The sequence below is a fragment of the Sediminispirochaeta bajacaliforniensis DSM 16054 genome (genome assembly GCF_000378205.1).
In the GTDB taxonomy this organism is placed as follows: Bacteria; Spirochaetota; Spirochaetia; order DSM-16054; family Sediminispirochaetaceae; genus Sediminispirochaeta; species Sediminispirochaeta bajacaliforniensis.
On the sequence record NZ_KB899408.1, the window covers coordinates 172,153 to 229,823 of the forward strand.

Consider the following 57,671-nt stretch of genomic DNA (forward strand, 5'->3'; position numbering starts at 1 on the left):
TATATCTCCGGCTGCCAGAGCCGCTTCAATGAGAAGTGTTCCGCTTCCACAGAATGGATCGACAAAGGGTTTCCCTTCACCGGCCATGCCCTTCCAGCCCGCCCTCACCAGAGCCGCTGCTGCCACGGTCTCCCGAAGGACGACCTCTCCCCGCTCTTTTCTGTAACCGCGCCTGTGCAGGGCCTCTCCTGCAAGGTCGATTCCGATACTGACCGCTTTTCGCTCTATGAAAAGATTGATGGTGATATCCGGGTGGGCGGTGTCCACACTGGGGCGGGCGCCGCAGGCGTCTCGAAATCTGTCGGCGATAGCGTCCTTCACCACCCGTGCGGCATAGCCTGTATGCTCCACAGCCCTATCCCGTTTTCCTGCTGCATCAACGGCAAAGCTTGCCCGAACCGGAAACAGGGAGGGCCAGTCGATACTGTTTGCGGCCCGATAGAGGTCTGTAGCTTCTTCGACGGCAAATCGGCCAAGGCTCAGAATCAGCGAGGAAGCAACCCGCGCGTTGAGACAAAAACGGTACATGGTTTCAAGATTTCCCCGAAAGGAGACACCTCCGGGGAGAATGGCAAGAACCTCCCCTCCGGCAAGGGCGGCTTCGTCGGCGACAATGTCGCTGCAATGCTTTGCCGAAGGAGCAAAAAGGGTATGGGAAACGATCATCCCCTTCAGTATAGCCGAAGGGGATGATCGATACAATCGCGTTATTCGCGGATCTTTTTCAACGCTGCAACCGCCGCGTCATAATCGGGATGATCGTGGTTTTCTTTTACAAGTTCGATATAACGGATGGTATCGGCCTTATCCACAATAAAAATGGAACGGTTGAGGAGCCTCAGCTCTTCGATGAGCACGCCGTAGGCCGTACCGAAGTCTGCATCCTTATGATCCGAAAGGGTAACGACCCGGTCGACGCCGGCTGCTCCGCACCAACGCTTCTGTGCGAAGGGCAGGTCCATACTGATGGTAAGAATCACCACATCGTCGCCGAGGGAGGATGCCATTTCGTTGAATTTCCTGGTCTGCCTGTCGCAGACTCCGGTGTCCAGGGATGGAACGACGCTGATGAGCTTATACTTGCCCTCGTAGTCCTCAAGACTTTTAGGCATCAGATCGGTATCGAGGACAGTGAAATCGGGGGCTTTGTCCCCAACAGAAGGTTCCGGTCCCAGAAGGGTGATACTGTTTCCGCCCATTTTCGTCACTTGACGCTTTTCCATCATTTACTCCTTATATAACATCATATAAAATCGCTGTTCTAAGCCTGGATGGTCCACCCATCCACCCCTCGTGCGGCCTCCATAACCGCTTCGGAGAGGGTTGGGTGGGCATGCACCGTGTTTGCAATATCTTCGGGCAAGAGCTCCGCCGATCGTGCAAGCAACAATTCATGGATTAGCTCGGTTGCATGGTCACCCACTATTCTTCCGCCGAGGATCTCCCGGCTTTTTTCATCGTACAAGATCTTTACGAAGCCATCCGGACGTTCGATTGCCACGGATTTTCCGGCTCCCCGATAGGGAAACTGTACACTTTTGGCGCTGTATCCGGCCTCTTTCGCTTCTGTCTCGCTCATTCCGAAGCCGGCGATCTCCGGTTCGGTATAGACCGCTGTGGGAATAAGGGTTCGGTCGATTGCTGCCGGGACCTCCTTTCCTGCAATGTGCTCGACGACAAGTTCGGCCTCTTTGCTCGCTGCGTGGGCAAGGAGTATTCCTCCGACCATGTCGCCTACGGCATAGACCCCTTCCGCCGCCTTATAATGGTCTGCGACGCGCACAAAGCCTTTCTCATCGGTACCGACTCCCGCCTTCTCAAGACCAAGCTCTTCGGTATTGGGCGAGCGGCCGACGACCACGAGGAGCTGATCGGCCTGCACCGTTTCCTGCTTTCCTCCGCTCTCGACACTCAGCGAAACCCCTTTTTCGGAAGTCTCTACTCCTGAGGCCTTGGCGCCAACCAACATCTTGATCTTCCGCTTTTTGAAGCTCCTGGCAAGGATGGCGGTGGTGTCGGGGTCTTCGGTTGGAAGGATCTTCCCCATCGCCTCGATCAGGGTTACCTCAACACCGAAACTGGCCATGATATGGGCGAACTCGCAACCGATGGCCCCTGCTCCTAAAATGGCAAGGCTCGATGGAAGCGTTTCCATCATCAAGGCTTGGTCGCTTGAAAGGATCCTTTTTCCGTCGAAGGGGAAGGGGGGAAGTTCTCTTGGCCGGCTTCCCGTGGCAAGGAGGATGTTTTTCGCCGTATACCGTTTTTCACCGTTTACAAGGACCACGCCCCCGCCTTCCAGCGTGGCCCGTCCCTCTATCAGCGCTATCTTGTTCTTTTTTAGAAGAAACTGCACCCCCTTTGAGAGGCTTGCACTTGCCTTCCTCGACTTCTTCCATGCCTTTTGGTAATCGAAGCCGCTTTTATCCACGGTTACACCGAGGCCTTCGAGTTCATCGGCGCTTCGAAAGATTTCTGCCTGTCGAATCAGGGCCTTGGATGGAATACATCCTATGTTTAGACATACGCCGCCCACATCGCCCTTTTCGATAACGGCGCAGGATAGGCCAAGTTGAGTGGCACGGATTGCTCCAACATATCCGGCCGGTCCCGAGCCAATGACGATCAGATCATAATTATCACTCATATCTACTCCTTGGGGAAATGGCCCCGCCCGAGATTATAACAGGACCATGCCCGGCTCTTCCATCATTGATTTCAAATCCGCCATAAAAGCGGCACCGACGGCTCCATCTATCACCCGGTGATCACAACCGAGGGTGAGGGTCATGGTGTCCACAAAACGAAAACCGAGCTCTTCGTCCGGAACAGGAACCTGCCGCAAAGCACCGACAGCGAGAATCGCCGATGCCGGGGGATTGATAACCGCTGTGAAACGGGATATTCCCCAGCTGCCGAGGTTCGTTATGGAAAAGCTTGCTCCCTCATACTCTTCGGGAGTAAGCCGTCCCGCCTGTGCCCGGGGGATAAGCTCTTTCAATTCTTCATCGATGGCGGCAATTCCCTTTGCTTCGCAGTTGCGTACCACCGGTGTAATGAGGCCCTCTTTTTGCGCCACCGCCAGCCCGATATCGACAGAACCGTAGTAGCGTATCGAATCGCCTTCCCAGGATGCATTGATGTTTTGGTTCCGGGTAATCGCTTCGGCCACGAGCTTTATGAGAAAGGCGTTGAAAGAGAGTTTTTCTTCCCCTCGCTTTTGCCTCGGACGATTGAGAGAATCACGCAAGCGTGCCAGACGGGAGGCTTCCACATCGATATCCAGATAGAAATGGGGGGCCTGTCTCATCGATTCACTTAACCGCTTGGCAATGATGGCCCGTTTCCCGCTTACCGGCTCGACCCTATCCTGCATGCGCCCCGGCACCCTGCTCTGTACGGGAGAAGGGGCGTAGGCCCCTGCCGTCTTTGCCGTTTCGATATCCTTTTTTACGATCCTTCCTCCGGGGCCGCTGCCGGTGAGGGCGTCAAGACGTATTCCTGCCTCTTGTGCAAGACGCCGCGCCAGGGGACTCGCCTTTAGCCTGCCGTCGTCACTCCCTGCCGGCCCTGCATGTGATTCTCTATGTGCCGGTGGTGAAGCTGCCGCCGAGGCTTGTTTTGCCTTTTCTTGAGCAGGAGACGATGTCTCCTTTGGGGTAGTAGCCTTTTCGTCGCCTTCCGAAGAGGCAAGTTGTTTCTTCAGCTTTGCTTCGAGCTCTGCAATATCCTCGCCTTCCTTGCCGACGATTGCTATGGGATCACCAACCTTTGCGCTGCCCCCTTGATCGACAAGAATCGAAAGAAGTGTTCCTTCCTGCGTTGACTCGTAATCCATGGTGGCCTTGTCTGTTTCCACCTCACAGATGAGATCTCCTGTGGTTATGGAATCACCAACTGCCTTCTGCCAACCTGCTATGGTGCCCTTCTCCATAGTTGGAGAGAGGGATATCATTAATATCGCTTCGGCCATGGGGCCTCCTTCCTTATCGATTTTTCAATCGACATACAATACAGACTTCGCGGCGCGAACCACCTTCTCGACCGAAGGTTGCGCTGCGAGTTCCAGCCTATGGTTGTAGGGCATGGGCACATCCTCTCCGCTGACCAGTTGGACCGGCGCATCGAGATAATCGAAACAGTCCCGCCCCACAAGAAACCCGATGTGACTGCCCACCGATGCTACAGGCCAAGCCTCATCGACGACCACACAGCGATTTGTTTTCCGCACCGATTTATAGATGGTTTCGGTATCGATGGGGCGTAGGCTCCGCAGGTCGATCACCTCTGCCTCTATTCCCTCTTCTGCGAGTTTTTCTGCCGCCTGCAGCATCATGCGTACCGGCTTCGAATGGGCGATAAGGGTCACATCCTTTCCCGCCCTCTTTACGTCGGCCTTGTCGAGGTCGATGAGATACTCCTCTGCGGGAACCTCTCCCTCCCAGGAATACATCAACTCCGCCTCGAGAAAGATTACGGGGTTATCGTCACGTATGGCACTTTTCAAAAGCCCTTTGGCATCGTAGGGAGTCGATGGTGCAACAACCTTCAGGCCGGGAATATGGGCATAAAAGGATTGGAGTGCCTGGCTGTGCTGGCTTGCCAGAAACTCGGCCGGCCCATTGGGTCCCCGTATCACCATGGGGATCTTGAACTGCCCCCCTGACATGTAACGGGTTTTCGCCGCGTTGCTGATCACCTGGTCGATGGCCATGAGGGAGAAGTTGAAGGTCATCCACTCGACGATGGGGCGCAGGCCAGCCATTGCTGCACCTATTCCCATGCCGGTAAAACCCTCTTCTGTAATGGGGGTATCGATGACCCTCTTGGAGCCGAATGTTTCCAGCAAGCCCTGGGTTACCTTGTAGGCCCCATTATATTGGGCCACCTCTTCACCCATAAGCAGTACCGAATCGTCCCTCCTCATCTCCTCTTCTATTGCCTGTCGTATTGCTTCACGAAATGCTATTTTCGCCACAGTGTCCTCCCTTCTCTTAGGCCAGTATGTCGCTGTAAAGCGCTTCTATTTCCGGCTCCGGACTTTCTTCCGCAAAGCTTGCAGCCTCTTCGCTGAGTTTCTTTGCCTCTTTGTCCCATGCCTCGAGATCGGAGGCCTGAACGCCATCCTCCAGAAGTCCTTTCTTGAGAATCAGAATTGGGTCGCGTTCTTTGTAGTCCTCAAGCTCCTCCCGTGTTCGATACTTTGCCGGGTCGCTCATGGAATGGCCCTTGTAACGGTAGGTTTTTATTTCCAGGAGGGAAGGAAGATGCTCCGTTCGTGCTTTTTCCACAATCTCTTTTACATTTTCATGGACCGTAATCACATCCATCCCATCGATCTGACGCCCTTCGATGCCGTAACTTGCGGCCATGACCGAAAAGTCGTCGACTGCCGAAACACGTCTGAAATCGGTGCCCATACCGTACTGATTATTTTCGCAGATATAGACAACCGGCAGGCCGTATATCTTTGCAAGGTTCAGGCTCTCATGGAATGCTCCCTGATGGATAGCTCCGTCGCCGAAAAAGCAGAGAACAACCCCGTCCTCTTCCCGGTAACGAATCTTTAGCCCTACCCCTGTGGCTACCGGAATTTGGCTGCCGACGATTCCATTTCCGCCAAACATATGTTTCTCGATGTCGAACATGTGCATGGAACCACCCTTTCCCTTGCTGCAACCGGTAACCTTTCCGTAGAGTTCCGCCATCACCGCCTTTGGATCCATCCCCGAGGCCAAGGCATGGCCATGGTCGCGATAGGCGGCCACAATATAATCTCTTTTTAAATCAAGGGCCCCGATGGCCCCGGTCGCGACAGCCTCCTGGCCAATGTAGAGATGGCAGAAACCTCCGATCTTTCGCAGACCGTACATCTGAGCGGCCTTTTCTTCAAATCTGCGAATAAGCAGCATCCTTTTATACAGCGCTGTTTTTTGTTTTGTATCTGTCATAATGACCTCTTAATTAAAATCGACGATTCTCGATTCTCCCGTCATGGGCAGGAAACTGCGCCCCCGCTCTATGATGGTCTCGACAACGACTAAGCTTCCTGCATCCGAGTTCAACTTCCAGAAAACACCAAGTTTGCTGCCGATCTCTTCGAGGACTTCGGCTCGCATTGAAGCATTTTCGATCAGGTTTGCTTTTCCATCGGCATAGGCGATACGATCGAGCCCCTTGTTTTGAAACATCCACTGAACTGAAGCGTTCGCCTCCAGCTGACGCCGTTTATCGAAGTCCAGTGAGGTAACCGCATAGATGGCGCCGGCGCGATCTTTCAAAATCGCCGGTGTCATCCAGCGCATTCGCGGGCTTCCGTCCCGATCGACCGTTGCAAGGATAGCCGTTTTTGCATTCTCAAGGAGTGATTCGATCTCAATAAGGAATTGCGATTTTGTCATAGATGTTTCCTCCGTTGTTATTAATATGGTAAAACAAACAACAGAAGTGAAGGATTGTGAGCAAAAAAGTCGGAAAAGGAATCGAAGAGAGAGGTTACTCCTCGTCTAAATTGCGCTCGAGTTCCCGTATGGCATTCATATGATTCTGAAGATACTCTTTTATTGAAGGGGTTTTTATTTCCCGATATCGAAGCACCAGTTTCCGTTCGTCCTGGCTGACCCGTAGGAAGTCATCGTCAGTTTTGGGTGAATAGGCAGGTGGTGGTTCGGCGCCGCTTTCCGCATCAAGATGAAAGAAACAGTTGATAGGTACGGCCAGAATCTCCGCTATACGTCCCAATTGAAAAGCCGAGATCGAAGATGCCCCGTTCTCATATTTCTGGATTTGTTGATATGAAACGCCAACCTTCTCTCCGAGGCTTGCCTGACTGAGGCCGCATGCTTTGCGATAGGAGCGTATGTTACGCCCAATCGTCGATTTATCGAGGACCATAGGTTCATTATCCTTTCCTCGTGTACGGCACACAACAAACCTTTGGTTGTGTCATAAATAAAATGATGCTACCATTATGTGTGTCTGTATTGCATCGTCCAGCCATCTTTTTCCTCTGCCGGGACCGTTTATATGCGGATATTCTGTTCGACGTCTGTCCGTTCCGCTCCGTTTCCGTTGCCTCCGCCGAACGGGCGCTTATCATTTCTTCCCTTCGGTTTTGCGGTGAGGACTATCCGCTTGCGAGGAAAATTTCCACATTGATGCCCGTATTTTTCGCCTCTCCCTTACCCGATTTTCTTTTTACATCTTTCGACACCGAGGGCGATGAAGAGCGTTTTTGTTACCATCCCTTTCCGATTTCTGCCGACGAAATCATAGCTTTCCTTTCAATAACCGCTTCCTGATTGACAACGAAGGCTTCGCGTTTGATACTATTTGACATGAGCAATAATGAAAAGCGAAAACCATTCATGCAAAAACAGCCGCCGATGATCAGTGTCGTTCAGGCACTGGTTCCTCTCTGCCTCGCAGCAGTCTATTTTTTCGGGTGGCGTTTTCTCTTGGTGCTGGCTCTGGTGAACGGAGCAGGGATCCTTGCCGAATATCTGCTTGCCAGGGCCTATGGTATGAAGGTGACAAGCTCGGTACTCGTTACCTCCTTTCTTTTCGCCCTTTCCCTGCCGCCGACCGTTCCCCTGTGGATTGCCGTTGTTGGAATCGTTTTTGGAGTTGTTTTCGGAAAGATGGTCTTTGGCGGATTCGGACGAAATGTTTTTAACCCCGCTATCAGCGGCCGTGCTTTTATCTACATTAGTTTCGGTGTTCCAATGACCGGACGCTTTGTTCCTCCCGTCGGAGGACCAGTCGGCGGTTTTGCTCATTGGCTTACCAAAACCGATGCCCTTTCGAGCGCCACTCCCCTGGTAAGTCAGACGGCCGGAACGAAGATTCCTTTGTCAAACCTCTTCTTCGGTAACGTTGCCGGAAGTTTCGGTGAGACTTGTGCTCTGCTTATCATTCTCGGGGGAGTCTACATCGTCTGGAAAAAGGTGGCGAATTGGCGCCTGATCCTCTCTTCGATGCTTGCTTTTCTTCTTCTTGACGGCGCTCTTTACGTTTCCGGCGTTACCGGGGCCATTGATCCCCTCTCTTCGCTTCTTTCCGGCAGCTTCCTGTTCGCCGCGGTCTTTATGATCACCGATCCCGTTTCCGCAAGCCAGACAACCAATACCGGTCGCTGGCTTTATGGGGCCATCTTCGGTTTTCTCACCGTGCTTATCCGGGTCTTTGCCGGCTGGCCCGAGGGGGTGACCTTTGCGATTCTCTTTGCGAACATGTTCGCACCTCTGATCGACTATCTCCTCAAGGAACATAACAAGAGGGTGAAGGAGGCGAAGGCATGAAAAAAGAAGGAACCTTTGCCTTACGAATCTATCCGGTACTTTTTATGGCCCTTTTGACAGTGCTTTTTATCACCGTCGTCAGCGGTATCTATCTTTCGACAAAAGACCTTGTGGAGATGAACGAGACCCTAAGTCGAAAAAAGGCGGTCCTCTATGCCGCAGGTATCGATTTCCCGGACGGAAATCCGGAGGGAATTCAGGAAATCTACACAAATCGTGTTCGTGAAATCGGAACTGCCGACGGCAGACCAGCCTATTTCGAGATCCTTACCGACGGCTCGGTAAGCGGCTATGCCGCCTACGTTTCCGGTGCAGGCCTCTGGGGACAGATCGTTGCCATTTTCGGCTTCGGAAAGGATCTAAAACAGTTTACAGGCGTGGAATTCATCGAACAAAACGAAACTCCGGGCCTTGGTGCGCGTATTACCGAGCCCTGGTTCAAGGAGCAGTTTCGGGGAAAAACCGGGCCCTTTACCCTTGTCGATGAAGGGACCGCCACCGGACCTGGGCAACTTGATGCCATTACCGGGGCGACAAGAACCAGCACGGCCATCTTGAGGATTTCCAACAAAGCCCCGGAAGTGGCCGAAGAGGTCATCGCTTCGAACGGAGGGGAGCATTAATATGGTAAAAGGAAAACTAAAAAAAACATTCACCGACCCTCTCGGAAAGAACAATCCCGTATTTGCCCAGATTCTGGGTATCTGTTCGACCCTCGCGGTTACGAACAAGCTGGAGAATACCGTGGTTATGACCCTCGGGGTCGTCTTTACCACAACCCTTTCCAGTTTTGTGATTTCGCTTATCAGGAAGTGGATACCTTCCAGGGTCAGGATGATGGCGGAGACCCTCATCATTGCAAGCTTTGTTATCATCGTTGATATTACCCTGCGAGCCTATATGCCTGATATTTGGAAGCAGCTTGGTCCATACGTCGGGCTGATTATTACCAACTGTATCATCATGGGGAGGGCGGAAGCCTTCGCCTTAAACAACACTCCGGGGCTGAGTCTCATCGATGGTTTGGCTTCGGGGATCGGTTACTCATATGTTTTGATCATTGTTGCGATTTTTAGAGAGCTTTTGGGAACGGGATCGCTTTGGGGAATCAAGATTCTCGGTTCATGGTGGACAAACTGGTCCATCATGATCATGCCTCCCGGTGCCTTTTTCATGCTTGCGATTTTTATCTGGATCGTAAAGGGGGCAATTATTCCCGAGAAAGAGGAGGCTAAAAAATGAACGGTTCCCTGTATCCTGTGGCGATCCTCTTTGCAGCGATCTTCACCAACAATATTCTCCTTACCAACTATCTCGGTATGTGCAGCTTCCTCTCGGTCTCCCGGGAGCTGAAGACCAGTGTGGGACTAGGAGTCGCCGTTACCTTTGTAATGGCTACCACCAGCGTTCTGAACTGGCTTGTGTACAATAAGATCCTGGTTCCTCTTGAGTTGGAATATCTTCGCTTCATCGTCTTCATCATCGTGATCGCCGCATTTGTTCAGATTGTCGAGATGGTGATCGAGCGCGTTTCCGAAACCCTCTATGCTGCCCTCGGCATTTTCCTTCCTCTGATCACCGTCAACTGTGCAATTCTCGGAGTCAGTCTTTTTATGGTAATCAGAGAATACTCGTTCATCGAAAGCTTCACCTTTGGTTTGGGCAGTGGAATCGGCTGGTTTCTGGCGATTCTCGCCATGGCCGGTATCAGACAGAAACTGAAAAAAGCACGCCTTCCGAAGGGGCTTGAGGGTGCCGGTATTACCCTGGTCATCACCGGTATGATGGCAATGGCCTTTATGGGTTTCAGTGGTATGATCAATATCGGCTAAGGAGGAAGCATGTTACCCGCACTGATTACCAGCGTCGGCGCAATTACCGGAATTTCCGCATTTCTGGCTGTTTTGATGGTGATTGCCGATGCAACGATAGCCAACTATGGTGAGGTAAAAATCACCATAAACGATGAGAAGGAGTTTGTCGTAAAGGGAGGAAAACCCCTCCTCGGCACCCTCATGGAGCAGGAAATTTTTATTCCCTCGGCCTGTGGCGGTCGAGGTTCCTGCGGCCTCTGTAAGGTAAAGGTGGAAAAGGGCGCAGGCCAATATCTACCTACGGAGCTGCCCTGGATCAGCGAGGAAGAAAAGGCCGAGAATGTCCGCCTTTCTTGTCAGCTTAAAGTCAAAGAGGATTTGTCGATCCGGATTCCCGACGAACTCTTTAACGTCAAGGAGTTCCAGGCAACGGTGGCGAAGATCCGTGATCTGACCCACGACATCAAAGAAGTGACCTTTGACCTTAACGAGCCTTCGGAGATTTCCATTAGGGCCGGGCAATTTGTTCAGCTTCGGGTCCCCGAATATGAACTTACCGACGAGCCTGTTTACCGGGCCTATTCGGCGGCATCGGTACCCAGCGACAAACGCCATGTAGAGCTTGAAATACGCTATGTACCAAACGGTATCTGTACCACCTTTGTCCACAAGTATCTGAAGGAGGGAGATCCCGTGGTCTTCAACGGCCCCTATGGGGAGTTCTTCCTCCGTGACACCGAACGGGAGATCATTTGTATAGCCGGCGGGAGCGGTATGGCACCGATTAAGTCTATCCTTCTTGATATGGCTGAGAAGGGAAGCAATCGAAGGACCCGCTACTTCTTTGGCGCACGCTCCAAGCGCGATCTGTTTCTGCTCGATGAGATGAAGGAACTGGAAGAGCGGATGCCGAATTTTCGTTTTATTCCCGCCTTAAGTGCCCCCGAACCGGAGGACGACTGGGATGGAGAGATCGGGCTCATTACCGATGTGGTGGCCAAACATATGGAGAGCGGCGATAACACCGAAGCCTACCTTTGCGGGAGCCCCGGTATGATCGACGCATGCGTGAAGGTTCTTACCGACAAAGGGGTGCCGGAAGAGTTGATCTACTACGATAAGTTCGGTTGATCCGGGAGGAAGATATGAAACAGTCACCGCAGATGAAAGTGATCCAAGAGCAGATGAAACCGGGGGTGCTCACGCTCCATGGCTTTCTTGGAAACGATAGCCGTTCTTTATCAGAAATTCTCGACGCCGATGCCGCGGAGGTACGACGTCTGGGAACAACACATCAGGCAATTGCCGATCGCATGCGCTATTTCCGGAAGGAGGGTGAGGCGGGCCTCGGGGAGTTCACTACCGTCGACAGCTATTTCGATGTCAAGGTAGAATCGGTTCGGGGGAAAATTCCCAGCCCCTTTGGAGGTCCGGGGCTTTATGCGAAAACCAATACAACCGTCTTGAACAAGCAGCTTAATAGATCGTTGGTCTTTACCGATATCAATATCCACCTGATAGGCGAGCACGGTTTTTACGAAGGAAAGGGGAGTCCCTTTCGTCTCGAACCACGGGCCCTTGTTGAGATACTTGAAATTCCCCGGGAGGCTCAGCAGGTCGAAATCCCCCGCTGACCATCTACCCTTTCAATCCCTCCGCATCCATGGTGTCGGAGGGAATTTCAACACCATTTGCCTTTGCCTCGTTCTTGTTGCAGAAAAAGGTTGTTTTTTTTACATTTTGCACATACACTAACGAGATGCAACAAATAGCAACGATAAGGGCATAAGGCAATGGGAAAGAGTGAACGATTGATGCAGCTTGAGCTGCTGCTGCTCAGCCATCCCGAGGGGATGCGCAGGGCTGAAATTGCCCGAAGGTTGGGAGTCCATCGTTCCACCGTCGGACGTTATGTGGATGAATTGAAGAAGAAAGTCGACCTCTGGGAAGACGAGTATGTCGTCGGTATTTCCAACGACGAGCCCATGAATATGATGAAGCTTTCGGTCTATGAAAGCCTTGCCTTTCACCTGTCGGCAGAACTGCTTGCAAACCATACGGAATATCACAATCCCCATATGTCGAGTGCTCTTCGGAAGCTCGCAGAAAACCTTCGCCGCAACGCTCCTTCCATGAGTGCCAGTATCGATGCCATGGCGGAGGCGATTGAGACCGGCTCAAAATTGCAGAATCCCGATTATATTAAGGTCCTGGAGACCATGACCGATTCCTGGGTGTCAGGAAAGATCGTTCGCATCAGACATGTAAACGAGAAAACAGGGAAAGAAGAAGAGACAGAGTTTGCTCCCTATTTTATCGGATTTTACGATCAGAACGGTGCGCGAAGGCCTATCAGCGTGACGGGACGTCTTCGCCATACCGCCGCTATTCAAACCATCGATATTCGGAAAATTCACAGTGCAGAAATTCTTGATGAGACCTATACCATTCCTGACAACCTAAAACCTTTCGGCAAAAATGAGTTCAACGCTCCCTTTGAGTCCGAAGATCTCATTCCGTTAAAGCTGAGAATTCGTGAGCGGTCGGTGCTGAATGTCTTCCATAATCTCTACGTTAATCGTTTAAAAGTACACGATCCGGAGTCTGACGGATGGATTATCTGCGACATCGAAGCCGAAAATTCCATCGAGCTTTTTCTCAAGCTTGTGCAGTGCGGCCCTTCGGTGGAAATCCTGGAACCCAGCTCGTATCGCCAGAAGTTTATCCGGGAAATTCAAAAAATAGCTTCTGTGTATCACCTGTCCGGTACTTCTCCTGTGTAATTTTTCCGGGAAGCCCTTGATCTTTTTTTGCGTCTAATTGATAATAGTTCTTGTTATTGATTAGGGAGGGCGGAAATCGAGCTCAAAATGTTTCTTGAAGATATTTATCGCCGGTATCACCGGCGGGTATTGATCGAGCCCGATCCCCTTCAAACGGTATACTATTTTTCGTCTGATGCGGATCGGGAACTCTTCGGCTTGATAGCGGCTGCATTTTCCGTCGGTAGGGTTGGTTCCATATTACGGGCACTTGAAGAGGTGCGTTGCCGACTGGCTAATCCCGTATCCCCTGCCGCTTCATTGCTGCATAGCACGGCGGAAGATTTAGCAGGGGATTTTTCCAGTATGCGATACCGCTTTTTTTCAGGTGATTCGATTGCGTTGTTGATGATAGGTCTGTCGAACCTTCTGAAAACCTATGGATCGCTTCAAGCCGCCTTCATGTGCAACGATGATGCCGGCCCGGATATTCACGGCCGTCTTGCCGGGTTTGTACGCATGTTGTACGACTCTGCCGGGGGCTATGATACCGGGGCACGGCGGATCTTACCGAATCCGGATGCGGGAAGTGCCTGCAAACGGCTTCATCTTTTTCTCCGGTGGATGATCCGGAGGGATGAGATTGATCCGGGTTGCTGGAGTGATCGTTTTTCTCCTGCAACGCTGCTTGTGCCGCTTGATACCCATATGCTGCAGGTTTCCCGTCGCCTGGGGCTGACGATTCGAAAGGACGGGAGTCTTAGGACCGCCCGGGAGATTACCGGAGCGTTCAGGGAGTTTGCGTATTCGGATCCTGTCCGTTATGATTTCAGTGTAACGAGGATCGGAATACGTGGAGAGATAGTGCAATGGCCGGTCTTGACGGCTTAAAATATTTTGTTGAAAGGGGAATAGAAAATGAAGAGTCTGAAGGGCACTGAAACCGAAAAAAACTTATTGAAAGGCTTTTCTGGTGAAAGTCAGGCGAGAAATCGCTATACATACTTTGCCGGAAAGGCAAAGAAAGAGGGATATGTTCAGATCGCCGATGTTTTCGAAGAGACGGCAAATCAGGAAAAAGAACATGCGAAGCGTTTGTTCAAATTTCTTGAAGGCGGAGAGTTGGAGATCACCGCATCATTTCCGGCCGGAGTAATCGGCACCACCGAAGAAAACCTTGCCGAGGCTGCCGGCGGAGAGAATTATGAATGGACCGATATGTATCCCTCTTTTGCCGCAAAAGCAAAGGAAGAGGGGTTCAATGAGATCGCCGCTGTTTTTACCGCCATCGCTGTTGCCGAGAAACAGCATGAAAAGCGTTACAAAGAGCTTCGCGAGAATATTCTGAAAGATCGTGTGTTCAAACGGGATAAGCCTGTTGTCTGGCGCTGCCGCAACTGTGGTTATATCATTGAAGCGGTTGAAGCTCCGAAGAATTGCCCTGCCTGTGCCCATCCTCAGGCCCACTTTGAGCTATTAGGCGAAAACTGGTAATATAGAAACGCGAGATATAACATACAAATACCATCAAGTCATAAGGAGGACAAAATGGCTACATTGTACGGGATTTACAAGTGCGAGGTGTGTGGGAATATCGTTGAGGTGCTCCATGAGGGAGCAGGTGAACTTGTCTGCTGTGGTCAGCCTATGACCTTTTTTGAAGAGAAAACAGCCGACAGCACCACAGAAAAACATGTTCCTGTCATCGAGAAGACGGCAAATGGTTATAAGGTAACCGTCGGAAGCACTCTCCATCCCATGGAAGAGAAACACTACATCGAGTGGATCGAACTTATTGCAGACGGTGTGTCCTATCGTTCCTTCCTCAAACCCGGAGATAAGCCGGAAGCCGAGTTCTGCATTTCCGCATCGAAGGTCAGTGCTCGGGAATACTGCAACGTGCATGGACTCTGGAAAGGTTGATCGTATGATACAAGAGAAGATGGAAGCTGCTTTAAACAAGCAGATTGCCGAAGAACTGGGCTCCGCCTACCTTTATCAGGCCATGAGTGCCGACTTTGCAGCAAAAAACCGCCTCGGTATGGCTGCCTGGATGCAGGCACAGGCCGGAGAGGAGATGGAGCATGCCAGGAAGATCTATCACTATATCCTCGGCAGGGGCGGACGAATTGAATTGATGGCCCTTGCCGCCCCACAGCAATCCTGGGAGAGCCCCCTTGCGGTTTTTAAGGCTTCCTACAAGCATGAACAGCATATTAGCGCTTGTATCCATGATCTTGTAAAACTTGCCAGAGAACTCGACGACACGGCGACTGAGGTCTTCCTTTCCTGGTTCGTAACGGAGCAAGTTGAAGAAGAAGCCAGCGTCGATGAGGTCGTACAGAAGTTGAATCAGCTTGGCGATGCACCTCATGCACTTTATATGCTTGACAAAGAGCTCGGCGCACGTCAGGCTTGATCATAACCTAATACGGAGGAACAGTTATGCAGAAGTACGTTTGTGATGTTTGCGGCTATATCTACGATCCGGCTGAGGGTGACCCCGATAACGGTGTAGACCCCGGAACGCCCTTTGAGAAGCTCCCGGAAGACTGGGTTTGCCCCCTTTGCGGTGCTTCGAAAGAAGACTTTTCTCCTGCCGACTGATTCTCGTCGGGACGTGGAAAAAAGGCTGCTTCGGACTTGTTGTCCGGGCGGCCTTTTTTGTTGTGATGAGCCATTGGCAGACGAATTCTAAAGACGGTTGCATCTGCCGCAGGATAATCGATAACACCCTGATGCGCTTCTATAATATGCTGGCAAATGGATAATCCAAGCCCCGTGTTGTGCTTTTCCCGTTTCGTCGTGAAAAAAGGATTAAAAATCTGATTGCGTATTTCCGGAAGGATGCCGGGGCCGCTGTCTCGAATTTGAATCTCAACATAGCGGTCATGTTTGTTTTCCAGAATTGATATTCCGATCGTGCCGAATGAATCAACAGCTTCGAGACTGTTGACAAGTAAGTTGATGAAAACTTGCTTTAGTTGGTTTTCATTTCCGTAAATCCATATATTGCTTTCTGCTTTTCTAAATGTTACCTCTACTTTTTTCTGCTTAAACTTATGTGATAACAAAATCAGAGTTTCTTCAATGGCTTGGACCAGGTCAAGGGCTTCATACGGATGATCATTGGGATGGGAAAAACTAAGAAGCGAGGCAATGATTCCTTGAATGCGGTTTACTTCGGAACGAATCTTCTCCAATTTTTCTTCCGCATAACGGTCTTTGTTTTTCATGGCCAACAGTTCGATATAGTTGAGAATAATGCTTAAAGGATTGTTTATCTCATGGGCGACTCCTGCCGCCAGTTCGGCTATGGAAGAAACACGTTCTGTTTGAATTAAATAGTTTTTAAAAAGATAATCCCTTGAAATATCCTCGATAAGGAGGATGGTCCCAAGAAAACGATAGGCATCATCCCGAAAAGGGAAAAGGGTTATTTTTAGATAATGATCGCGACGTAGGCATACTTCATTCCAGGTCATGATAATTCGTGCATCAATAGCTTTGGTTATTTCTTGCCGCAGCTCCTCATCGAGGCACGCCAATAACTCCTGAATGGTCTCTGGATCATAATGCTCTGGCCAGAACAGCGCTTCCCTTATCGCTTTATTTATGAGATAAGGCTGATGTTCGTCATCAAGAATGGCAACACCGACAGGAAGGTTTTTGATGATATCTTCATTATATTTTTTGTAATTGTAGAGTTCTCTGTTCGATTGGCGTAATTCTTCACGGGTAGAAGCAAATGAGTAGGTGAGATCTATAAGCTTTACCTTATCCATTTGTGCTACCGATTCAGTCTTTATGATATTCCCGTTTCGGATAATTGATACTCGATGGGCAAACTCGAAAATTTCTTTCATATTACTCGAGATATAGATAACACTTCCACCTCTTTCGACGAGTGAATTCATGCAACGGTAGGTAAGGTCCATCTCATCTTGGTTAAACTCTGCATAGACTTCGTCAAAAATTGCTATTGTGGGGGAGAAAAAGAGGGCCCTAACGAGAGCAACCTTATTCCTATCCTGTTTTGACAGACTTTCCACCGGGGTTTTGAGATCGAGGTCGATATTATAATCAGTAAGATATGCCTCAAGGGTTTGCTTCATAAAACGATAACGGATGATGTGGTGTGGAGAATATTGGTAACGGCCCATAAAGATATTCTCAAGAGCGGAAAAAGGAGGGATCAACTGGATGTTCTGGTGTACAATTCCTATTCCCGCCTGAAGTGATTGCTTTGGAGTAAATGATGGATAAGAACGACCGTTTATACGTAGTTCTCCTTGGAAACGATGGATCAGTCCTGCCAACAGCCGTACAAAGCTTGTTTTTCCCGAACCATGTTCGCCTACCAAAGCGTGAATTTCACCAGGAAAGAGGGTGTAGGAAAAATGGGAGAGAGTAAGCCGGTCATGAGAACAGACGCTTATATCTTTTAGCGTAAGGACCGGTTCGTTTTTCATGCTATTCCAACCCTAAGCGTTTCATTTTATTGTATAACGTCTTCCTGTGAATTTTGAGTAATTCGGCTGCATGACTTTTTATGCCGTCACTCAGCCGAAGAGCTTCAAGAATTCGTTCGCGATCCAATTCTTCGATGGCTGCTTCATAGTTTTGTGCTTCCGAACCACTCGACAGATTCCGATACTGTTCAGGTAGGTCGCATTCTTTAATTTCCCGGCCGTCACAAAAGATGACGGCTCGCTCTATTGTATTTCTTAATTCTCTGATATTGCCCGGCCAATCATGGTGGAGCAGTAGTGAACGGACATGTGGAGACATCGATACAATTTTTTTCCCGTAGAGCTTATTAAAGGTCTCTAAGAAATAGTGGCTGAGGATGTCGATATCTTCTTTTCGTTCCCTCAGCGGTGGTAAGTGAATTTCCACTACCGAAAGTCGGTAATAAAGGTCCTCACGGAAAGCACCCTTTTTTATGAGTTGAACGATGTCTTGATTTGTCGCTGCCACAATGCGTGTATTTGTTGTAAAGGTTCTGTGGCCTCCAACACGTTCGAATTCCTGCTCCTGCAGGACCCTGAGAATTTTTGCCTGAAGACGAATATCCATGTCTCCGATTTCATCAAAAAAAAGGGTTCCCTGATGTGCAATTTCAAATTTGCCGGCCCTGCTACTTTTGGCATCGGTATAGGCACCTGCTTCACAACCAAAGAGTTCGGTTTCCAGAAGTGTATCGGGAATGGCTGCACAGTTTACCTTGACGAAGGCTTCTTTTCTTCTTCTGCTTTGTCTGTGAAGCATCTGGGCCACCAGCTCTTTGCCCGTTCCGCTTTCTCCTGTAATAATGACCGGAGCATCGGTCCGGGCTACTCTCGTCAATGTTTCGTTTATCTTCTTCATCTCTTGAGATCGGCTTTCCGGCATGGTTTGCGGGTGAAGCGAATTCTGTCTGGAACGGGCTTCCCGACGATCAAGGAGCGTGGAAATTTCCCGCAAAAGTTCCTGAAACCGAACAGGTTTGGGGAAAATATTGATTGCACCGTAGCGCATAGCTGTTACAGCCGTCTGGAAACTGGGAAAACCGGTAATCATAATAACCGGTATATCGTGCTGCTGCTCCTTGATGATCTTTAAAAGATCAATCCCACCGAGTTCCGGCATGCGGACATCAAGCAGCAGGAGATCAGGCTGGCTCTTTTGCATAAGCGCAAGGGCTTCTTGTGCTTCTGTGGTGAAAAAGGCTTGAAAACCACTTTCCTGCAGAAGTTCACTTAGAGAGCGGCATATTTCCAGTTCGTCGTCGACTATGAGTATTCGGCGCATATGTTTCCTTATTGTTCTACTATATACGAGCAAGAACCAAAGGGAAAGAATGTAATGTGTGGAAAAAATGCCACATCAGACTTTAATCTGTGCAATGAAAACCCCACCAACAGTAGAGCTGCTTTAAAGTTGTCTTTTTATAACTATATTATTGTAAAAGAGTTATCTATCAATTCTGATGTAGGATAGAGTTGGTACGGATTCTGCTTAATGGAGGTATAACTATTGTGGAGGTGTGATTTAATGAAAAAACAAGTTCTTGCTGTGCTGCTGGTTTTCGTTTCAGCTGTTTCCTTCCTCTTTGCAGGAGGCGAAAAGGAGGATGGAAAGCCGCAGATTGCTGTCCTGCTGCCGGGGAGTGTTGAGTTCTTTTCGGTTGAGAAGCAGGGAATGAACAAGGCTGCCGATGAGTTCGGTCTTGATTTGATTTATGCCGATGCGGAGTGGGATGCTGGGAAACAACTAAACCAGGTCGAAAACTTTGTCGCCCGCGGTGTGGATATGATACTACTGTGTGCGGCCGACAATAAAGCGTTGTTGCCTGCTGTTGATCGATGCAGAGAGGCTGATATCCCCCTTATCACCTTTACCAATGTTCTTGGCGATGATCCCGAAGGTAAGCTCGACGGGGTGATTTCTTTTATCGGCATTAACGATGTGGTTCAGGGAGTCAAAGAAGGTGAAATGGCCGCAGCGCTCCTTGGTGATGGACCGGCGCATATCGTGCTGATTGAAGGGGCTCCTGGAACCAGCTCCCAGCGAATGAGAACACAGGGATTTGAGCAGGTTGCGGCACAGTACCCGCAGTGGGAGATCGTCTATCGTCAGGCGATCAACGGCTGGTCAAAGGAAAACGCTTTGGCTGCTGTCGAGGCCTTCCTTCAAACCGGCCAGGATGTGGATCTCATCAGCTGTCATTGGCATGCCGGTGCTGCAGCAGCAGCTACCGCATTGGAGGAGGCCGGTACCGAGGCGAGTAGGGGCAAGAATATCTATGTCACCGGTCTTGAATACACAAAAGAGCTAAAACCTCTCATTGAGTCAGGAGCCGTGGATGCCACAAGCTTTGCCTCAATTGTAGACATGGGCTATCAGACCGTTGAAGCGGCGGCAAAAACTCTAAAGGGAGAAACAATACCCAAGGTTATCAAGGTAGATCCAATCATCATTACCAAAGAAAACGTCGATCAGTTCGAACCTGAGATGTAATTGCAGCATTGTCCTACCGGTTTCTTGCAAGACCGGTAGGATACATCAAAGGAGATTTGCCATGTCGAACACTTTTATGAATAGCCAGGTGGTTATTGGGCCCTATGAGGTACAACACTATACGCTTGAAGAGGTTCTCCAAAAACTACAGGAATTCCATCAACAGGTTGGACTTCGCCGTTTGATGATTTGGAATACCCAAGGGGAGGAATGGTACCAGGCCTTGGTGGATGCATGTCGTCGTAACGGAATTGAGCCATACCTTTGGTTCCCTGTTCTCGCAGATTGGCCTGAAGCGGGCCTTGATGCCCAGGGACTCGTCTGTTCGCCCGAAGGATATCAGGGGATGGGGGAGCTGGGACGTTGGGGTGGATTTGAAGGTATAGATGAAGACTTCCTTTTTCTTTGTCCTTCACGTCTCGACCTTTTGGAACAGCATAAGCGGTACCTTTCTCATCTCGTATCTCGCTACGACTTTTCTGGAATTTTTCTGGATCGGATACGGTTCCCTTCTCCTGCAAACGGGATCGAAATGCTATTCGGCTGTTTCTGTTCAGAATGCAGAAGCCGCTATGAACCTGAAACACTCCTTCAAGTGAAAAAGGGTATATCGCTTTTGGAAAAGGCGGCAAAACAGACAATTCCCCTCCGCTGGGATAATTTTCTTCGTCAAAGCGGCCTCATAGAATGGGCTCGTGACAGGGAGCATCGTGTCGCACTAGTAGTACGGTATTTTACCGAATCCTTTAGAAAGGAAGGACTCAGGGTTGGTCTCGATCTCTTTTCCCCCTCCATAGCCCCCCTTGTGGGGCAGGATTACGGGAAGCTGTCGGTTTTTTGTGACTGGATAAAGCCAATGACCTACTGTCGTGCGATCGGCCCGGCAGGACTTCCCTTGGAGTTTTCCTCTTTTATCAATGGATTGGTGGAAAAAAGTGGCGGGACGTTATCGATACCGAGGGCTGTCGTGTTTGTTGAAAACCTGTTGGGCCTGCCTGATGGGATCCTTAAAATGTCGCTTCCCGATTCCCGGACTTTACCGGCAACGTTTGCTACGAGTGAGACGCTTAGGGCCAAAGATATGGTCGAAGATACGGAAATCATACCCGGGATAGAACTGGTCGAGCATCCCCAGTTTCCGGTAAGTATTTCAGATGCCGAAGCCGAAGCATATTTCGATGCGCTTTCAGAGATTAATTCAGACTTTATTGCCTGTTGGAACCTACTTTACATACCGGAGAGATATACACAATGGATGAAGCGCTTTTAGCTATACAGAATGTTAGTAAGAATTTCGTCGGAGTTTCCGCTCTTCAATCAGTTTCCTTTTCTATCGGAAAAGGTGAGACCCATGCCCTGTTAGGAGAAAACGGAGCGGGGAAGTCGACACTGATAAAAATTATTGCGGGAGTATATCGGCCTAGTAGCGGGAGGATCCTGTTAAGGGGAAACCCTTGCGATTTCCAAAGCCCTTTTGATGCCTTTTGCCATGGGATTTCAGTTATTCATCAGGAGACAAGCCTTGTTTCCAAATTGAGCGTTTTACAGAATATTTTTCTCGGAAATGAACCCGTAAAAGGAACATACATCAAACGACTTGATGAAAAAGAAATGAAATCGCGATGGACAGAGCTCAGTAGGAAGATAGGTGTGGATTTCGACCCATACCAAACGGTAAGTTCTCTCAGTATTGCTCATCAGAAAATGGTGGAAATCCTCAAAGCTCTTGCCCACGATGCTTCACTTATTATCATGGATGAGCCGACCGATTCTCTGTCCTCGGAAGAGATTGAAAAGCTTTTTCGGATCATGGAGGATTTAAAGAGGCAGGGGATAACGATTATTTATATCACCCATTTTCTTGACGAGGTCTTCCGAATAGCGGATCGGGTAACGATCCTTCGAGACGGACGGCACATATTAAGCAAGTCCATAGGAGAGCTCAGTAAAAAAGAAATAGTTGCACGCATGGTAGGCCATTCCGTGGCAACGACTATTTGGACTTCCGAAAGCCATCGACGAAGTGATACGGCGGCCCTTACGGTAGAAGGGGTAAGCTCTGGCTCAAGGCTTAGGGATGTGTCTCTTTCCGCCTACTATGGCGAAGTGCTTGGTATAACCGGGGTTATCGGTTCGGGAAAAACAGAACTGGCAAGAGCAATTTTCGGTGCCGATCGTCTCACGTGTGGGACTATCCAGGTTGCCGGAAGGATGAGGAAGCTTACCTCCCCTAAAAAAGCCGTATTGTCGGGCATTGGGATGATGCCTGAGGATAGGAAGGCCCATGGCCTGGTTTTGAAACATCCGACCTATAAAAACATGAGCCTTTGTTCCCTGACTAAACTCTCTTCGGCGGGAATTATTAATCGACGAAAGGAAGAGGCTTCTTGCGGGGCCTATCGTCAGGATCTGAATATAAAGGTTACCGATCTGAACCAAAGTGCCTCTTCCCTAAGTGGCGGAAATCAACAAAAAGTAGTGATCGCAAAATGGCTTATGGCCAATCCCGATATTATTCTTATGGACGAGCCTACCAGAGGCATTGATGTCGGGGCTAAGCAGGAGATATTTAAAATCATCCGTGACCTTGCAGACCAGGGAAAATGTGTTCTTTTCTTTTCCTCTGAAGTCCCTGAAATTGTACAGTCCTGTGATCGTATCCTCATTATGCGCAAGGGGTCGATTGTTCGGGAGATCAATACGGATGAAGAGCGAAATCAACAGACGATTATGCAAACAATGCTTCAAGGAGATTAACATACATGGATAAAACACAGGCACTGAAAAAGAGAATCCGATTTATAGAGCGGGTCAACTGGAGAAGATTTTTCAAGAAATATGGTTTACTAATCAGCTTCATTATTATGAGCTTTATTATCTCCTTGTTGACTCCTAATTTTCTCACTTCACGTAATATTATGAACATGCTTCGACAAAGTAGCATAGTCGGGATCATGGCAATCGGAACAACCTTTGTCATTCTTACCGGTGATATTGATATCTCTGTCGGATCGGTTTTAGCCCTTTCCGGTGCCATGGTTCTTGGACTTCAGAAGATGATGCCGTGGCCTTTTGCCGTTGCCATTACGCTACTTGTAGGGTTTTTACTTGGACTTACGAACGGGATACTCGTTTCGAAAATTAAGATTGTGGGTATCATAACCACACTCGGTACCATGACAATTGTGCGTGGGCTTACATATCTTTATACCGGCGGATATCCAATTCTCGGTGCCTCTGAGAGTTTCAAATTTATCGGTTCCGGTTATGTCGGCTTTCTTCCTTTTCCCGTCCTTCTCTTCCTTCTCTTAGTCGGCTTCTGGCAGTTTTTCCTCAGCAAGACACCTACGGGACGGTATATCTGTGCCGTAGGTGGAAATAAAGAGGCTAGCAGGCTTTCCGGCATTGCAGTCGACCGTTATCATGCCCTTGCTTTTGTTCTTGGCGGGATTATGGCTGCAACTTCGGGCATTGTTTTTGCTTCGCGGCTAAACTCGGTTACTCCTTTGGCTGGCCAGGGGTATGAAATGGATGCCATTGCATCAACGGTTATTGGCGGGACAAGCGTTACCGGAGGAGAGGGGTCGATTATTGGTACCATGGTAGGTGTACTTATCCTCACCATCATCAACAATATGTTTAACTTGCTCGGCATACAGGTCCATGTCCAATATTTAGTGAAGGGGCTGATTATCCTGACCGTTGTTGGCATCGATTCTTACTCCCGTTTTGGAAAGCGGGAGTAAGATATAGTGTTCCGAATCCTGGTGGGATTGTGATCTTATTTTTACTGAAGACAAGGTGCCACCTATCTTCCCGCGGCAGGGATTGGAGGGGTGCCGAAGGCAGACCCCGCAGGGGCCAGGGGGCCCCGAGGAGGCCGGAGCGAAGCGGAGCCCCGGAAAGCCCGGTCCGAGCGGCCAGCGAGGAGCCGCCTTGAAAAATTGGGACCGGAATAGTTACAGGCCGTATGGTACGATCACGGCACTGGTGCTCAGTTCGGGGAGCATTTGGCCGGATTCGGTAAAGCCGATGCCGATGGAGGCCGCGTCGAGGAGCGCTCCGATGGTTCTGTTGGCCTCGAGGTCGGGGCAGCAGGGGTAGCCGAAGGAGTAGCGCTTGGTTCGTGTGCCCGAGGGGAAGAGAAGGGTGTCGATGCTCTTGTGAACCAGCGCGGCCAAGGCGTCGGTGGCCTCGGCTGCCAGACCGTGAAAGCGCAGGTAGTCCCCATAACGGTTTTCGGCATAAAGTTGTTGTGATGTGCGAACCGGCCCTTCGCCGAGGGTGACGATCTGAAGGGGAAGGACCCCTCCTGTTTCGGGAAAGCGGTCGGCGAGACAGCCTCCCTTTTCCTGTGGCAGGCGGGCAAAGGGAAGGTAGCATGGCTTTTTCCCCGTTTGTTCGACCGTAAGCCGGTCTCCCTCCCTTCTGCAGCGGAAAAAACCGTAGCGAACGTGGGGGACAAAGAGACCCTCTTCTATGATGAATTTCTTTAAAGCCTCGAACTTCGGCAGGACCTCGGTTTCGATGAGGGCATCGTAGGCGGACTGCTCCATCTTGCCCCTCTTGTATCCCCAGCGCCCGCGAAAGAGGGTGCGCCTGTCTATGGTTTCGAAGATTTCATGCAAGTCGAAGCCTTCCCCGTACCGTGCGCCGAAGAAGGGTGGGGGAAGGGGGCCCGGGCTTCCCGCAGGCCTGCATTCGGTGCAGGTGCAGGCTTCTGCGGCCTGGGGAGCATGGGAGTTTTGAGAGCTCCGGGCCGGTTGTGCAGGGGACGATGTCGCGCCACTGGCAGCCTCTTGTCCTGACCCGGCGCTGACTTTTGCCTTCTTCAGGCTATCCAGCGCCTTGAGGGCGTCGAATGCATCTTTGCAGTAGTAGACCTCTGCCGGGGCAGCGGGGCGACACTGGCCCTCCACAAAGGCAGGGGTGAGGGCCGCTCCCCCGAGGAGTACCGGCAGCCGTAGTTTGCGCCGTTTCATCTCTTCGAGGTTGGATTTCATGATTGCGGTGGATTTGACCAAAAGGCCGCTCATTCCCACTGCCGTTGCCTTCTCTTCTTCAGCAGCCTTGATGATGGTGTCGATGCCGATCTTTATGCCGAGGTTTTTAACCAGGTAGCCGTTGTTCGAGAGGATGATATCGACTAAATTCTTGCCGATATCGTGGACATCCCCGGCGACGGTTGCGAGAATTACCGTTCCCCGCTTGGATACGGAGTCTCCCTTTTCCATATGGGGCTCAAGGATGGAGACGGAGCGCTTCATAACCTCTGCAGACTGGAGAACGAAGGGAAGCTGCATCTCTCCCTTTCCGAACCGTTCACCGACGATCCCCATGGCGGGGATGAGAATTCCATTTATGATATCGCCTGCCGCCGTGGTTTCGAGACAGCGATCGATGATCTCTTCCAGGCGATCTTTCGAGCCCGCGATAACCCGTGATCGAAGGAGCTCCTGAGGCGGGAGGTTTTGCTCTCTTTCTTCGTTCTCCTCTTCGGAGATGCCTTTACCTTTTTCAAACAGCTCGAGGTAACGCAACAGGGCGGAGCCGTCCTCGTTGTGATAGATCAGATCGAGGGCTGCCTTTCGGGCCTCCGGATCCAAAGCAGCCACCGGTCGTATCTTCTTCGGATTGACGATGGCCATATCGAGTCCCGCCGAGACCGCTTCGGAAAGAAAGAGGGAATTTAACACCCGCCTGGCGGGCGCTGCAAGGCCGAAGGAGATGTTGCTCACTCCCATGACGGTAAGGCATCCGGGGATGGCTTCTTTGATGGCTGGGAGGGCCCTGATGCTTTCGGTCCCCGCGTTACGCAAGGATTCGTCTCCGCTGCCCAGGGTGAAGGTAAGGGGGTCGAATACCAGATCTTCATTGCGCAACCCCGCTTGCCTCGCTATGGCTGCCAGCCGCCGGGCAATGGCAACCTTTTTGGCCACGGTTTTCGCCATGCCCTCTTCATCGATGGTAAGGCAGATGATGGTCGCGCCGTAGCGGGCGGCAAGGGCAAAGACCTTCTGGGCATGTTCTTCCCCCGCTTCGAGGTTGATGGAGTTGATCAGCGGCCGTCCGCCGATGGCCTTCAAGGCAGCCTCGATCACCTGCGGATCGGTGGAGTCTATGACGAAGGGAAGCCTGTTTCGGGCCGCCGCACCGGTGAGGATGTGGAGCATGTCCGACCTCTCGTTACGACCGGGTACGGCGACACAGAGGTCGGCGGCGTGGGCACCGTAGCCGGTCTGGTCGAGGAGAAAGTCGGCAGCCGCATCCCAATCCTCCTGATCGATCATGCCCCGAAAAACTTTGGAGCCGTTGCTGTTGGCCTGCTCGGCGATGAGAAAGGGCGCGGGTTCCTGGATCATCGGCTGGGCCGAAAAGAGGGAAGAGAGTACCGGTCGCGTTGGGCTTGTCGGGGCCGGTAACGGTTTCATTTTTTCTGCGCAAAGTGCCAGCTGCCGGATATATTCTGGCGTTGTTCCGCAGCATCCTCCGGCAACGGCGATATGAAACCGTGCCAGATAACCTGCCATGATCTCTGCAAACTGGACCGGTCCCAGGGAGTATACGGTCTTCCCGTCCTTCATTTCCGGCAATCCTGCATTCGGCATGCAGAAGATGGGGCCGTTGTAGATGGATGCAAGCTGTTCCAGGTTGGGGCCCATGAGATCGGGACCCACGGCACAGTTGATGCCGATCAGGTCGGTCCGCAGGGGTCGGAGGGTAGCCACGACTGCCGAAAGATCGCTTCCCATCAGCATGGTTCCCGATTGCTCGACGGTTACCGAAGCGATGATCGGGATCTCTTTTCCCGATTGTGCGGCACTATCGTCGGCTGCGATAACCGCGGCCTTGGTTTGCAAAAGGTCCTGACTTGTCTCCACCACGAGAAGGTCCGCCCCCCCTTCGAGCAGAGCGTCCGCCTGCTTGCGAAAGGCCGTGTAGAGTTCGTCGAAAGTGATATGTCCGAGGGTCGGCAGTTTTGTTCCCGGTCCCATGGAACCGGCCACAAAACGGGGACGATCGGCGTTTGTATGACGGTCGGCCGCTTTACGTGCAATCTCTGCGGCACGCCGGTTCAGATCGGCGCTCTGGGATGCGAGATCGTAATCGTCAAGGACGATGCTCGTGGCGCCGAAACTGTTGGTTTCGACCACATCTGCACCGGCGGCAAGGAAGGAGTCATGTATGGTATCGATATACTCCGGAGCCGTTCTGTTGAGAATTTCGTTGCATCCGGCCTTGCCTTCCCAGGCGGTATCGGGAATATCCAGAGCCTGAATGCTTGTGCCCATGGCTCCGTCGAAGATGATGATACGCTTTCCCAAAAGACTCCGAAAGTCGGCTTGTGCCATTATGATGCTCCTGTTACGGATATCGAGGTCGAAAATCTTGCATATTGTACCGAAGGTGGCGGGTATTGCCAATGACGTAAATAGGAAAACGTGAGATAATAGGGGCGTTATCGGCCAGCGGCCGATATGTGGGTGTTATACAAAGTGTTTGTTTTATCTTATTAAACACCGTATAATATATTAAACATACCATAAAGGAGCGCTATTGTGGCACAAGGAAAGCCCGTTATCGATTCTGAAAGATGTAAAGGATGCGGACTCTGCCTTGGGGCCTGTCCGAAAAAGATCCTGAAATTGTCGGACGACTTCAATAAGCAGGGTGTTCAGTATCCGGTGTGTGTCGATGAAGATGCATGCATTGCCTGCAAATTCTGCGCAATGATGTGTCCTGATCTGGCGATCACGATTGTCAAGACTGCTTGAAGCGGGAGAGAACGGTATGAGTAACAAGGTTTTAATGAAAGGAAATGAGGCGATTGGAGAGGCTGCGATTATCGCTGGGTGTACCCACTATTTTGCCTATCCGATTACACCGCAGAATGAGATTCCCGCCTACATGGCGAGGCGCCTTCCTGAGATCGGCGGCACGTTTCTCCAGGCGGAGAGTGAGCTTGCGGCAATTAATATGGTGTTCGGGGCGTCTGCCGCCGGAACCAGGGTAATGACCAGCTCCTCAAGCCCGGGAGTCAGTCTGAAACAGGAAGGGATCAGTTACCTTGCCGGTGCTCAGCTGCCGGCGGTTGTGGTTAATATGATGCGTGGCGGCCCCGGCTTGGGCAACATTGCGGGAAGTCAGGGAGATTACTGGCAGGCGACACGGGGCGGGGGCAATGGCGATTACCGTACCATTGTGCTGGGCCCTGCAAATGTACAGGAGCTTGCCGATCTGACCGTAAAGGCCTTCGATCTTGCGGACCGTTATCGCATGGTGGTTATGATCCTCGGGGATGGTTTTCTCGGCCAGATGTCGGAAGCCCTGGAGCTTCCCCGGCCCTCGGGCGAGCATTTTGAAAAGCCCTGGGCCCTTACCGGTGCCGCGGGGCGGAAACACAATGTGATTGCCTCCCTGCGTCTTACCCCCGAGGGAGAGCTCGAACGTCACAACCTGAAGCTTATGGAGATCTATCGTCAGGTCGAGGAGCATGAGCGGATGTGGGAAGCCGACCGCTGTGATGATGCCGATTTTGTATTGGTTGCCTACGGTACCAGCAGTAGAATTTCCCGCGCTGCGGTCAATATTTTGCGCAAAAAAGGAATTAAGGCAGGACTTTTCCGCCCCATTTCCCTCTATCCATTTCCCTATGGGGAGTTGAAGGAGGCTGCCAGGGGAGCAAAGCAGGTGCTTGCCGTTGAGATGAGCGCCGGGCAGATGCAGGAGGATGTCAGGCTGTCGGTGGAAGGTGCGGTTCCTGTCGACGGTTATTTCAGGCTTGGAGGAGCAATCCCCGAGACTGACGAGATTGTGCGAAAGGTGGAAAGCTATGGAAAGTAAAGGCGCCGGATACGAAGTCATATACAAACGGCCTGAGGCCATGACCGATGCGAAAACAATCTATTGTCCCGGATGCGGTCACGGTATCATCCACAAATTACTTGCCGAGAGCATCGATGAATTGGGAGTTCGGGAAGAGACGATCCTGATTGCTCCTGTCGGCTGCTCCGTCCTCGCGTATAACTATATCGACGTGGATGGCTGTGAGGCGGCTCACGGCCGGGCCCCGGCCGTTGCAACGGGGATCAAACGGGTTCACCCCGATAAAATGGTTATCTCATATCAGGGCGACGGAGATCTCTTGGCAATCGGAACTGCCGAGACGATCCATGCCGCGAACCGCGGTGAGAATATCACGGTAATCTTTGTCAACAACGCCATCTACGGCATGACCGGCGGGCAGATGGCGCCTACCACCATGGTGGGACAGGTAACAAAGACGACTCCCTTTGGACGGGACGCGAACGATGTCGGTTTTCCCATTCGGGCCTGTGAGATGATAAACACCCTTGAGTGCCCGGTTTTTATCGAGCGGGTGAGTGTCTTTGATGTAAAGCAGATCGTAAAGGCAAAGAAAGCGATCAAGAAAGCGTTGACGAACCAGAAAGAGGGAAAGGGATATTCCTTTGTCGAGGTCCTTTCTATGTGCCCCACAAACTGGGGTGTTAAGCCGCAGGTAGCTGCAGACTGGGTACGGGACGTCATGGTTCCTTACTATCCCCTCGGCAATTTTCGTGATCGTTAGGAGGCATCATCATGAAGGAAGAGATCGTTTTTGCCGGATTTGGTGGTCAGGGTGTTTTGCTCATGGGGAAATTGCTCTGTGTGGCGGCAATGGAAGAGGGCAAGTATGTGAGTCACATTCCCTCGTATGGTGCGGAGATGCGCGGGGGTACGGCGAACTGCCAGGTCGTCATCTCGGATGAGGAGGTTGCAAGCCCTATTGTCGCCCATCCCTCCATTGCGGTGGTACTCAATACCCCTTCTTTTGCCAAATTTGAACCGAAGCTAAAGAACGGCGGGCTTTTGCTCTACAATTCGAGCCTGGTCGACCTCCGCTCCGAGCGCACGGACATCACGGTTGTTGATGTGGCGGCGAACAATATTGCCGAGGACGCCGGAAGCGGCAGAGCTGCAAACATGGCGGCGATCGGTAAGCTGTTGAAGCTCAAGCCCGGTCTTTGCAGCCTCGAAGGGGTGATACAGGCCCTTGAAAAGGTGGTATCGGCACGAAATAAAAAGCTCAATGAAGTAAACGAAAAGGTCCTCAAGGCTGGTTTTGCCGCATAGAGGCTATGAAGGTGCCATTCCCACGCCCCGAACGCTATGTCGGGGCGTTTTGTTTTTCTTTCTAGTTGGTGCTATATTACCATCTTAGACAGGAGACCATAATGCGGAAAAAACCATCACCAATTGTTTTTCTTGTTGTCCTAAGCATACTTCCTTCCTTTTCGCTTTTTGCTGCAGGCAGGCAGGAAAAAACTTCCAGAGGAGAGTCCGCTGTTCATTTTACTTCGAAAAGTCTTGTAAAAATCCTTGAGGAAAGGAACGATGTTACATTTATTGCTTCCGCATTACGCCAAAGCGGTCTTGCAAAGCAGATGGCAGAACTTGACGGATACACCCTTTTTGTTCCTACCGACGATGTGATTGCACGTTTGCCTGAACGGGCGAGGAAAGCTCTCTCTTCGGATCCCCAGGCGCTTTTGGATGTTCTTACCGCGCAGATGGTAAAGGGGATTGTTACCGTCGAAGAGTTGAGGAAGCGACCGAGCGTAGAAACGCTATCAGGTATCCGCCTTCAGGTTGGAAGCCGAAACGGGCGGATTACCATTGCCGATTCCGACCTCATAAGCGAGGACCTTTTCGGCAATGGCTTCCTTGTTCATGTGGTGACGGGAATCATTGTTCCCGGTATCAAGCTTTGAGCGGCATCTGCGTCAGTTGCCGCGGGAGAGAACGAGAAAGAGTGCCCCTCCAATTGCAACTATAAGGACAAGGGTCATGATCAAGCGTCCGAAAAGCGATGCAGCGGTCTTGCCGAGAACGGAATGCCAATCGTCATCCAGAGTTATTGCCGTTTTTGCCTTCTCCTGTGCCTCTTTTGTCTCCAGCAGATCGGGAAAGGCGAGTGCCCGGTGATACAGAAAGCAACTAAGGGCGAAAAAGGCGGTCGGCCTGGCTTCCTCATCTTCGGAAGGGTGAAAAAGCAGCACGCAGCTCTCTCCCTGATACTGCTCTGTACCGTCGAAATCGGCGATAAGCGTGCTTCCCGTCTCCAACGCTGTGTTCTTTTTCCAGCCGAAAATGTAGCGACTCCGCAGCTTCGATCCTATTCGGCTGAAGAGACTGGTAGTCTGCATCTTTTCTATAATCGGCACTACGGTGATCATACCCTCCCTTAGCAATTTTGAAATTCTGAAAGGCTCGATGATTCGAAGGATCAGACGATAGAAAACGAATCCGAGGGCCGCAATGATGACCAGGGAAGCCGCCGCCGATGAACCTGCTCCCAGACTTCTGGCCGAGAGAACGAGCAGGCCCCCTACAACCAGGGCCACAATCAGATTAACGTACCAACCAATTGCTCCTCTGGCGAGGATAAAGCGTGCTGTCGTAAAGGGGCGCGGTACCGGCATCGAGCGGAGAAATGCCGCCGTCGCCTCTGTTTTTTCCTTTTCCTGCATAGCATCCATACCTCCATCCTACAAGAGTCTTGGCGTCTCTTCAAGAAAAGGTTTGATATGCATTAAATATACGTGTATAGTCATCTGAATGAATATATATGCACCTGTAGGAGTTTTTTATGGCGAATCAAAGCATTCCGTCAACGACGGTACGGTTTAGTAGCGGGATAGATATCCCCCTGGAGCTTCACAAGGTACGAGTTGTTCAAAAGCTCTACCTGCTCCCAATCGAAGAGCGGCTTCGCGCAATCAGAGAGGCAGGCTTTAACTCGTTTCTTTTAAGCACGCGGGATACTTATCTTGATATGCTTACCGATTCCGGCTGTAATGCCATGAGTGACCGCCAGCATGCCGCGATGATGGTTGCGGACGATGCCTATGCCGGTAGCCAGAGTTACGACCGCATGGCGGCCAAAGTGCTTGAACTCTTCGGCAAGCAGTTTATCCTGCCTGTTCACCAGGGCCGCGCGGCTGAAAACATCGTCAGCAGGGCCTTTGTTCGCCCCGGCCACCATATTCCCATGAACTATCATTTTACTACCACCAAGGCACACATCGAACTGAACGGCGGAACCTTGCATGAGATCTACACCGATGAGGCCCTTAAGGTGAAAAGTGATCACCCCTTCAAGGGGAATATGGATATCGAGAAGCTTCGAAAGCTCATTGCCGAAGTCGGAACATCCGTGATTCCCTTCATACGCCTCGAGGCCTCGACCAATCTGATCGGCGGACAGCCCTTTTCCATGGAAAATATGCGCCAGGTGCGTGAAGTCGCCGACCAGACAGGGCTTATGATTGTTCTCGATGCAAGTCTTATCGGTGAGAATGCCTGGTTCATTAAGCAGCGCGAGGAAGGCTACAGCCAAAAAAGTATGGGAGATATCATTGGCGAGATGTCGGACCTTGCCGATCTTGTCTACTTTTCCGCCCGAAAGCTCTCCTCAAGCCGCGGGGGTGTTATCTGTACTGCCAAAGAGGAGCTCTACGAGCAGATGAGGGACCTGGTCCCTTTGTACGAGGGCTTTCTTACCTACGGCGGCATGTCTGTCAGAGAGATCGAGGCGATGGCGGTTGGGCTCGAAGAGACCCTTGACGACCAGATGATCTGTCAGTCTCCCTCCTTTATCGACTACTTTGTTCGTAAGGTCGATAGCCTGGGCATTCCGGTAGTGACCCCTGCCGGGGCTCTCGGCGCCCATATCGATGCCGGAAGCTTCCTCTCTCATTTGCCCCAGAACGATTACCCGGCCGGTGCCCTGGTCGCCGCTTTTTATCTTGTCTCCGGCATCCGCGGGATGGAGCGTGGAACCATCAGCAGTGTTCGCTTGGATGACGGCAGCGATATGCTTGCGGATATCGAGTTGATGCGCCTTGCTTTTCCCCGGCGGGTTTTTACCCTCAGTCAGGTTGAATACGCGGTGGATAGGCTGCATTGGCTCTATCGGAATAGGGAACTGGTCGGCGGCCTTGAGTGGGATCTGGAGCCGAAGGTTCTGCGCTTCTTTGTCGGCCGCCTGAAGGCAAAGGGCGATTGGCCTGAAAGGTTGATGGCGAAGTTCCGTGCCGATTTCGGCGACAGCCTGTAAAAGAGAACAGGAAGGATCTGGGAGAGGGACGCCAAAGGCGTTGATCCTCTCCCCTGTTCATCGATATGATGCCCTTATGGCACTCATCGGCGTACAGAATTTGACTATCTCCTTTGGTGGTCCTCCGCTTCTCGACGGCATTGATCTCCAGATTGAAGAAGGAGACAGACTTTGCCTGCTCGGGCGAAACGGCGCGGGGAAATCGACCTTTATGAAGGCTTTGGCCGCTCTTATACCATCGGACGATGGAAAGATCGCGCGGCGGAAGGGGCTTTCCACCGCTTACCTTTCCCAGGATTTTCCCGATGATTTTTCAGGTCCCGCTTTGGAGTTCGTGATGGGGGGAGTTGGCGAACGCCGGCTTGCGGCAGAGCAGAGTTTAACCCTGCTGGGAGTACCTGCCGAGCAGAATGTATCCTCTTTGTCCGGGGGCCAGAAGCGCAGGGTCCTCCTTGCGCAGGTTCTTGCTGCCGGGGCCGATCTGTTGCTTCTTGATGAACCGACAAACCACCTTGATATCGATACCATTCTCAAACTCGAGGATTTTTTACTGCGCCGGGTCAAGAGTGTGGTCTTTGTTACCCACGATCGTTCCTTTGCCAGGCAACTGGCTAACCGTGTTGCCGAGATCGATAGGGGAAAACTGTATAGCTTCAGCTGTTCTTATGATGAGTTCCTCAGTCGCAGGGACGAGCTGCTGGAGGCAGAGCGTCGTGCCTGGGAGGTCTTTGATAAAAAGCTTGCCGGAGAAGAGGCGTGGCTACGGCGTGGGATTCGGGCCAGGCGGACCCGTAACGAGGGGAGAGTCAAGGCCCTGATGCAGATGCGCGATGCCTACCGTCAGCGGCGGGAACGAAGTGGTCATGCCCGGATGGAAATCCATACAGGTGAACGCAGCGGCGATATCGTCATCAAAACAAAGAACCTCACCTTCGGCTACGACTCTGTACTTCCCATCGTAAAAGACTTTTCGACCGTCATAGAGCGTGGAGACCGGGTCGGTATCGTCGGCCCAAACGGCTCGGGAAAAACCACCCTGCTTCGCCTCCTTCTCGGCCAGTTGGAGCCTCTAAGCGGAAGCGTTCGCCTCGGCACCAATGTCATCCCGCTCTTCTTTGATCAGCTTCGCGGGGACCTCGATCCGGACAAAACGGTGGCGGAGAACGTTGCCGACGGATTTGACACCGTAACGCTAAACGGTAGAAAGCGGCACATCATCGGATATCTCAGGGATTTTCTCTTTTCCGAGGAACGGGCAAAAAGCCCCGTGGCCCACCTTTCCGGAGGCGAAAGGAACAGGTTGCTCCTTGCCCGGCTTTTTGCGCGGCCCTCGAATCTTCTTATCTTTGACGAACCCACGAACGATCTCGATGTGGATACCCTGGAGCTTCTCGAAGAGCTTCTCCAGGAGTACGAAGGGACCCTTCTTCTGGTAAGCCACGACCGATCGTTTCTCGATAATGTGGTAACCGATTGTCTCGTCTTTACCGGGGACGGACAGATTGCAGAACTTGCCGGCGGCTATGCCGACTGGGCCAATTCTCCGCTGTTTGATTCGGTCCGTGAAAAGGGTGAAGATAAGGAGTCGGAGCCAAAGGGCGAAAAGCCGAAAACCCGCGATAAGGTAAAACTCACGTTCAAGCAGCACCGGGAACTGGAGGCCCTTCCCGATGCCATTTCCGCTTTGGAAGAAGAACAGGAAACCATCCATAAACGGCTCTCCGACCCTGAACTCTATAAAAACGGCGACGAAGATCCGTCGCTGCTAACCAAAAGGCTCGAAGAACTTGACGGGGAATTGGCTACGGCCTACCAGAGATGGGAAGAGCTCGATGCGATTGATCAGGCGGAAAGGGCGTGAGGTTCTCTCTACTTCATTGGGCTGAAAGTCTGTCTATCAGTTTTCCTTGAAGCTTGTATCGAATAAAGGGTGTCCCATCCTCTCCCTTTTCGATGCGACTTTTGAGAATGGAAAAGGCCAGTTTCCCCATTTCGCTATGAGGAAATTGAAATGTGGTGAGGGGCGGATGGATAAATCTGCTTTCCGGTAGGTAGTCAAATCCTGTCAGCGTTACCTCTTCGGCTATTCTGAATCCAAGAAGTACCAGGGTCTGGTAGAATTTTAATGCGATAGTGTCATCACAGCAGACAAAGGCTGAGGGCGATGTTCCCTTTTTGATCTGAATGGGCAGGGATGTGTTCTCATTGGAAAGAGGATCTATGCGAATGAAATCTTCTTTGGTGAAGGTAATCCCCAGTGCTTTCACTCCGCGCTTAAAGGCGTCTTCCCGCTCATGGACATCGATATCTTTGCCGTTATTTGTGACAAGCCCAATGTGTCGATGGCCCTTCCTGTAAAGATGGTGAAGAATCTTATAGGTTGCATCCGTATTGTCTACGCCGATCTGATCGCAGAACATTATGGGAATATCGGACCCGATAAGTACCATTGGCTTGTTCAGTGATTCCAGTGCTGAGATATTCTGGTGTTCCAGATCCGATGCCAAAAGGATAAATCCTTCCGACTCCGGGAAATTTGAATCGATATCCTGGGGAAGGTCCTGAAAATAGGTCATGTTGATATTATATCCTGCGCTACGAGCTTCCGTGGATAAGCCTTCTACGAGATCGTCGAAATAGGCAGAGTAGAGTCGGCTGCTTTCCTGCAAGTGGCCGTTTTTCGTGATTTTTAAAAAAGTAATATTTCTTTTAGGCGAATTGATCTTTCCCTTATAGTTCATTTCTTTTGCAATGGCGAGAATTTGTTCCCGCATTTTTTCTCCAACCCCTGGTTTGTTGTTGAGGACAAGGGAAACTGTTGCTGCAGAAACGTTTGCCCGTTCGGCGATATCACTTATTCTGACCTTCATTTGATTAGTATAAACGTCTGGATTATGAGGGTCAATAAAAAATAAATTTATCAACTAAATTATTTAGTAATATAGATGAATAGTATAAATAATAAAAGTAAAAATATTATTAAAAGTTGACAATAATTTTATTGAATTATAGAATATTAGAAAGCCTATTATTAAGGAGAGCGGAGATATGAAAAGACTCATATGGGTAGTATGCATATTGTCTTTGTGGCTGCCCCTTGCCTTTGCCGGCGGTCAGCAGGACCCTTCGAAGCAGAATAAAGGAGACGAAGTTTTCTGGCTCTATGAAACGGCGACTCCGGAAAATGAACAGGCCTTCCGGGACTACTTTGTGAAAGTCGTAAATGAACGATCGGATACCTATCATTTGAACGTACGGTTTGATGCGAATTTTGATCAGAATATTCGAACTTCTATGCTGGCGGGAGCCGGCCCAGATATCGTTCAGACGGCGGGACCGTCGTATGTACAAGAATTTGCCGAAGAAGATTATCTGCTGCCGCTTGATTCCTATGCCGAAAAATACGGCTGGAAAGATCGTTTTTTCCCCATGATGATTGAACTGGGATCCTATAACGGAAAACTTTATGCTTTGCCAAAAACCTATGAGGCAATGGTTTTGTTTTACAATAAAAGCCTCTTTGAGAAAAACGGATGGAAGCTTCCGACCAGTTGGAAAGAGTTTGATGCACTCTGCCGGCAAATCAAACAAAGCGGCACCATTCCCATCGTTTCGGGAAACTCCTCGTGGAAGCCAACCAACGAACACTATGTGACGATTTTTTTCAATCACATTGCAGGCCCGGACAATGTGAAAAAGGCTTTGAAGGGTGAAATACCCTGGACCGATCCTGTTTTTGTGAAAGCCATTACCACATTGAAATACTATTTTCAGAACTATTTCACACCCGATTACTTTTCCTTTGCCGATATTGATGCGCTTAATGTGCTTGCTCAGGGGGAGGCGGCAATGTATCCGTCCGGAACATGGAACTTTCAGAATATCGGTACCTATTTCGAAGAGGCGGGGAACGAATGGGACTGGGCACCATTGCCTTCTGCAGAGGGAGTTGAATTTCCGGTCTATGATCTTGGTATCGGCGCCACATTGTCAATCAATAAGAAATCGGAACATGCCGATGAAGCTGCGGAGATTCTGGATACCTTAAGCAGCGATAAAGGTATTATCGTTGATTTGAATGCCCATTGGCCGGGTGAGTGGAATCTTCCAATCAATACCATTTCCCGCAAGGATTTCGGTGATAAGGTTGACCCTCGCTACGCCAGGAGCATAGAAGAAATTGCGAGAGCGGTCGACCAGGGGGGATACGGTTACACTACCTGGACCTTTTGGCCGCCCAAAACCAATCAGTATCTCTGGGAGAGCATAGAGAAGGTGTGGCTCGATCAGCTTTCCCCGGAAGAGTATCTTGCCGAGCTTGATAGGGTTTTTCAGGAGGAGCTTGCCGAAGGAAAGGTCCCTCCGGTACCTAATTCCAAGTAAAGCTTTTATGCTATGGCAGGCTCCACGGGGCCTGCCATATTGTCAAGACTGAAAGAGAGAGACAGATGAAAACCAAACCGAGCAAGATGACCGATGCATATTTTATACTTCCCGCATTAATTATTAATATTGCCATCATTCTTATTCCTGCATTGCTGACCATCGTTATGTCGTTTACCAAGTGGAATGGCCTTGGTATGCCGGAATTCAACGGATTGGATAATTTTTTTACATTGTTTCAGAATGAAAACTACATAATTGCGATCGTTAATAATCTGAAATGGACAGCATTTTTTCTTACCGTGCCCATCATTCTTTCCCTCTGTATCGCCATGTTGCTTATGCAGCTGAAGTTTCTGAGAGATCCGCTGCAAACTATCTTTTTTATACCCAATGTCATATCTCCTGTGATTATTTGTGCAATTTTCAGCTCGATGATTTTTAATCCCCGGAGCGGTATCCTTGGTTTTATTAATCGGTCGGAATTACTTCCGTTTGTTTTGAAGAATCCGCTGACATCGGTGCGCCATTCTATTTGGGCCGTTGCTTTTGTCGATAATTGGCATTGGTGGGGATTCCTGACGGTTGTCTTTCTTGCGGCGATGCGCCAGATAAACGTAGAACTTTTGGAAGCTGCAGAGATGGACGGGGCTTCGTTTTTGCAAAAGTTCTTTCGCATCGTTATTCCTTCAATAAAATCAAACATTTTCTTTATGCTGCTTATGACGATTATCTGGTCGTTTCTTGCTTTTGACTATGTGTGGATATTAACCCAGGGCGGCCCCGGCAATTCCAGCGAGATGCTCGCCACACTCTCGTATAAATACTCTTTCTACCATCACGATATAGGAAGCGGCGCCGCGACGGCTTTGACAATGAGTCTCCTTGCAGGAGGCGTTATCTACTTCTATGTAAAACATCAAATAGCAGAGGAAGAGCAATGAAATATACGAAAACAGTCCATATCGTTTCGTTACTCGTTTGTCTGGTACTGCTGATTATCACAATTCTGCCACTCGGGCTCATGCTTGTGAACAGCTTTAAATCCAATGTGGCAATAGCAAATAATCCACTCTCCCTGCCGAAGACTATACATGTTACAAATTTTGTCAGGGCCTGGAAATTCGGTCATCTTGGTACGGCCCTGGTTAATAGTGTGTTGATCACAATTTTGACGGTTGTGGTGACGATATTGGTCAGTTGTATGGCTGCTTATGTACTCTCCACAAAACGGATGAAACATTGGAAGGCCATGTCGATCTATTTTCTTGCCTGTAATACGATACCGAAACAGCTTTTTATCATCCCGTTGTTTTTCATCCTTCAAAGGATGGGATTGATTAATAATCGGGTGGCTCTGGCCGTTATCTATTCGGCAATATTTACGCCCTTTGCCATCTTTCTTCTCCGGACATATTTTCTTCAGATAGACAAGGATATCGAGAATTCCGCCAGGGTCGATGGTGCAGGATCCTTACGAATCTTTTTTAGCATCCTCTTACCCTTGATTCAGCCGGGTATTCTTACCGCGGCTCTCATTGTCGGACTGTGGTGCTGGAACGAATTCCTTTTTGCCGTTACCTTTCTGCAAAACGACCTATTTTATACCGTCGCTGTCAGATTCTACAGTTTTACAAGTCGCTATGTTACCGAGTGGGGAACCCTTATGGCATATGCCGTTATGATTACCATACCCATTCTCCTTTTTTTCATCATCCTACAAAAAAGATTCATATCCGGAATGACTGCCGGAGGCGTTAAAGGTTGAAAAACGACTATGCCATCTCAAAGGAGTACAACGATATGATAGATTCACCTGCTTATATTGAAAAAGTTTATTCTGGTGTTCTGGGTAAAATCATAGGGGTATATATGGGCAGACCCGTTGAGGGATGGAGCCACAAGAAGATACAAAAAGAGATTGGTGATATTTGGTATTACGTTCATGATAAGATTGGTGTTCCGTTGATTGTTACCGATGATGACATCTCCGGCACCTTTACCTTTATACGCGCCCTTGAAGATAGCCCTGGCCAGAAGATTCCGGACGGGAAAGATGTTGCCCATGCCTGGCTAAATTACATTATTGAAAACCGAACCATTCTTTGGTGGGGAGGAAAGGGAATCTCTACCGAACATACTGCCTATTTGGCTCTCAAAGAGGGGGTGGAACCCCCCGAAAGTGGTTCAATTGAACGAAACGGAAAGATTGTGGCCGAGCAGATAGGAGCCCAAATTTTTATAGACGGTTGGGCCATGGTGGCTCCCGGCGATCCCGATTTTGCCGTTTCATTGGCATCTGCGGCAGCTCATGTTAGTCATGACAGGGAAGCCGTATACGGTGCAATGGTCATTGCGGCCATGGAAGCATTGGCCTTTGTCTGTGATGGGACCGAGGATATCCTAAAGAAGGCCTTATCATATATTCCCGACGACTCTGTTATCTATTGCATGAATAGCTACCTGATAGAGCTGCATCATCGTGAGCCTGACTGGCGGAAGGCATGGTCGGAATTCAGCTCCATGTATAACTATGAGAAGTATCCGGGGTTTTGCCATATCGTTCCCAACCATGGACTTGTGGTTCTGAGTCTTTTATACGGCGACGATGATTTCCAGAAATCGCAAATGATTGTAAATACCTGTGGTTGGGATACGGACTGCAACGCCGCCAATGTTGGTTGTTTTCTCGGTATTAAAAATGGCCTGGCCGGTATCGATGCCGGAGCCGACTTTAGAACGCCTGTTCGTGATCGCCTTTATCTTGCAACGGCCGACGGGGGACGTGCCATCAGCGATGCGTTAACCGTAGCTTACCAACTGATTAATGCTGCAAGAAAATTAAAAGGACTTCCCGGATTGGCACCCAAACAGGGAGCCCGCTTTCATTTCTCCCAGCCTGGCTCCGTACAAGGTTTTCATTACGAAGATCCCTCCGGTGAAGCACCCCAGCCCTTGCTGGACAACTATGTCGATACAAGCGTCTCAGAAGAACATCTTTTACGATGTACGTACAGGAATTTGAGCCGAGGCCAGCATCTTCGCTTGAAAACCGCTACCTTCATTCCTCCGGAAGCGAGGGAAATGCCCGGCTATGAGTTTATTGCCTCCCCTACGCTGTATTCGGGGCAGACAATAACCGCACGGTGTTATGTTAAAGATACCACGGGATATATCGAAGCTGCCTTATTTACTCAGGTAAATGGTGATGATGATAACCTGTTGACCCGTCACGGCAAAAAGATGGCTCTGGAGCCAGGCAGATGGTACACTCTTTCCTTTACCGTAAACGAAACCGGGGGACAGCCCATTACCTTCGTCGGCATCGAGCTTATTTCTCCATGCGGAGGAAGTCACGGTACGCTCTATTTGGATTACCTTACCTGGGATGATTGTGTCACCTATGAGATGCTCCCCCTTCAAAAGCCCAAAGGAAAGGTCTGGATGCGAGCCTGGGTCGACTCCGTAGATATGGCCGATTTTCACTGGAATCCCGGGGTACGGATCAGCAAGGACCCCGGACTGGGTCTCCTCTATCAGGGCACGGAAACATGGCATAACTACCACATAAAGGCAACAATTCTTCCCCATCTTTTTCGAAAAGGGGGAATCGCATGTGCCATCAGGGGCTTACGGAATTATCTCATGGTCTATCTTGACCATGAAAAGCAAGCAAAGCTTGCGATGAATGTCGATGGAGATATCGATATTCTTGCATCTGCTCCCTTTGATTTTCAGTGGGAAAAACATGTAGACATTGAAGTAAACATGAGGAATGGGATTATCGAAGCAACGTTTGATGGAAGTACCATGCTGAAAGCAGAGTGTGATGAAAGACTGTTGTACGGTGCTGCAGGTTTTCTCGTAGAATCGGGGAGTCTGTCGTGTTTACAGATGACGATAGAATCGTGATCTGAATAGAGTGTTCCGAATCCTGGTGATAATATGCTTTTTTCGTGGCAGCTTTCTTGCATGGCATTGCCTACGCCTTTTTCATCGTATGATTTTTAATTGACTGTATGAGGAAGATTTGGGCTCTATCAATCACCACTATTCGGAGCAGTAGAATAGTTTTACAATAGCAACATGAGTGATTCAATGATCGATGCCATGAACCGGATGCAGGAGATACGAAAGCGTATTGAGGAAATTCAGCAGCTTGGGAAGGGGCAGAACCTTTCAGCAGCTTCTTCCGCATCGGAATCGAAAACCGAACCTGCAAAAGGCGATCCTCAGAGCAATGAGGCCTTCTCTCTTGCTCTTGAGCAGGCGATCGGGTCACTCATATCGTCCGGCGATGTGAGTGGCCTCGGCTCAGGTGGCGTCCTTTCGTCTTCAGATGTAGGGAATGTGACGAATTTAATTCAGAAGCTTGGTGGGACACAAGCAGATATAGATCCTGCGCTTGTTGCCAAGGCCATTGAACAGTATAAGAGTCGATAGTGTCCGGAATCCTGGTGGTCTGCGAGCCTCTTTGACGGAAATACTTGCTTTTATGCCAGTGCGTGCTTTTTCCCACAGTTTTGCTTTCAATTGGTTGCGGAAAATGGAATTATGTTCCTTCAACCACCAGGATTCCGAACAGTAGACAATGATTATTGCAATTGTGCCCGTTTTCTATTGATCCATGCATCCCAACCTTTACCGGAAAGGTGTTGTGCCACCCCGTCAAGCACATCCAGCTGCGTTACCGATGGGTCTGCAACAAGCTCATATCCATTATTTTTGTCTCCACTCTCAAGTTTGCATGCACCCCAATAGTACATTCCGCCCCGTTCGACCTTTATCGTATTTTCACGATCGGGTAAACCGCTATAGAGCAAAAACTCGGTATTTCCCGTCATGACATCAAGTTCGATGAGGTAGTAGTCCCCCGGTTTTTCGACCGGACACGCAAAGGTTGAAGTTGAACGGTCCCAATAGATCCACGCTCCTTCCTCCATGAGAGCCTTTGCTGCAGCCTTCTTTTCTTTTTTTGACATGTTTAGCAGATCATCGGCTGTATTCCAGCCCATTTTGTTTGCCAGCTCCCAGGGCGCAAAAAAGAACACTACGGAGCTATACTTCAAATGCTCTTTATTCAAGTACCCGTAGATAAGACTGCTGGCTTCACTTTGGGGGGCTGTATTCACTCCCATCGTGGCACATCCCGAAAGCAAAGCGACCGTAAGTCCGACAAGGATCGGGGTACAGATACGTAAGTGCTTCATTTCTTCTCCTTAACCTTATTATATTTTTTGGAGGAGAGACTTCGATTCGGGAGAATCCTGTTCAACGATATGCGAAAAGGCATTGTCTCCGTTGTCAGTCGAAGTCATTCCTCCAGAAACGCCTATGCTTTTTGTATTGGTCTTATTTTACCAATTACCGCTACTTCGTTCAATAGGTACATATAAATAGTCGAAATCCACAAAAAAACACCCGACCGGAAAGGTCGGGTGTAGTAATCACATCTTTTCGTATGTACGAAAAACGCTTTTTAGAAATCCCTGTCGGCAAGATACTTCAGTTCCCGGTACTTCCGGTCTACATCGTACTTTACCTTCTCAAGCAGAGCAGCAGCCCTTTCGGGATTTGCAGCCTTAAGGGATTTGTAACGTACCTCGTTGTACATGTAGTCTGCAGGATCGATCGTCGGCTCCTTGCTGTCGAGGTTGAAGGGGTTCTTTCCCTCGGTGGTAAGGTCGGGATTAAATCTCCACAAAGGCCACATACCGCTGTTGACAGCCAGCTTCTGCTGGTCCATACCCTTGGTCATGTTGATACCGTGGTTGATACAGTGGCTGTAAGCGATGATCAGAGAAGGACCGTCGTAAGCCTCGGCTTCTCGGATTGCTTTGATCGTCTGCATTCGGTTATACCCCATGGCAACACGAGCGACATAGACATAGCCGTAGCTCATGGCCATCATGCCGAGGTCTTTTTTAGAGGTCGATTTTCCGCTTGCGGCAAACTTGGCAATGGCTCCTACCGGAGTGGATTTTGACATCTGGCCTCCGGTATTGGAGTAAACCTCGGTGTCCATACAAAGCACGTTGATATTTCTTCCACTGGCCAGAACATGATCGAGACCGCCGTAACCGATGTCATAGGCCCATCCGTCACCACCGAAGACCCATACCGATCGTTTGATCAGATAGTCGGCGACGCTGGCGAGCTCTGTTGCATCGTAGTTGTCGGAAGCCTTGCACTGGGCGACCAGCTTGTCTTTCCATTCCCTCTGGCGATCAATCTCTTCATCGGTTTTCTGGGGGTTGGATTTGATGTTTTCAAGAAGACTCTTGTCGATACCTGAAGGGGTATTGGCAAGCAGCCGATCAACCAGCTCCATGGCGTAGTTACCCATTCTGTCGCTGGTAAGGCGCATGCCGTAACCAAACTCTGCCGCATCTTCAAAGAGACTGTTTGACCATGTCGGCCCTCTTCCGTCGTCTCTGGTGGTATAGGGCGTGGTGGGGAGGTTTCCGCCGTAGATGGAGGAACATCCCGTGGCGTTTGCAATAACAGCCCTGTCGCCGAAGAACTGACTGACCAGCTTGACGTAGGGGGTTTCACCACAACCTGCACAGGCTCCGCTGAACTCAAACAGCGGCTGGAGCAGCTGGCTGCCCTTGGTGCTGTTGAGGTTGAGTTTGCTTCGATCGTAGTTGGGGATTGAGAGGAAGTATTCCCAGTTTTCTTTTTCCTGTTCCCTCAGAGGCAGCTGGTGCTCCATGGAAAGGGCTTTCTTATCGAACTTCTTGTTCACAGGACAGATGTTCCAACAGGCGCCGCAACCGGTACAATCTTCCGGTGCCACCTCGATGGTGAATTTCTGGCCGGCAAACTCTTTGCCTTTTGCATCGGTGCTCTTGAAGGTCTTGGGTGCCTTGTCCAACAGGCCGGCATCGTACACCTTCATTCTGATAACACCGTGGGGGCAAACCGCCGAACAGTCTGCACACTGGATACAGACCTCAGGGTCCCATACGGGGATCTTTTCGGCGATGTTTCGCTTCTCGTATTTGGTGGTGCCGGTGGGGTAGGTCCCGTCGATCGGCAGCTGGCTTGTTTTCAGCTTTTCACCGCGGCTGGCCATAAGTTCGCCAGTAACGGTTTTAACAAATTCGGGGGCATCATCGGGAATAAGCTTAATCATGTGCTTATTGCCCTTGACCTCTTTGGGATAGCTGACCTCTTCAATTGCATCACGTGCCATATCGATGGTCTTGATGTTCTTGTCTACGACATCCTGTCCCTTTTTCATATAGGTCTTGGTGATGTACTTCTTGATAAGTTCGATTGCCTGGTCCTCGGGAAGGATACCGGAGATTTTGAAGAAAGCGGTCTGCATGATGACGTTGATTCTGCTTCCCATTCCCGCTTTTTCGGCAATGGAAACAGCGTCAATGACATAAAAGCGAAGCTTCTTGTCGATAATCTGCTGCTGCACCTCGACGGGGAGATTTTCCCACACTTCATCCTTATTGTAGGGGCTGGCAAGGAGGAACACTCCGCCTTCTTCCGCATTCTTTAGGATGTCGAATCGTTCAAGGAAGGTGAACTTGTGACAAGCGAGGAAGTTTGCCCGCTGAATATTGTAGGTGCTCTTGATCAGCTCTTTTCCGAAGCGGAGATGGCTGACGGTGGTTGCACCTGCTTTCTTCGAATCGTAGACGAAGTAGCCCTGAGCATAGTTGTCGGTGGCTTCTCCGATGATCTTGATGCTGTTCTTGTTTGCACCTACGGTACCGTCGGAACCGAGGCCGTAGAACATAGCCCGGTGTACCTTACCGTTGGACGTGCTGAAGCTCTCATCCCAGTCGAGACTGGTGTAGGCCAAATCATCGTAGATACCCACGGTGAAATGGTTTTTCGGCTGATCGGCGGCAAGGTTGTCGAAAACAGCCTTTGCCATGCCCGGGGTGAATTCGTTGGAACCGAGTCCGTAACGTCCACCCACGGTTTTGGGCCAGCTTGCAAACTGGCTTTTTCCAGCCTCCATAATCTCACCGATGGCGGTGCGAACATCTTCGTAAAGGGGTTCACCGAGGCTTCCCGGCTCTTTTGTTCTGTCGAGGACCGCGATCTTTTTTACGGTTTTAGGCAGAGCTTCGACAAAATGCTTTGCGCTGAAGGGGCGGAAGAGGTGAACCTTTACCAATCCGATCTTCTCACCCTTTGCCTGGAGCACATTCATGGTCTCTTCCATGGTGTCGGCACCGCTTCCCATCATCACGACAACGCGTTCGGCATCTGCTGCACCGACGTAGTCGAAAAGGTGGTACTGGCGTCCGGTCAGTTTGGCAAACCTATCCATAGCCTTCTGGACAATATCGGGGGTCGCTTCGTAGAACTTGTTGACCGTTTCCCGGGCTGCAAAGAAGACATCGGGGTTTTGGCTGGTTCCCCGAACGACAGGCTTTTCAGGGTTCATTCCTCTGGATCGATGGGCGCGAACATATTCATCGTTGATCATTTCACGCATCACATCATAGGAAATCTCTTCCACCTTCTGGATTTCATGGCTGGTCCGGAATCCGTCAAAGAAGTGGATAAAGGGAATCCGTGACTCAAGGGTCGCCGCCTGGGCGATGAGGGCGTTATCCATGGTTTCCTGAACGTTGTTACTGGCGAGCATGGCAAAACCGGTGGAGCGGGCGGCCATCACATCGGAATGATCACCGAAGATGGAAAGCGCCTGGGCCGCAACTGCTCGTGCCGCGATGTGAAACACTGTGGATGTCAGCTCTCCGGCAATCTTAAACATGTTGGGGATCATCAACAGCAAGCCCTGGCTCGCGGTAAAGGTTGTTGTAAGCGCGCCGGTGGTAAGAGCGCCGTGCACAGAACCGGAAGCTCCAGCTTCCGACTGAAGCTCAACTACGTCGGGGACCGTTCCCCAAATGTTTTTTCTGCCCTGGGCGCTGTACACATCGGCCAGCTCTCCCATGGGAGAAGACGGAGTAATCGGATAAATTGCGATTACCTCGTTTGTGGCATGGGCCACATGGGCGACGGCCGTATTGCCGTCGATCGTAACCATCTTTTTCTCAGACATTTCAGAGTCCTTTATTTAGGGGTTTTACTTGCTATTAGTATACCCTATATAAAATGACGGGACAAGGAGCATGAGGCGATTCGATATGAAAAGATCGTTTTTACCCTCCGACAGGTGCTTCGACTTCAGGAAGAAGGTGTCTCGTACAACAGACGCAAATATTCAGGTGCGGCAAAGCCTTGTAAAAGCCTGCGATGGACAGGATCCTCTCTCGGTGGTATCTTGTTACTTCGTGTCTCCCCTATTTGGAGAGAGGGACCTTTCATAAGCTGCTCAATCAGCTCCTTGGCGCGACTGGCGAAGTGTTCATTGCCGAAGTGTTTTCGTATGGTTTCCGTAGGAGGTGTCGGGTGTTGTCCGGTCAAAAGTGCCGCCTGAGAAAGCATATCGGCATTCAACGATCGAAGCTCCCGGAGAAGTCCCCGATCATCCATGCATCGTAAGAATCCCGCCTGAGATCCGGCATCAAGATATGAAAAATCGATTAGTTCGCTGTTAAGCATCTTCTGAATACGTTCCTGAAGGAGTGAGCGGACTTCCTCATGCAGGTAGGCAGAAAGCTCATTCATCCGCCGATTGTAGCGTTCTGAAAGCTCCTTTCTTTTCTCGTGCCTTACCGGTATCCAGAGTGTGGAATAAAGATAGTGGGGATAGCCTTCAAAAAGGGGTTCGATTCCTCCGAGGATATCCAATCGTCGTGCAAACAAGGGGACACCCCACCGCAGGGCATCCACAAAAAAGTAACCGAAACCTTCCTGTACGGAAGAAGAGACCACGAGATCGCAGGACCGGGCAAGCTCTTCAAACCCAATGCCGGCTGCATCGATCCCCGCCCCAAGGCCGAAGGCCCCCGTTATCGTACCGTCGGCAAAGAGCGATCGAACAAGGTGCGAATACTCCTGTTCCGCTTCGCTGGTCCCGGGCAGGGTAACAAGAAGATTAGCACCTCCCTCGACAAGTCGGGCAAGGAGAGCAGCCTCCAGCACGTTTTTTCGCCGGATCGTCCTAACGGGGTAAAGGAAAAAGGGAGCGGAGTGGTCGATCTTTCCTGCTGTTTCCGGCAATCCTGCGGCAACACGCTTTCTAATCCTTTCCCGATCAACGTCAAGGGAATCGGCATGACCGTCCGACACCGGATTATTCAGCAAGGCGACCCTCTCGGAAGAGATCCCGCACGATATGAGCAGCTTGCGATCCCGCTCGTTGATGGTCAGGTACAGAACATTCGGCAAGTCCGGGTAGATTGCATCGTTCATGGTGGCGTACAACTCGTCAAGGTTGTTATGCCTGCCGCATTCGGGAAAGTCGTGAATCTGGAGCATGACCGGCCGATCGGGATGTCGGCGGGCATAATCCAGGACCCCCTGAGTAAAATAACCGTTTTTGCCAAGTTGATAGTTATGAACCCACAGCAGATGGTCCGACAGATGCTCTTCAAGGAGTCGGCAGATGGCCTCTGACGAAAGCCCGTTGGTACCCACTATATCGGAATGATAATCGAAAAGCGGAAGGTGCATGGTCCTGAGATCGATGGCATCCAGATTATCGCCGCTTCCCGAAACAAGTTGTATCGATTCAATAGCCAGACACTGGTCAAGCAATGCCTTTGCCCCGGAGATGGCGACCTTTGTCACACCTCCGGGTCTGAAATGGTGATGTACAATGGCAATCTTCATGAAACAGAAGTGTAGCGTATCCCTGGCGTCGATGCTACCGCTTGCTGCTTTTTATTATCGTCAGCCGCTCTATAATGCATAGAGTTTAAAGGTCACCGTTGTTCCTATACCTATGTGGCTTTCAATGTCCACAAAGCAAGAGTCATCGTAGAAAAATTTTATACGTTTGATGACGTTTGTCAGACCGATGTGAGGATATGCGGCGTTTGGTTTGTCTCTTTTTATCTCCCGTAGCAATCGATTCGGTATACCTGTACCATTGTCTTTAATGGTGATAAATAGATAACCATCATGCATTTCTGTTTGGATATCTATCGTACACGCTTCTTCCTTGTCGGAAAAACCGTGAATAATCGAATTCTCGACAATAGGCTGCAATAAAAGTGGAGGCATTCTACATGAAAGGCTTTTCTGGTCCGCATTGATAAGGAGCTGGAATTTGTTCGGAAATCTGAAATTTTGCATATCAACATAGCATTGGATAATTTCCAAATGGTCCTTCAAAGGTCGTAACTCTTCAGAGAAATCGAAAGAATTTCGTAGGAGCCTACTAAGCGTTATAATGGCTGTCTTAACTTCTTCGGGAGAACTGTAGGATACCATCCCCTTTATTGTCGCCAGCATATTGTAGAGAAAGTGCGGTTTGATTTGTGCTTGCAGAAAGGCTATCTGGGCTTGATGCAGTAATCGTTCATTTTCCATGTTTCCATCCTGAAGCCGCTTGAGTTGTCTTACGAATTTATTAAATTCATCCTGAAGTTCATGAAGGTCGTCTCTCTTTTTGAGGTCGATTTGCGCTTCAAGATTACCTTCTCCCACAATTTTCATTGTCGTTATAAGCTTGTTGATTGGTTTTCTTAAACCGGAAGAAATAATCAAAGCCGTTATCATGCTGATAATAATACTGACAATAACAAGCCATGAAATTTTTTCTCGGAATTTTTCTTTCACTTCCAGTAAGAAGCTGTTTTGTACTTCGTAGTTCAGGATAAAGGAATTTTCGAGTATAGAATGAGAAAAGCTATAGGTAAAATCATTTTGATCAACGGGTATATATTTTTTGCCTTCATCATATCTTACTCCACTGTAGATAATGAAATTTTTCTTGTTTGTTATGTTTATACTTGATTGAACACTTTTCCCTTGTTCGATGAGGCTTTGTAGTTTATTGCGATATACATCAATGATGATATAGCCGATGACTTGGTGCACAGTATTAAAGACTTTGACGGCAACTGAGAGACAGATTGTATCACCGGATAAGCCTCTGTAAATCGAACTGAAAAAGAGATGGTCATTAAGGCTTGTCGATAGATTGTAAAGAATTCCCCAATTCTTATACAGATAAAGATTGGGGATGTAACCTGTCGAAATGTTATTTTCTGCAGAACGACTAATAAAATGGAGCTCCTCTGCTCCTTTTTTATAAAGCAGATACTGCTGGAGAACTTCGCTTGTGAATATACCGTGTTTGCTTTCTCTCGGTTCTCCAAAAAAAGTTTTAACTTCTTCACTGGCCGCAAAATCATAGGCAAGATGCAGATATTCATTCATCATCGATTCAATTCGTTTAGCTATCTGGATGCTTCGCACTCTTTCTTCTTCACGAATAAAATTTCTCGATAGCGATGTATAGATATCATCGAAGACAATTGAAAAGAGTAACACCAACGAGACGGAGATAATGAAGTATATCAGTGAAAGCTTTAAAAAGTACCGCTTTGTATAAACAAGGCGGCGTATACGTAATAGTTTTATATCTACCTCCAAATAGTATGGACCTACGTTTACGAGTTCACAAAAAAATTCTTTTCATGTTTAAATTGAATTGGTGTCATACCTGTAATGCTTTTAAAGACTACAGAGTAATATTTGTAATCGCTATACCCTACTAATTCCGCAATATCTTCAATGGTTTTATCAGTAGCTTTTAGATACTGTTGGCTAATGCGTATTCGGTACAGATTGACAAATTGCGTAAAACGCATCTTCAGTTTGCAAACAAATAGTTTACTCAAATAACTTTGACTGATACCTAAATACTCAGCCACTTCATGAAGGCTTATTGGATTTTGGTAATGGTTTTCAACATATTCGTAGGCTTTTTTTATAAATCGATTACAATTAGATTGTAACTGAAGTTTTCTATTTGGAGATTCGTGAAAATCGAATTGCTTGAACCTTCCTATGATTTTTATAAGTGCGCTTTGTAGTTCTTCAGGAATGATAGGCTTTAAGAGGTAGTCCGATACCCCATATTTTATTGCTGTGAGCGCAAAAGAGAAATCACTGAATCCGGAAATGAGAATAAACTCAATATGCCGTTCGATATCGCTGAGTTCTTTTATGAGCTGTAATCCGTCTATAATCGGCATCTTGATATCGGTAATGAGAATGTGTGCATTATGTTTAATAAAGAGATCTTTTGCATCAGATCCGTTTTTTGCTAAGCCGACGATTGAGCAGCCATATGCTCCCCAATCGATGATATGCTCGAATTCTCGCAGAATATAGTATTCATCGTCGGCAATCACTACTTTGAACATGTGGAAACCTATTTACACTCCTTCCGTCTCTGCAAATCGATATCCGTGACGTTTGATTAAATCGATAAAATCACTTTCCAGATGCATACAAACGATACGGTTCCTTACTGCTCTCGGAAATATAGCGTTCAACCTTTCAAGTGTTCCATGCGAGGGGTTGTCTCCATAGGCTTCGGTAACATCTTGATAGATTGTGCCAACCGTCCCGGAAAAAAACTTTTCTACCACGGTATCTGGTATTGTAGCAGCGTCTCCGCTGAAATACATAGTCTCATCTCCGGCATGTATGATGTAGCCATAGCTATCTATATGAGGCGAGTGCACTACTTTCTGGGGAAAGGCTTGTATGGGATTGGGTTCGGTAAGCGAGGGTATCAGGTCGTACTCATCACTCGGAATACCGGTCAATGTCAAAAGGCTGCGAACAGTGTGCTGGGGAAAGATCAGAAGCGGCTTCATACGCAGTTTGTTATAAGCATATGAAATGAGCATAGGCAGGCTACCGATGTGATCAGCATGAAGATGCGTAATGATAATAATCAGCTTTTTTGCTTCAAGAAACGGTTGTAGATCGATAATCCGGGAGAATGTGGTAAAACCGCAATCCAAGAGATAAAAGGTGTCATGGTGTAGAAAATATGCGTTTGTATTCCCCCATTTGGGGTTGTATCCGCTACCGTAACCGAAAAACTTTAATTCCATAGGTCCCTTCTATTTAATTCCAGAGCTTACAAAGCTATTGATAAACTGCTTTTGAAAAAATAAAAATGCCGTAAGCAACGGAAAGATGATAATGAATGTTGCTGCACAGACATTCGACCACTGCATTACCGCCTCTTTTGATTTTGCAAAAATAGCCAGCCCTACAGTGAGTGGTCTGTTGTTGACGGAATTTGTTACGATCACCGGCCAAAGATAGTTATTCCAGTGGTAGCTGATAGAGACAAGGCCGAAAGAGACGTAGGCTGGTTTTGCGCATGGTACATACACCTTCCAGATAGTCTGCATGAGATTACATCCATCGATTTTTGAAGCATCGGACAGAGCGATTGGTATGGTTTTGAAGCTTTGACGAAGAAGCAGTATGCCGAAGGCGCTGCAGTAAAAAGGAATCATGATAGCCAGCTTTGTATCGATGAGTCCCAATGAAGATATTGTTGAATAGTTCGGCATGATAAGTACATCATTTGGAATGATGATCTGTACAAAGATAAGAAAAAAGACAAGTTTTTCAAACCTGAAATTCATGACACTGAGGGCAAAGGCTGCAAGGGTCACCGTTATACACTGCACGCAAAAAATACCTGCAACAATCATAATGGTATTTGCATAATATCTGCCGAAAGGTGCAGCAGATAGAATGTAGATAATATTCTGCAATGAAAAGGGAGTTTTGGGGATGATGGACATATAATATGATGGTTCGGTAAAGGTGGTAACGATTAGCCAGATCAGGGGAATAAGCCATAAGAGTGCGAATGCCGATGCCAATATGAAAAATACTATACGTTTAAGCTGCATGGAAGGACTCTCCTTAATTGTAGTGTATCCGGCTGTCCGCAGTGAAAAATTGAAGTGATGCTGCAATAAGCATGATGATCAATAGTATGACCGTAAGTGTTGATGCAATTCCTTGATTGAAGTAGGTAAAGCCGTTTTGATAAATGAAATACAGAAGAGTCGTACTGGAGTTGTTGGGCATTCCTTCTGTCATCATCGCAATATGGTCAACAAGTTTAAAAGAGTCTGTGAGCGCTATTGTTGATACGAAAATTGTTGTTGGCATGAGTAGTGGAAACGTCAATTTCCAGAATATAGTGAACTTTCGTGCTCCATCTATTCTTGCCGCCTCGTACATCTCCGTTGAGATATTCTGTAAACCGGACAAGAAGAAGATCATGAGAAATCCAGCTTCTTTCCAATTGTAGACGACAGAGAGTGCGGGAAGAACGGTATCCGACCTCTGTAAGAAAATTTGTCCGGGGAGTCCGAATGATTTGAGTAACTGATCGAGAAGACCGGCATCCGGCATGTAAATAAACATCCAGATACTAGCAACGGCAATCATGGGCATAACCACAGGAGAAAAAAAGGAAACACGAAAGAGACCTGTTAATTTGTGCCGCATATTTAATAAGAGAGCGAGAGCCAGACCCAGCACCATGCTTGGGATAACAGTCAGTAATGAAAAGAGCACGGTGTTTCCCATCACCTTCCAAAACAGAGGATCGGAAAACAAATATGTATAGTTGTCCAAACCAATGAAAATAGGTTTCTTCATGCCTAATTGAAGGTCCATCAGGCTAAGATAAAAGCTTTTTACAATAGGAATAAGTGTAAACATCGTGAGGAAGATTAAAGAGGGCGCAAGTAACAAACATGCTATCCCGTCGCGTTTCCAACTTTGTTTCCTTTTTTTTGTTTGTTGTGATGTGAGGGCTCTATTTTTCACCAGTCGGTCCTTTTTCGGAAAGCTATAAACAGAAAATACGGCCATATCCATACAGCCGTATTTTTCAAAATAAAGAATTTCTACTGGAATCGCTTTAGCACTTGACTAGCTTCTGCCTGGGCTTTATCCAGGGCCTCTTTGGCCGTAAGATCACCAATGATCGCGGCTTGATAATTGTCGTTGAAGATTCTCCAGATTCTTGCAGAGTCGTATGTTGTCAACTCCGGCTTTGCATATTTGAGCTGCTCTTTCGCTACTTCCGCCTGAGGAAGCTCGCCGTAGTAATTTTTCATGATGGAGGTTTCAAAGGATGATGCCCGTGGTGCTACGTAACCGGTATCGATGTTCCACTGCGCCAGTCGTTCAGGAGAGGTTGCAAAACGAATGAATTTCCATGCAGCTTCCTGACGTTCTCTCGAAATCCCTTTGGTGATGTAGAAATTTCCACCACCGGTTGGAGCCCCATAGCGTTTGTTCCCCGGCATGAAACCTGTTCCGAAATCAAAGGTTGCATTCTTTGAAATGTTCGCCAAGTTCCCCGTTGTATGGTAAATAATTCCATATTTGCCTTCAATAAAGGCCCCCGGCAGGTCAGTCCATTGTACGATTCCTTTGGGCATCACTTCATACTTTTGCTGAAGATCAATTTGAAACTGTAACGCTTCAATATTTTCAGGAGTATTGAAAAAAACCTTCTTTCCATCGTCTGACATAAGGTTTTCGCCGTTTTTACTGTTTTCCAGGCAGAATCCACCGAATTGCCATTGTGCCGACCCCGACTGCTGGGCAAGCCCAACCCCCCAGCGAATGACATTTCCTGCAGCATCTTTCTTTACGAGCTTTTGAGAATATGCAACAAGTTCGTCCCAGTTTTTGGGTGGTGTTTCCGGGTCAAGTCCGGCCTCCTTAAAGGCGTCCTTGTTGTAATAGATAATTTGTGTACTTCTTTGAAACGGAATGCTCCAGATTTTCCCATCCACAAATGAGTCTTCCATAAATCCCGGTAAAAAATCATTTATGTACTCATCTCCACCGTCCATGGCAATAAGATCATCGAGGGGGATAATGGAATCGGAGGAAACTAAAGAAAAGCGCTGTGTTGCCAAGCTCAAGAATAAATCCGGAGGAGTGTTTCCCTGAATTGCCGTCTGGATTTTTACGACAGTATCGTCGTAATTCCCCGTATATATTGGTTCGACAACGATGGTGGGGTTGACACTATGAAAATCAGATGCCAACTTTTCAATAAGCTTTGTTAGCGGTCCTCCAACCTGCACCGGGTAAAACATTTGCAGGACAATGACGTCTTCTTCGCCATTTGAGGATTTTGCCGTTCCCGAATTCTCTTGGTCCCCTCCTGCCCAAATCATGCCGGCCGAAGCGATCAGCACAATAAAGGCAGCAAGTATGTTTCTTGTTGAACGTTTCATAAACACTCCTTCCTAATTGTTATTTCTTTGATGGTAAGCGAGCTTTTTTCAGCGCACAACTTAGATAACTGGCAAGAATATCTAAAAAACAGCACAGCTCTATATCGAATTCTTCTCGCTGCATAATCGGAAAACGGAGGGACGTATGATACTATCGGTATTTCCTGAGAGGGGCATATTGTTGTGTTCTTCAATTATCGGGTCTGCTGCATGCGCCGTTTGAGCACTGGATTGATCAACGCCGGTATTGCGGCAATGAGGCTTATCGGAATAATCGATAGGAGCATAACAATTTCATATACAAGCGTGCTATTAGCATATTTCTTGCCTCGGAGCCGCGAAATGAAAGCACTCAGTGGCAGTCCGCAGATATTGCTGTACATCATCACAGTGATTGCAGAAAGAATCATAGTGCTTTTCTTTTTTCCATAGCTACGGAGAAGCACCTGAGAAGCCTCGAAATTAGGCTTCCCCAAACTATCGGCATAGTGTTGGGCACAGAAAATTGTCTTGCTTTCGCTTTCGGAGACAAATTCATTGCCGGCAGAGAGCATCGCATGAATTTCCTGCTTCGACATTCCCTGTTCCAGCGCCATTTTCGTATGTGCATAGGAACAAATTGCACAACCATTCACTTCGGTAACCGCCAGCATAGGCCGCTTCCGAAGATCGTTGGAAATAATCTGGGCTTTCTTGTTGCGGATGAGATAAAACACGGTCGGATAGAGTTTTATACTCGACGAAAAAAGTTCGCTGATACCATAGCGGTGCCGAAATAACCGTTTGTGGGATTCGGCTTTCATCTGCTTCATTTTTATTTCCTACTGTTCCGAATCCTGGTGGCTGGAGGGCCGTAATTCCTTTTCCTGCAGCCAACTAAAAGCTGTACTATGAAAAAAACAAGCGCCGGTATGAAAATAAGTATTTCACCGGTAAAACGGCATGCACACCACCAGGATTCCAATCTCTACAAAAGGTTTAGCATTTGATCGGACTAATGTCGAGATGTTAAACAAAAGCAAAGAGCTGCACCCGGAGGAGGCTCTCAAATCCTGACCTCCGAGCACTATACGGCGACTTAAAATTCTGCGGCAAAATCTTGACAAACTTTATCAATGACAGGAGGAAAAAGATCCAACAATGCCTGAGGGTTATAAACGCCGGCGACAACAGCAGTCGATTTCTTACTCTGTTCGTAAAAAGATTTTGCGAAGAGCATTTTTCCTGCCTTGTCGGTGATTGTAATATTCATTCTCACACCTGCACCTAATGTTCCGTTTTTTTCAATACCGGTGAGCACAAGCTTACTAAAGGTAAAGTTGACATAGACCAGTCCGTTTGCCCCTGTTTCTTTGCTCAACTGTGCGGCAAATGATGCATCGTTATGGGTAAGAATTTTATAGCCATCGGCTTTGATAAATTCTCCTTCGTTTTCAAGCTGGCTTTCGGACTTTGACACATATACCGAGGATTCGACAATCGATTCCTTTTCAACAAGCTTTACCGGTGCCGTTGAGAAGGCGGTTAAGAGACTTTTCTCCGCATCATTTACCAAGATGTCGGCTCTGGAAAGCAGTGTGCTTACCGTTTCGTTTTTCGCTTTGTTTATGGTTTTGCTAAGAAAATTGTCCAGAAGGCCAGAATTGCTTTTCTCTTCGCGGTACCAGCCGATCTCACTGTTTGAGTAAACAGTTATGACTGCAAGCGGGGAAACAGCCGCCGGGTCTTTGATGGTGCTGAGCGACGAACAACTCGAAAACAGGATTGCGGCTAAAAGGGCAAAAAACAGATTCCTTTTCATTTTAATCTCCATTTTGTATGATATTGAGCGATAATATACTTTTTTATTTTGGTATGGCAATACCAAAATAAAGGCCATGCTGTGGGTAAAAAGCAAGAATTTTACCGACAGAGGGGCATGTGCATCACCAGGATTCGGAACACTACACTTTTTGTGCAAGATGATGTACAAACAATTTGAGAGGTCATGTCATGATACGCAAAATTGAAGCCAAGGATCGAGATACATATATTGTCATGTCGAGGCAGTTCTACCGCTCCGATGCCGTGTTGCATGACATCCCCGATGCACATTTCCACAAGACGTTTGATGTGATCATTGGTGGGAGCCCCTATGCTGATGCCTATATCTTTGAGGTGGAACAGCAGGTTGTAGGTTATGCCTTACTCTCCTTTACCTATTCCAACGAGGCCGGCGGCCTTGTTCTCCTGATCGAAGAGGTCTACATCCTTCCGGAGTATCAAAAGCAGGGTTTGGGAAAGGAGTTCCTGGCTTTTGTCGAGGCGCATTACCGCGGCGATGTGGCCTTGATCCGTCTGGAGGTGGAAAAGTCGAACAGGGTTGCCTTGCAGCTCTACAAGAAGGTTGGTTTTACAAAAGTCGACTATATTCAATTATACAAGAAAACCGCCAAGATAAAGCCTCATCGCGAGTAGTGCCTCTTTTTCTATTCTATCAGTGTTCTGAATCCTGGTGGTCCTGTCACCCCTGCTGCCGCTGTAACGTGACATCGAACATATATCGGTCGCCACGATACCAGCTTCTGCTGTATTCGAAAGGAATGTTTTCTTTAAGATACGAGGTCCTATCGATGAATAGGATCGGGGCCTTTTTTTCAATTGCCAGAAGAGCCGCGGTCTCGGCATCAGCGGCCGTTGCTTCCAGGTGTTCCACTGCCGTTTCTATGATTTTCTTGTACGTAGTGGTAAAGAGTGTGTAAAGCGACTCTTTTTCGAAATCATGGTTAAGAAGATCGGGGCAGCATTCGGTGGGGACATAGCTTTCGTGGATGACAATGGGTTCGTTGTTTGCAAAACGAAGGCGTTTGAGCCAGAAAACCATTGTCCCTTGTTCCAGTTCCAGTGCCGAAGCGACAAAATCGGGAGCGGTTATTTGTCTGGATTCCAGAATCCGGGAAAAGACGGTAAAACCTTTTGCCTCCATGTCCGATTTGAACCCGTGGAATTTTTCCTGGGTATTTTCTATTCTCGGTTTCTGCACATAGGTGCCGTAGCCTTGCTTGCGTACCAGATATCCTTCGTTCACCAACTCGGTGACGGCATTGCGTGCCGTCATGCGGCTTACTCCGAATTTATCCTTGAGTTGGGGTTCCGAAAGAATTTTA

Annotated in this window: 54 protein-coding genes and 1 pseudogene (2 of these 55 only partly in view); 30 read left to right on the top strand and 25 right to left on the bottom strand. The window is 49.0% G+C overall.

Annotated elements, in window-relative coordinates:
* The 8 genes from rlmKL to F459_RS0104115 all read right to left on the bottom strand — a co-directional run.
* A protein-coding gene (gene rlmKL / locus F459_RS0104080) for a bifunctional 23S rRNA (guanine(2069)-N(7))-methyltransferase RlmK/23S rRNA (guanine(2445)-N(2))-methyltransferase RlmL (RefSeq protein WP_020611462.1) crosses the window boundary here: on the bottom strand, nucleotides 1-666 show its 5' end (the start). Its footprint begins 1,479 nt before the window's first position; 666 of the gene's 2,145 nt are visible here — the first part of the coding sequence; the start codon lies at nucleotides 664-666; its stop codon lies off the left edge, out of view.
* Between the two features lie 41 nt (nucleotides 667-707).
* Nucleotides 708-1,223, bottom strand: coding sequence for a thiol peroxidase (gene tpx, locus F459_RS0104085; protein WP_020611463.1), 516 nt, complete (start codon nucleotides 1,221-1,223; stop codon nucleotides 708-710).
* 38 nt (nucleotides 1,224-1,261) lie between these two features.
* The gene (gene lpdA / locus F459_RS0104090) at nucleotides 1,262-2,647 is read right to left on the bottom strand and encodes a dihydrolipoyl dehydrogenase (RefSeq protein ID WP_020611464.1); all 1,386 of its coding nucleotides are present in this window, start codon (nucleotides 2,645-2,647) and stop codon (nucleotides 1,262-1,264) included.
* A 33-nt stretch (nucleotides 2,648-2,680) separates the two neighbouring features.
* Entirely contained in the window at nucleotides 2,681-3,973 is a 1,293-nt protein-coding gene (locus F459_RS0104095) for a 2-oxo acid dehydrogenase subunit E2 (RefSeq protein ID WP_020611465.1), read from the bottom strand.
* A 24-nt stretch (nucleotides 3,974-3,997) separates the two neighbouring features.
* Nucleotides 3,998-4,978, bottom strand: a complete 981-nt coding sequence (locus F459_RS0104100; RefSeq protein WP_020611466.1) for a pyruvate dehydrogenase complex E1 component subunit beta — start codon at nucleotides 4,976-4,978, stop codon at nucleotides 3,998-4,000.
* A gap of 16 nt (nucleotides 4,979-4,994) precedes the next feature.
* A complete protein-coding gene (gene pdhA / locus F459_RS0104105; RefSeq protein ID WP_020611467.1) occupies nucleotides 4,995-5,951 on the bottom strand; it encodes a pyruvate dehydrogenase (acetyl-transferring) E1 component subunit alpha in 957 nt (318 codons plus the stop codon).
* 9 nt (nucleotides 5,952-5,960) lie between these two features.
* Nucleotides 5,961-6,401 (bottom strand): pyridoxamine 5'-phosphate oxidase family protein, encoded by a 441-nt coding sequence (locus tag F459_RS0104110; RefSeq protein WP_020611468.1) that lies wholly within the window; start codon nucleotides 6,399-6,401, stop codon nucleotides 5,961-5,963.
* Between the two features lie 94 nt (nucleotides 6,402-6,495).
* On the bottom strand, nucleotides 6,496-6,894 hold the full coding sequence (locus F459_RS0104115; RefSeq protein WP_020611469.1) for a helix-turn-helix domain-containing protein: 399 nt from the start codon (nucleotides 6,892-6,894) through the stop codon (nucleotides 6,496-6,498).
* A gap of 80 nt (nucleotides 6,895-6,974) precedes the next feature.
* On the opposite strand from F459_RS0104115, the gene F459_RS0104120 reads away from it, so the two are divergent.
* The 13 genes from F459_RS0104120 (at nucleotide 6,975) to rd (ending at nucleotide 15,483) form a co-directional block, all read left to right on the top strand.
* Nucleotides 6,975-7,301 (top strand): hypothetical protein, encoded by a 327-nt coding sequence (locus F459_RS0104120; RefSeq protein WP_020611470.1) that lies wholly within the window; start codon nucleotides 6,975-6,977, stop codon nucleotides 7,299-7,301.
* A gap of 36 nt (nucleotides 7,302-7,337) precedes the next feature.
* Nucleotides 7,338-8,300, top strand: coding sequence for an RnfABCDGE type electron transport complex subunit D (locus F459_RS0104125; protein WP_245540072.1), 963 nt, complete (start codon nucleotides 7,338-7,340; stop codon nucleotides 8,298-8,300).
* On the top strand, nucleotides 8,297-8,923 hold the full coding sequence (locus F459_RS0104130) for an FMN-binding protein (RefSeq protein ID WP_020611472.1): 627 nt from the start codon (nucleotides 8,297-8,299) through the stop codon (nucleotides 8,921-8,923). Before F459_RS0104125 ends, F459_RS0104130 begins: the two co-directional genes overlap by 4 nt.
* A 1-nt stretch (nucleotide 8,924) precedes the next feature.
* Nucleotides 8,925-9,542, top strand: a complete 618-nt coding sequence (locus F459_RS0104135; RefSeq protein WP_020611473.1) for an NADH:ubiquinone reductase (Na(+)-transporting) subunit D — start codon at nucleotides 8,925-8,927, stop codon at nucleotides 9,540-9,542.
* On the top strand, nucleotides 9,539-10,132 hold the full coding sequence (locus F459_RS0104140; protein ID WP_020611474.1) for an NADH:ubiquinone reductase (Na(+)-transporting) subunit E: 594 nt from the start codon (nucleotides 9,539-9,541) through the stop codon (nucleotides 10,130-10,132). Before F459_RS0104135 ends, F459_RS0104140 begins: the two co-directional genes overlap by 4 nt.
* A gap of 9 nt (nucleotides 10,133-10,141) precedes the next feature.
* Complete coding sequence (locus tag F459_RS0104145; RefSeq protein ID WP_020611475.1) at nucleotides 10,142-11,245, top strand: NADH:ubiquinone reductase (Na(+)-transporting) subunit F; 1,104 nt, start codon at nucleotides 10,142-10,144, stop codon at nucleotides 11,243-11,245.
* Nucleotides 11,246-11,259: 14 nt separating this feature from the next.
* Nucleotides 11,260-11,748: a hypothetical protein gene (locus tag F459_RS0104150; protein WP_033301236.1), complete on the top strand. Its 489-nt coding sequence runs from the start codon at nucleotides 11,260-11,262 to the stop codon at nucleotides 11,746-11,748.
* A gap of 159 nt (nucleotides 11,749-11,907) precedes the next feature.
* The gene (locus F459_RS0104160) at nucleotides 11,908-12,897 is read left to right on the top strand and encodes a helix-turn-helix transcriptional regulator (RefSeq protein WP_020611478.1); all 990 of its coding nucleotides are present in this window, start codon (nucleotides 11,908-11,910) and stop codon (nucleotides 12,895-12,897) included.
* An 87-nt stretch (nucleotides 12,898-12,984) separates the two neighbouring features.
* The gene (locus F459_RS22080; RefSeq protein ID WP_020611479.1) at nucleotides 12,985-13,767 is read left to right on the top strand and encodes a TIGR02757 family protein; all 783 of its coding nucleotides are present in this window, start codon (nucleotides 12,985-12,987) and stop codon (nucleotides 13,765-13,767) included.
* Nucleotides 13,768-13,794: 27 nt separating this feature from the next.
* Nucleotides 13,795-14,370: a rubrerythrin gene (gene rbr / locus F459_RS0104170; protein WP_020611480.1), complete on the top strand. Its 576-nt coding sequence runs from the start codon at nucleotides 13,795-13,797 to the stop codon at nucleotides 14,368-14,370.
* A 54-nt stretch (nucleotides 14,371-14,424) separates the two neighbouring features.
* Complete coding sequence (locus F459_RS0104175; RefSeq protein ID WP_013253212.1) at nucleotides 14,425-14,799, top strand: desulfoferrodoxin; 375 nt, start codon at nucleotides 14,425-14,427, stop codon at nucleotides 14,797-14,799.
* 4 nt (nucleotides 14,800-14,803) lie between these two features.
* Nucleotides 14,804-15,295 (top strand): ferritin, encoded by a 492-nt coding sequence (locus F459_RS0104180; RefSeq protein WP_020611481.1) that lies wholly within the window; start codon nucleotides 14,804-14,806, stop codon nucleotides 15,293-15,295.
* A gap of 26 nt (nucleotides 15,296-15,321) precedes the next feature.
* Nucleotides 15,322-15,483, top strand: coding sequence for a rubredoxin (gene rd, locus F459_RS24365; RefSeq protein ID WP_013253214.1), 162 nt, complete (start codon nucleotides 15,322-15,324; stop codon nucleotides 15,481-15,483).
* Between the two features lie 80 nt (nucleotides 15,484-15,563).
* Here the strand turns inward: rd and F459_RS0104185 are convergent.
* Both F459_RS0104185 and F459_RS0104190 read right to left on the bottom strand, forming a co-directional pair.
* Nucleotides 15,564-17,348 (bottom strand): annotated as a pseudogene (locus F459_RS0104185) (ATP-binding cassette domain-containing protein); the annotation flags it as partial.
* A 1-nt stretch (nucleotide 17,349) separates the two neighbouring features.
* On the bottom strand, nucleotides 17,350-18,669 hold the full coding sequence (locus tag F459_RS0104190; protein ID WP_020611483.1) for a sigma-54-dependent transcriptional regulator: 1,320 nt from the start codon (nucleotides 18,667-18,669) through the stop codon (nucleotides 17,350-17,352).
* Between the two features lie 243 nt (nucleotides 18,670-18,912).
* Here F459_RS0104190 and F459_RS0104195 point away from each other — a divergent pair, with 243 nt between their 5' ends.
* From F459_RS0104195 to F459_RS0104215, 4 genes are all read left to right on the top strand, one after another.
* Entirely contained in the window at nucleotides 18,913-19,878 is a 966-nt protein-coding gene (locus F459_RS0104195; protein ID WP_020611484.1) for a sugar ABC transporter substrate-binding protein, read from the top strand.
* Between the two features lie 61 nt (nucleotides 19,879-19,939).
* Nucleotides 19,940-21,148 carry a hypothetical protein gene (locus F459_RS23895; RefSeq protein ID WP_020611485.1) on the top strand — a complete coding sequence of 403 codons (1,209 nt, stop codon included), beginning with the start codon at nucleotides 19,940-19,942 and terminating at the stop codon, nucleotides 21,146-21,148.
* The gene (locus F459_RS0104210) at nucleotides 21,130-22,635 is read left to right on the top strand and encodes a sugar ABC transporter ATP-binding protein (RefSeq protein ID WP_033301214.1); all 1,506 of its coding nucleotides are present in this window, start codon (nucleotides 21,130-21,132) and stop codon (nucleotides 22,633-22,635) included. Before F459_RS23895 ends, F459_RS0104210 begins: the two co-directional genes overlap by 19 nt.
* 5 nt (nucleotides 22,636-22,640) lie before the next feature.
* The gene (locus F459_RS0104215) at nucleotides 22,641-23,624 is read left to right on the top strand and encodes an ABC transporter permease (protein WP_020611487.1); all 984 of its coding nucleotides are present in this window, start codon (nucleotides 22,641-22,643) and stop codon (nucleotides 23,622-23,624) included.
* Nucleotides 23,625-23,837: 213 nt separating this feature from the next.
* Here F459_RS0104215 and F459_RS0104220 read toward each other — a convergent pair whose 3' ends face one another.
* Nucleotides 23,838-27,230, bottom strand: coding sequence for a methionine synthase (locus tag F459_RS0104220; RefSeq protein ID WP_020611488.1), 3,393 nt, complete (start codon nucleotides 27,228-27,230; stop codon nucleotides 23,838-23,840).
* A 207-nt stretch (nucleotides 27,231-27,437) separates the two neighbouring features.
* Between F459_RS0104220 and F459_RS0104225 the strand changes: the two genes are divergently transcribed.
* The 5 genes from F459_RS0104225 (at nucleotide 27,438) to F459_RS0104245 (ending at nucleotide 30,650) form a co-directional block, all read left to right on the top strand.
* Nucleotides 27,438-27,653 carry a 4Fe-4S binding protein gene (locus F459_RS0104225; protein ID WP_020611489.1) on the top strand — a complete coding sequence of 72 codons (216 nt, stop codon included), beginning with the start codon at nucleotides 27,438-27,440 and terminating at the stop codon, nucleotides 27,651-27,653.
* Between the two features lie 16 nt (nucleotides 27,654-27,669).
* Nucleotides 27,670-28,722 (top strand): 3-methyl-2-oxobutanoate dehydrogenase subunit VorB, encoded by a 1,053-nt coding sequence (locus F459_RS0104230; protein ID WP_020611490.1) that lies wholly within the window; start codon nucleotides 27,670-27,672, stop codon nucleotides 28,720-28,722.
* Entirely contained in the window at nucleotides 28,712-29,467 is a 756-nt protein-coding gene (locus F459_RS0104235) for a thiamine pyrophosphate-dependent enzyme (protein WP_020611491.1), read from the top strand. The genes F459_RS0104230 and F459_RS0104235 overlap by 11 nt, the downstream gene beginning before the upstream one ends.
* A gap of 11 nt (nucleotides 29,468-29,478) precedes the next feature.
* The gene (locus tag F459_RS0104240; RefSeq protein WP_020611492.1) at nucleotides 29,479-30,012 is read left to right on the top strand and encodes a 2-oxoacid:acceptor oxidoreductase family protein; all 534 of its coding nucleotides are present in this window, start codon (nucleotides 29,479-29,481) and stop codon (nucleotides 30,010-30,012) included.
* A gap of 101 nt (nucleotides 30,013-30,113) precedes the next feature.
* Entirely contained in the window at nucleotides 30,114-30,650 is a 537-nt protein-coding gene (locus tag F459_RS0104245; protein ID WP_020611493.1) for a fasciclin domain-containing protein, read from the top strand.
* Nucleotides 30,651-30,662: 12 nt separating this feature from the next.
* On the opposite strand, the gene F459_RS0104250 is transcribed toward F459_RS0104245, so the two are convergent.
* The gene (locus F459_RS0104250; RefSeq protein WP_020611494.1) at nucleotides 30,663-31,418 is read right to left on the bottom strand and encodes a hypothetical protein; all 756 of its coding nucleotides are present in this window, start codon (nucleotides 31,416-31,418) and stop codon (nucleotides 30,663-30,665) included.
* Between the two features lie 110 nt (nucleotides 31,419-31,528).
* Between F459_RS0104250 and F459_RS0104255 the strand changes: the two genes are divergently transcribed.
* Entirely contained in the window at nucleotides 31,529-32,998 is a 1,470-nt protein-coding gene (locus F459_RS0104255; protein WP_020611495.1) for a tryptophanase, read from the top strand.
* A gap of 76 nt (nucleotides 32,999-33,074) precedes the next feature.
* Nucleotides 33,075-34,859, top strand: coding sequence for an ATP-binding cassette domain-containing protein (locus tag F459_RS0104260; protein WP_026294886.1), 1,785 nt, complete (start codon nucleotides 33,075-33,077; stop codon nucleotides 34,857-34,859).
* A 13-nt stretch (nucleotides 34,860-34,872) separates the two neighbouring features.
* Here the strand turns inward: F459_RS0104260 and F459_RS0104265 are convergent, their stop codons facing one another.
* Entirely contained in the window at nucleotides 34,873-35,868 is a 996-nt protein-coding gene (locus tag F459_RS0104265) for a LacI family DNA-binding transcriptional regulator (RefSeq protein WP_020611497.1), read from the bottom strand.
* A 178-nt stretch (nucleotides 35,869-36,046) separates the two neighbouring features.
* Here F459_RS0104265 and F459_RS0104270 point away from each other — a divergent pair, with 178 nt between their 5' ends.
* From F459_RS0104270 to F459_RS0104290, 5 genes are all read left to right on the top strand, one after another.
* Nucleotides 36,047-37,381 (top strand): ABC transporter substrate-binding protein, encoded by a 1,335-nt coding sequence (locus F459_RS0104270; RefSeq protein ID WP_020611498.1) that lies wholly within the window; start codon nucleotides 36,047-36,049, stop codon nucleotides 37,379-37,381.
* A 65-nt stretch (nucleotides 37,382-37,446) separates the two neighbouring features.
* Entirely contained in the window at nucleotides 37,447-38,325 is an 879-nt protein-coding gene (locus tag F459_RS0104275) for a carbohydrate ABC transporter permease (protein WP_020611499.1), read from the top strand.
* Nucleotides 38,322-39,149: a carbohydrate ABC transporter permease gene (locus tag F459_RS0104280; RefSeq protein ID WP_020611500.1), complete on the top strand. Its 828-nt coding sequence runs from the start codon at nucleotides 38,322-38,324 to the stop codon at nucleotides 39,147-39,149. Before F459_RS0104275 ends, F459_RS0104280 begins: the two co-directional genes overlap by 4 nt.
* Nucleotides 39,150-39,184: 35 nt before the next feature.
* Nucleotides 39,185-41,293, top strand: coding sequence for an ADP-ribosylglycohydrolase family protein (locus tag F459_RS0104285; protein ID WP_081623713.1), 2,109 nt, complete (start codon nucleotides 39,185-39,187; stop codon nucleotides 41,291-41,293).
* Nucleotides 41,294-41,467: 174 nt separating this feature from the next.
* The gene (locus tag F459_RS0104290) at nucleotides 41,468-41,824 is read left to right on the top strand and encodes a hypothetical protein (protein WP_245540073.1); all 357 of its coding nucleotides are present in this window, start codon (nucleotides 41,468-41,470) and stop codon (nucleotides 41,822-41,824) included.
* Nucleotides 41,825-41,976: 152 nt separating this feature from the next.
* Here the strand turns inward: F459_RS0104290 and F459_RS0104295 are convergent, their stop codons facing one another.
* From F459_RS0104295 to F459_RS0104345, 11 genes are all read right to left on the bottom strand, one after another.
* A complete protein-coding gene (locus tag F459_RS0104295; protein ID WP_020611503.1) occupies nucleotides 41,977-42,591 on the bottom strand; it encodes a hypothetical protein in 615 nt (204 codons plus the stop codon).
* Between the two features lie 269 nt (nucleotides 42,592-42,860).
* Complete coding sequence (gene nifJ, locus F459_RS0104300) at nucleotides 42,861-46,421, bottom strand: pyruvate:ferredoxin (flavodoxin) oxidoreductase (protein ID WP_020611504.1); 3,561 nt, start codon at nucleotides 46,419-46,421, stop codon at nucleotides 42,861-42,863.
* Between the two features lie 125 nt (nucleotides 46,422-46,546).
* Complete coding sequence (locus F459_RS0104305; RefSeq protein ID WP_020611505.1) at nucleotides 46,547-48,097, bottom strand: glycosyltransferase family protein; 1,551 nt, start codon at nucleotides 48,095-48,097, stop codon at nucleotides 46,547-46,549.
* 69 nt (nucleotides 48,098-48,166) lie between these two features.
* Nucleotides 48,167-49,690, bottom strand: coding sequence for a sensor histidine kinase (locus tag F459_RS0104310; protein ID WP_245540074.1), 1,524 nt, complete (start codon nucleotides 49,688-49,690; stop codon nucleotides 48,167-48,169).
* A gap of 194 nt (nucleotides 49,691-49,884) precedes the next feature.
* Entirely contained in the window at nucleotides 49,885-50,643 is a 759-nt protein-coding gene (locus tag F459_RS0104315) for a response regulator transcription factor (RefSeq protein WP_020611507.1), read from the bottom strand.
* A gap of 12 nt (nucleotides 50,644-50,655) precedes the next feature.
* Nucleotides 50,656-51,345 carry an MBL fold metallo-hydrolase gene (locus tag F459_RS0104320; RefSeq protein WP_020611508.1) on the bottom strand — a complete coding sequence of 230 codons (690 nt, stop codon included), beginning with the start codon at nucleotides 51,343-51,345 and terminating at the stop codon, nucleotides 50,656-50,658.
* Between the two features lie 9 nt (nucleotides 51,346-51,354).
* Nucleotides 51,355-52,164, bottom strand: a complete 810-nt coding sequence (locus F459_RS0104325) for a carbohydrate ABC transporter permease (protein WP_013253232.1) — start codon at nucleotides 52,162-52,164, stop codon at nucleotides 51,355-51,357.
* Nucleotides 52,165-52,177: 13 nt separating this feature from the next.
* On the bottom strand, nucleotides 52,178-53,146 hold the full coding sequence (locus F459_RS0104330; protein ID WP_245540075.1) for a carbohydrate ABC transporter permease: 969 nt from the start codon (nucleotides 53,144-53,146) through the stop codon (nucleotides 52,178-52,180).
* 29 nt (nucleotides 53,147-53,175) lie between these two features.
* Nucleotides 53,176-54,525 (bottom strand): ABC transporter substrate-binding protein, encoded by a 1,350-nt coding sequence (locus F459_RS0104335; RefSeq protein WP_020611510.1) that lies wholly within the window; start codon nucleotides 54,523-54,525, stop codon nucleotides 53,176-53,178.
* A 194-nt stretch (nucleotides 54,526-54,719) separates the two neighbouring features.
* The gene (locus F459_RS0104340) at nucleotides 54,720-55,337 is read right to left on the bottom strand and encodes a carboxymuconolactone decarboxylase family protein (protein ID WP_020611511.1); all 618 of its coding nucleotides are present in this window, start codon (nucleotides 55,335-55,337) and stop codon (nucleotides 54,720-54,722) included.
* Between the two features lie 266 nt (nucleotides 55,338-55,603).
* A complete protein-coding gene (locus F459_RS0104345) occupies nucleotides 55,604-56,326 on the bottom strand; it encodes a hypothetical protein (RefSeq protein WP_020611512.1) in 723 nt (240 codons plus the stop codon).
* A 191-nt stretch (nucleotides 56,327-56,517) separates the two neighbouring features.
* Between F459_RS0104345 and F459_RS0104350 the strand changes: the two genes are divergently transcribed.
* Nucleotides 56,518-56,982, top strand: coding sequence for a GNAT family N-acetyltransferase (locus tag F459_RS0104350; protein ID WP_020611513.1), 465 nt, complete (start codon nucleotides 56,518-56,520; stop codon nucleotides 56,980-56,982).
* 46 nt (nucleotides 56,983-57,028) lie between these two features.
* On the opposite strand, the gene F459_RS0104355 is transcribed toward F459_RS0104350, so the two are convergent.
* Nucleotides 57,029-57,671, bottom strand: the 3' portion of a protein-coding gene (locus F459_RS0104355) for a GntR family transcriptional regulator (protein WP_026294890.1). It continues 95 nt past the right edge of the window; the window shows 643 of its 738 coding nt (coding positions 96-738); its start codon lies off the right edge, out of view; the stop codon is at nucleotides 57,029-57,031.

Bases quoted from the DNA above. Each gene is read 5' to 3' on its own strand.
- tpx (WP_020611463.1), bottom strand. From the start codon at position 1,223: ATGGAAAAGCGTCAAGTGACGAAAATGGGCGGAAACAGTATCACCCTT.
- lpdA (WP_020611464.1), bottom strand. From the start codon at position 2,647: ATGAGTGATAATTATGATCTGATCGTCATTGGCTCGGGACCGGCCGGA.
- F459_RS0104095 (WP_020611465.1), bottom strand. From the start codon at position 3,973: ATGGCCGAAGCGATATTAATGATATCCCTCTCTCCAACTATGGAGAAG.
- pdhA (WP_020611467.1), bottom strand. From the start codon at position 5,951: ATGACAGATACAAAACAAAAAACAGCGCTGTATAAAAGGATGCTGCTT.
- F459_RS0104110 (WP_020611468.1), bottom strand. From the start codon at position 6,401: ATGACAAAATCGCAATTCCTTATTGAGATCGAATCACTCCTTGAGAAT.
- F459_RS0104115 (WP_020611469.1), bottom strand. From the start codon at position 6,894: ATGGTCCTCGATAAATCGACGATTGGGCGTAACATACGCTCCTATCGC.
- F459_RS0104125 (WP_245540072.1), top strand. From the start codon at position 7,338: ATGAGCAATAATGAAAAGCGAAAACCATTCATGCAAAAACAGCCGCCG.
- F459_RS0104130 (WP_020611472.1), top strand. From the start codon at position 8,297: ATGAAAAAAGAAGGAACCTTTGCCTTACGAATCTATCCGGTACTTTTT.
- F459_RS0104135 (WP_020611473.1), top strand. From the start codon at position 8,925: ATGGTAAAAGGAAAACTAAAAAAAACATTCACCGACCCTCTCGGAAAG.
- F459_RS0104140 (WP_020611474.1), top strand. From the start codon at position 9,539: ATGAACGGTTCCCTGTATCCTGTGGCGATCCTCTTTGCAGCGATCTTC.
- F459_RS0104145 (WP_020611475.1), top strand. From the start codon at position 10,142: ATGTTACCCGCACTGATTACCAGCGTCGGCGCAATTACCGGAATTTCC.
- F459_RS0104150 (WP_033301236.1), top strand. From the start codon at position 11,260: ATGAAACAGTCACCGCAGATGAAAGTGATCCAAGAGCAGATGAAACCG.
- F459_RS0104160 (WP_020611478.1), top strand. From the start codon at position 11,908: ATGGGAAAGAGTGAACGATTGATGCAGCTTGAGCTGCTGCTGCTCAGC.
- F459_RS22080 (WP_020611479.1), top strand. From the start codon at position 12,985: ATGTTTCTTGAAGATATTTATCGCCGGTATCACCGGCGGGTATTGATC.
- rbr (WP_020611480.1), top strand. From the start codon at position 13,795: ATGAAGAGTCTGAAGGGCACTGAAACCGAAAAAAACTTATTGAAAGGC.
- F459_RS0104175 (WP_013253212.1), top strand. From the start codon at position 14,425: ATGGCTACATTGTACGGGATTTACAAGTGCGAGGTGTGTGGGAATATC.
- F459_RS0104180 (WP_020611481.1), top strand. From the start codon at position 14,804: ATGATACAAGAGAAGATGGAAGCTGCTTTAAACAAGCAGATTGCCGAA.
- rd (WP_013253214.1), top strand. From the start codon at position 15,322: ATGCAGAAGTACGTTTGTGATGTTTGCGGCTATATCTACGATCCGGCT.
- F459_RS0104190 (WP_020611483.1), bottom strand. From the start codon at position 18,669: ATGCGCCGAATACTCATAGTCGACGACGAACTGGAAATATGCCGCTCT.
- F459_RS0104195 (WP_020611484.1), top strand. From the start codon at position 18,913: ATGAAAAAACAAGTTCTTGCTGTGCTGCTGGTTTTCGTTTCAGCTGTT.
- F459_RS23895 (WP_020611485.1), top strand. From the start codon at position 19,940: ATGTCGAACACTTTTATGAATAGCCAGGTGGTTATTGGGCCCTATGAG.
- F459_RS0104210 (WP_033301214.1), top strand. From the start codon at position 21,130: ATGGATGAAGCGCTTTTAGCTATACAGAATGTTAGTAAGAATTTCGTC.
- F459_RS0104215 (WP_020611487.1), top strand. From the start codon at position 22,641: ATGGATAAAACACAGGCACTGAAAAAGAGAATCCGATTTATAGAGCGG.
- F459_RS0104220 (WP_020611488.1), bottom strand. From the start codon at position 27,230: ATGGCACAAGCCGACTTTCGGAGTCTTTTGGGAAAGCGTATCATCATC.
- F459_RS0104230 (WP_020611490.1), top strand. From the start codon at position 27,670: ATGAGTAACAAGGTTTTAATGAAAGGAAATGAGGCGATTGGAGAGGCT.
- F459_RS0104235 (WP_020611491.1), top strand. From the start codon at position 28,712: ATGGAAAGTAAAGGCGCCGGATACGAAGTCATATACAAACGGCCTGAG.
- F459_RS0104240 (WP_020611492.1), top strand. From the start codon at position 29,479: ATGAAGGAAGAGATCGTTTTTGCCGGATTTGGTGGTCAGGGTGTTTTG.
- F459_RS0104245 (WP_020611493.1), top strand. From the start codon at position 30,114: ATGCGGAAAAAACCATCACCAATTGTTTTTCTTGTTGTCCTAAGCATA.
- F459_RS0104250 (WP_020611494.1), bottom strand. From the start codon at position 31,418: ATGGATGCTATGCAGGAAAAGGAAAAAACAGAGGCGACGGCGGCATTT.
- F459_RS0104255 (WP_020611495.1), top strand. From the start codon at position 31,529: ATGGCGAATCAAAGCATTCCGTCAACGACGGTACGGTTTAGTAGCGGG.
- F459_RS0104260 (WP_026294886.1), top strand. From the start codon at position 33,075: ATGGCACTCATCGGCGTACAGAATTTGACTATCTCCTTTGGTGGTCCT.
- F459_RS0104265 (WP_020611497.1), bottom strand. From the start codon at position 35,868: ATGAAGGTCAGAATAAGTGATATCGCCGAACGGGCAAACGTTTCTGCA.
- F459_RS0104270 (WP_020611498.1), top strand. From the start codon at position 36,047: ATGAAAAGACTCATATGGGTAGTATGCATATTGTCTTTGTGGCTGCCC.
- F459_RS0104275 (WP_020611499.1), top strand. From the start codon at position 37,447: ATGAAAACCAAACCGAGCAAGATGACCGATGCATATTTTATACTTCCC.
- F459_RS0104280 (WP_020611500.1), top strand. From the start codon at position 38,322: ATGAAATATACGAAAACAGTCCATATCGTTTCGTTACTCGTTTGTCTG.
- F459_RS0104285 (WP_081623713.1), top strand. From the start codon at position 39,185: ATGATAGATTCACCTGCTTATATTGAAAAAGTTTATTCTGGTGTTCTG.
- F459_RS0104290 (WP_245540073.1), top strand. From the start codon at position 41,468: ATGAGTGATTCAATGATCGATGCCATGAACCGGATGCAGGAGATACGA.
- F459_RS0104295 (WP_020611503.1), bottom strand. From the start codon at position 42,591: ATGAAGCACTTACGTATCTGTACCCCGATCCTTGTCGGACTTACGGTC.
- nifJ (WP_020611504.1), bottom strand. From the start codon at position 46,421: ATGTCTGAGAAAAAGATGGTTACGATCGACGGCAATACGGCCGTCGCC.
- F459_RS0104305 (WP_020611505.1), bottom strand. From the start codon at position 48,097: ATGAAGATTGCCATTGTACATCACCATTTCAGACCCGGAGGTGTGACA.
- F459_RS0104315 (WP_020611507.1), bottom strand. From the start codon at position 50,643: ATGTTCAAAGTAGTGATTGCCGACGATGAATACTATATTCTGCGAGAA.
- F459_RS0104320 (WP_020611508.1), bottom strand. From the start codon at position 51,345: ATGGAATTAAAGTTTTTCGGTTACGGTAGCGGATACAACCCCAAATGG.
- F459_RS0104325 (WP_013253232.1), bottom strand. From the start codon at position 52,164: ATGCAGCTTAAACGTATAGTATTTTTCATATTGGCATCGGCATTCGCA.
- F459_RS0104330 (WP_245540075.1), bottom strand. From the start codon at position 53,146: ATGGATATGGCCGTATTTTCTGTTTATAGCTTTCCGAAAAAGGACCGA.
- F459_RS0104335 (WP_020611510.1), bottom strand. From the start codon at position 54,525: ATGAAACGTTCAACAAGAAACATACTTGCTGCCTTTATTGTGCTGATC.
- F459_RS0104340 (WP_020611511.1), bottom strand. From the start codon at position 55,337: ATGAAGCAGATGAAAGCCGAATCCCACAAACGGTTATTTCGGCACCGC.
- F459_RS0104345 (WP_020611512.1), bottom strand. From the start codon at position 56,326: ATGAAAAGGAATCTGTTTTTTGCCCTTTTAGCCGCAATCCTGTTTTCG.
- F459_RS0104350 (WP_020611513.1), top strand. From the start codon at position 56,518: ATGATACGCAAAATTGAAGCCAAGGATCGAGATACATATATTGTCATG.